The organism is Pseudomonas sp. W15Feb9B (assembly GCF_000828175.1).
GTDB lineage: Bacteria > Pseudomonadota > Gammaproteobacteria > Pseudomonadales > Pseudomonadaceae > Aquipseudomonas > Aquipseudomonas parakoreensis.
The window spans coordinates 57672-101598 of the sequence record NZ_JTKF01000046.1 but is presented as its reverse complement, the minus strand read 5'-3'; the positions used below and the strand labels follow the sequence as shown (position 1 = coordinate 101598).

The window sequence follows — 43927 nt, the reverse complement described above, 5'->3', positions numbered from 1 at the left end:
CGAGGGAGGCATGACTCATGGCTGACTCGATCTCGCTGAAAAAACTGGTCACCCGCCTGCTCGGCGTGGTGGTGGCGATGTTTGTCTTCGGCTTTGCCCTGGTGCCGATCTACGACGTGATGTGCAAGGCCTTCGGCATCAACGGCAAGACCGCCGGGCAGTACGAGGGCGAGCAGGTGGTGGACAGTTCGCGGCAAGTTCGCGTGCAGTTTCTGTCGACCAACAACATCGACATGCCGTGGGAGTTCTACCCAAAACACGATGAGTTGACCGCCAACCCCGGCGCGGTCAACGAGATGATTTTCGTCGCGCGCAATCCCACCGACAAACCGATGAGTGCGCAAGCCGTGCCGAGCATCGCGCCGAGCAATGCGGCGGCGTATTTCCACAAGACCGAATGCTTTTGCTTTACCCAGCAGGTGCTGCAGCCGGGTCAGCAGATCGAGATGCCGGTGCGTTTCATCGTTGACCGCGACATGCCCAAGGACGTGAAGCACCTGACGCTGTCCTACACGCTGTTCGATATCACCGCCCGACATCCTCCGGTGGCTGCAAACACTGGCGGTTAAGCGTGCCCGATAAGGAGAACAATAAATGGCAACTCATGAGCACTATTACGTCCCGGCCCAGAGCAAATGGCCGATCATCGCCACCTTCGGCATGGTCATCACCGTGTACGGCCTGGCGACCTGGTTCAACGATCTGAAGGCCGCGCGCCCGGAATCCCACGGCCCGTACATCTTTTTCGTCGGCGGACTGTTGCTGGCGTACATGCTGTTCGGCTGGTTCGGGGCGGTGATCAAGGAAAGTCGCGCCGGGCTGTACAGCCCGCAGCTCGATCGCTCGTTCCGCTGGGGCATGAGTTGGTTCATCTTTTCCGAGGTGATGTTCTTCATCGCCTTCTTCGGTGCGCTGTTCTACGTGCGGCATATTTCCGGCCCGGCGCTGGGGGGCGAAGGGCCGAAAGGCATCGCCCACATGCTCTGGCCGAACTTCCAGTTCACCTGGCCGCTGCTGCACACGCCTGACCCGAAACTGTTCCCGCCGCCCAAAGAAGTCATCAGCCCGTGGGGCCTGCCGCTGATCAACACGATTCTGCTGGTCAGTTCCAGTGTGACCATCACCATCGCCCACCATGCCTTGAAGAAGGGCCATCGCGGCGCGCTGAAAATCTGGCTGGCGATCACCGTGCTGCTGGGCTGCGGCTTCCTCGCCTTGCAGGCCGAGGAATACATGCACGCCTACCACGAACTGGGCCTGACCCTGGGTTCGGGCATCTACGGCGCGACGTTCTTCATGCTCACCGGTTTCCACGGTGCCCACGTGACCATCGGCACGATCATTCTGTTCGTGATGCTGATGCGCATCATGAAGGGCCATTTCGATGCCGAGCATCAGTTCGGCTTCGAGGCGGCGAGCTGGTACTGGCACTTCGTCGATGTGGTGTGGATCGGCTTGTTCATCTTCGTTTATGTGCTTTGAGCACTGATCACCAAGGCGCGTGCGACACCAATTGGCCGCTGTAGAAGCCCCAGGCAATCAAGCCGACGGTGGCAGCGGCCAGGGCCACCCGAACACTCAAGGCGATTACCAGACGATTGGAGCTGCTGTCGTCCTTGACCAGGAAAAACAGGCCGCTGAACAGGCTGATCACCGTGGCAATCAGCAGCACGACAATGGCTGCTTTGAGCATGGGAAGAACTCCGGGGGACAGGCGATGCAGTTGAGTATAGCGATCGCGACGACTGACTTTGTGGCGCGGCCATGAAGCGCTTCCGCCCGGGCGTGATACCGACCGTGGTGGTGGCGCTGTTGCTGCCGTTGCTGGTGTCGCTGGGTTTCTGGCAGCTCGGTCGGGGCGCGGAGAAAACCGCCCTGCTCGCCAGTTACGCCGAACGCCGCGCGGCCGAGCCGATGGCCAGCAGCGAATTGCTGCACAGCGCCGACCCGGCCTTTCGCCGCGTTCATCTATATGGTCAGTTCGATAGCGCTCACAGCCTGCTGCTGGACAACCGTCAGCGTAACGGCAAGGTCGGCATCGAGTTGCTGCAACCGTTTCAGGATCGGGCCAGCGGCCTGTGGCTGCTGGTCAATCGCGGCTGGCTGGCTTGGCCGGACCGCCGCGTTACCCCGCAATTCAAAACCCCGGCCGATGCCGTGAATATCGATGCCTGGGTGTACGTCGCCCCCGGCGCGACCTTCCAGTTGCACGCCGACCCCGCCAGCAGCACCTGGCCGCAAACCGTCACCGCCGTCGAGCCGGCCAAGCTGTGGAAAACCCTCGAACGCGACGGCTTCGCCTACGAACTTCGCGCCGAACCCGGTCCCGCCAGTTACGAGGCCGACTGGCCGGTGGTGGCCATGGGTCCGGAAAAACACCTTGGATACGCCGTGCAGTGGTTCGCCATGGCCACCGCCCTGCTCGGTCTCTACCTCTACCTTGGATTGCACAACGCAAAGGAGAACCACCATGGGAACGGCCATGAATCCACCCAGCATGTCTGAGGCGAAAACCCCGGCCACCCGCCGCCGTGGGCGGATCCAGCTGTTGCTGATTGTGCTCGGCGTAGTCGGCCCGATGATTCTCGCCACCGGCATGTACAAATTGCAGTTCTGGGTGCCGGAAGGCCGCAGCTATCACGGCGAACTGATCGGCAATGGCCAGACCCGCGCCGACCTCGGCGTGCAGGCCGATGAGCAACGCTGGCAGATGCTGGTCACCGCACCGAAGGACTGCGCGGTGGACTGCCAGCAACTGGTGTACCTCGCCCGGCAGATCCAGATCGGCCTCGGCCGGGATGCCGGGCGCGCCAGCCACGCCCTCGCCGCTGCACAGCCGCTGAGCGCCGACTACGAAGCCAAGCTGACCCGCGAATACCCGCAGCTGCAACGCTACCCGCTGGACAGCGCAGCGTTGAGCAAGGCCACCGGCGACAAGGCCACACCGCAACTGTGGATCATCGACCCGCACGGCAACCTGGTACTGCGCTACGAGCCGAGCGTGAAGGGCAAGGATCTGCTCAACGACCTGCGCCACCTGCTGAAACTGTCGAACATCGGATAAGGGCATCGTCATGGCCAAACCTGGATTTCGCCTCGCGCTGTTTGCCACCCTGCTGGCACTGATCGTCGTGCTGCTCGGCGCCTACACCCGCCTGACCCACGCCGGCCTCGGCTGTCCGGACTGGCCGGGCTGCTACGGCTTTATCAGCGTGCCGAAAAGCGAAGCCCAACTGGCCCATGCCGAACTGCATTACCCCGACTCGCCGGTGGTGGCGCACAAGGGCTGGAACGAGATGATCCACCGCTACTTCGCCGGCACTCTCGGCCTGCTGATTGCGATTCTGGCCGGGCGTGCCTGGGTCAATCGTGGTCATCCGGGACAGCCGCTGAAGCTGCCGCTGTTTCTGCTGGCAGTGGTGTTCGCGCAAGCGGCATTCGGCATGTGGACGGTGACGCTCAAGCTCTGGCCGCAAGTGGTCACCGGGCATTTGCTCGGCGGTTTTGCGACCTTGAGTTTGCTGTTCCTGCTGACGTTGAGGCTGTCCGGCGTGCTGCCGGCGCTGACCGTGCCCAAGCGCTTGCAGTATTGGGCGACGGCGGGGTTGTTGCTGGTGATCGGCCAGATCGCGCTCGGTGGCTGGGTCAGCTCCAACTACGCGGCGGTGGCCTGCATCGACTTCCCGACCTGCCACGGTCAATGGCTGCCACCGGCGGACTTTGCCAACGGCTTTCACCTGACCCAGCACATCGGCCCCAATTATCTCGGCGGCCAACTCGACAGCGATGCACGCACAGCGATTCACCTGACCCACCGCATCGGCGCGCTGCTGGTGACGCTGGTGCTGCTCGGCTTGGCCTGGCAACTGAAAGCCGTCGGCATGACACGTTTGGCCGGGCTGGTCGTCATCGCCCTCGCTGCACAAATCACCCTCGGTATCAGCAACGTATTGTTCCATCTGCCGCTGCCGGTGGCCGTGGCGCACAACGCCGGTGGCGCCGCGCTGCTGCTGAGCATGGTGCTGGTCAATTATCACGCGCGCACCAGTCTGGTCCGGGTCAAACAGCCGGTGCTTGCGCGCTGGCGCCTCAGCCCGCGTAAACACGTGGCGGCGCCCATCACCATTAAAGGAGAAACGCCATGGCGCTTCTGATCGGCGAACGCCCCGCGCAAGCACTGTGGCGTGACTATCTGGAGCTGACCAAGCCGAAAGTGGTAGTGCTGATGCTGATCACCTCGCTGGTCGGCATGTTCCTCGCGACCCGCGCCGGAGTGCCGTGGACGGTGCTGGTGTTCGGCAATCTGGGGATTGCGTTGTGTGCTGGCGGCGCGGCGGCGGTGAATCATGTGGTCGACCGGCGCATCGATGCGGTGATGGCGCGCACGCACAAACGGCCATTGGCCGAGGGCCGGGTTTCGCCGGCAGCGGCGCTGACCTTTGCGCTGGTGCTGGCCCTGCTCGGGCAGGCGATGCTGCTGACGTTCACCAATCCGCTGACCGCGTGGCTGACCCTCGCTTCGTTACTCGGCTACGCGGTGATCTACACCGGCTTCCTCAAACGCGCGACGCCACAGAACATCGTCATCGGCGGTCTTGCCGGCGCCGCCCCTCCGCTGCTCGGCTGGACCGCCGCTACCGGCCATGTCAGCGCCGAACCGTTGCTGCTGGTGCTGATCATCTTCGCCTGGACCCCGCCGCATTTCTGGGCGCTGGCGATTCATCGCAAGGAGGAATACGCCAAGGCCGACATCCCGATGCTGCCGGTGACCCACGGCGAGCACTACACCAAGGTGCACATTCTGCTGTACACCTTCGCGCTGCTCGCGGTGAGCCTGCTGCCGTATGTGATCCACATGAGCGGCATGCTCTACCTGATCTGCGCCCTCGCCCTCGGCGCAAGGTTTCTGCAATGGGCCGTGGTGCTGTACCGTGGCACTCGGCCGCACGCGGCGATCAACACCTTCAAGTACTCTATTTATTACTTGTTCCTGTTGTTCATCGCCCTGCTCGTAGACCACTACTTACTGTTGAACCTATGACTCGAACCCAGAAAACCGTCTTCATCCTCGTCGCCGTGATCGCGCTGATCCTGGGACTGACCGTCAACAAAGTACTGAGCGGCAAGGGCCAGGGCGATCCCACCGCGCTGATCGACGCCGGCATCATCCTGCTGCCGCAGAGCCGCACCCTGCCGGGCGTGACCATGACCAATCAGGACGGCCAACCGGTCGCCATTGATGAGTTGAAAGGCAAGTGGAGCCTGCTGTTCTTCGGCTACACCTTCTGCCCGGACATCTGCCCGACCACCCTCGCCCAACTGCGCCAGATCAAGAGCGAGTTGCCCAAGGATGCTGTGGATAAACTGCAGATCGTGCTGGTCAGCGTCGACCCGAACCGCGACAACCCGCAGCAGCTGAAACAGTACCTGGGCTACTTTGATCCGCAGTTCGTGGGCCTGACGCCGAAGTCGATCGAAGAGCTGCAGAAAGTCGCCAACGCGGTGAGCATTCCGTTCATTCCGGCCGATACCAGCAAGCCGAATTACACCGTCGACCATAGCGGCAATCTGGCGGTGATCGGGCCGGATGGGACGCAGCGCGGGTTTATTCGTGCGCCGTTGAACAACGCCAAACTGGTTGCGCAGCTGCCAGTAATGCTCAACCGTAAATAGCCAAGATCAAAAGCCACCCCTCACCCTAACCCTCTCCCGGAGGGAGAGGGGACTGACCGAGGGATGCTGACGAAATACGCCGACCTGTAAGTCCTTTGCCGAATCCATAATCGACCCAATCTTTCAGGTCGATGTACAACGCAAGACACCTCGGTCGGCTCCCTCTCCCTCCGGGAGAGGGCTGGGGTGAGGGGCAAATACACAGCAGGTCCAAAACCGAACACTCGGCCACAAAAAAGGGGACGCCATTGGCGTCCCCTTTTCATTGCAGCAATCTGTATCAGAACGCCGGCAATACCGCGCCTTTGTACTTCTCGGTGATGAATTTCTTCACTTCCGGGCTGTGCAGCGCAGCCGCCAGTTTCTGCATCGCGTCGCTGTCCTTGTTGTCCGCACGGGACACCAGGATGTTCACGTACGGCGAGTCGTTGCCTTCGATCACCAGCGCATCCTTGGACGGATCGAGCTTGGCTTCCAACGCGTAGTTGGTGTTGATCAGCGCCAGATCGACCTGGGTCAGCACGCGCGGGATGGTCGCGGCTTCCAGTTCACGGATTTTCAGGTCTTTCGGGTTCTGCGCGATGTCTTTCAGGGTCGACAGGATGTTGGTCGGATCCTTCAGGGTGATCAGGCCGGCCTTGGCCAGCAGCAACAGCGCGCGGCCGCCGTTGGTGGCGTCGTTCGGAATCACCACGTTGGCGCCGCTTGGCAGGTCCTTCAGATCCTTGATCTTGTTCGAGTACGCGCCCAGCGGCTCCAGATGCACGCCGGTCACCGCCACCAGGCTGGTGCCCTTGGCCTTGTTGAACTCATCGAGGTACGGCTGGTGCTGGAAAAAGTTGGCGTCCAGGCGCTTCTCGGCCACCTGTACGTTCGGCTGAATGTAGTCGGTGAAGACCTTGACCTTCAGATCCACGCCTTCCTTGGCCAGGGCCGGCTTCACGAACTCGAGGATTTCCGCGTGCGGCACCGGGGTGGCGGCAACGGTCAGGGTTTCGGCGTGGGCCGAAAAAGCGGCTACGGCAGCGAAAGCAGCGATCAGTTTTTTCATTCAGCTAACTCCTTTTCAAAGCGCCCGTGTGGCGCCTGCCAGCGAATGGCCGGCTCATTTCTTGATTACAAAAACCGGTTATTTGCGCGAGAAATGCACGACCAGACGGTCGCCGACCATTTGCAGCACTTGTACCAGAATCAGCAGCAACACCACGGTGACGATCATCACGTCAGTCTGGAAACGCTGGTAGCCGAAACGGATCGCCAGGTCACCCAGACCACCGGCGCCGACCACACCGGCCATTGCCGTGTAGGACACCAGAGTAATCGCGGTCACCGTAATCGCGGCGAAGATGCCTGGACGGGCCTCCGGCAGCAAGGCGTTCATGATGATCTGCCGGGTGGTCGCCCCCATCGATTGAGTGGCTTCGATGATGCCGCGATCGACTTCACGCAGCGCGGTTTCCACCAGACGCGCGAAAAACGGAGTCGCACCCACCACCAGCGGCGGAATCGCACCGGCCACGCCCAGCGAAGTGCCGGTGATCAGCACGGTGAACGGAATCATCACGATCAGCAGAATGATGAACGGCAGCGAACGCAGGATGTTCACCGCCAACGACATGAAGGCGTAGAAGCCACGGTTTTCCAGCAACTGACGCGGGCTGCAGAGGAACAGCAGCACGCCCAGCGGCAGGCCGAGCAATACGGTGAACAGCAGCGAACCACCGAGCATCAGCAGGGTGTCGCCGGTGGCCAGCCAGATTTCCAGCCAATCGATGTTTTCGAAGAAAGCCTTGAGCATTTCCATTAACGCAGCACCTCCATATGAACGTCAGCGGCGGTGAAGCGGGCGAAAGCCGCTTCCATGTCGCCACCGGTGACGGCGAGGGTCAATTGCCCGTAAGGAATGTCTTTGATGCGGTCGATGCGACCGGCGAGGATGCTGTAGTCGACCCCGGTTTCCCGGGCAACGGTACCGAGCAACGGCGCGTAGGTCGCTTCGCCCTGGAAGGTCAGACGCACGATGCGACCCGGTACGTGAGCGAAGTCATCGCGCTGTTCGCTTTCGTCGATCTGCTCGCTTTCCTGGACGAAACGCTTGGTGGTCGGGTGCTGCGGATGCAGGAACACATCGGCCACCGAACCTTGCTCGACGATCACCCCGGCGTCCATCACTGCCACCTGATCGCAGACCCGACGGATCACATCCATCTCGTGGGTGATCAGGACGATGGTCAGCTTCAGTTCACGATTGATCTCGGCCAGCAGTTGCAGAACCGACGCGGTGGTCTGCGGGTCGAGGGCGCTGGTGGCCTCGTCGCACAGCAGAATTTTCGGCTTGGTCGCCAGGGCGCGGGCGATGCCGACACGCTGTTTCTGGCCGCCGGACAGCTGCGCCGGATACTTTTTGGAGTGATCAGACAGACCGACCCGCGCCAGCAATTCGGCGACGCGCTGATTGATCTCGCTGCTCGACAGTTCGCCGGCCAGGGTCAGCGGCAGCGCGACGTTGTCGGCCACGGTCTTGGAAGCGAGCAGGTTGAAGTGTTGGAAGATCATCCCGACCTGCTGGCGGAAACGGCGCAGGCCGTTGGCGTCCAGCGCGGTGACTTCTTCGCCGTCGACGATGATCTTGCCGCCGCTGGAGTCTTCCAGGCGATTGATCAGACGCAGCAGGGTACTTTTTCCCGCACCGGAATGGCCGATCAGGCCGAAGACCTGACCGTTTTCAATCGAAAGACTGGTCGGGTGCAGGGCGGGGATGTCCTTACCGGCGACGCGGTAAGTTTTGTGGACGTTTTGAAACTCGATCACGTAGCGAACCTTGTGGGGCGCGTTAGAAAAGGATCAGCGGTTAGCCGGGCGCGCATTTTAGCCTGTCCGTATAGAGGTTCTTAGCATTTATTTCGCAATTAACCTTCGATTTGGCAATAACAAGATCAAAGGTCATAAAAAAGGAACGCTCGTTCCTGCTCATTGGTCACTAGTTCAGCGACTTGAAACCCTGGGTAACCGTGCCCGGAAACGCTCAAGAGTCCCCGTGGAAACGGGGTCAACCGAGGAGTTTACGTCTGATGAGCAGCAAGAAACCTACCACCGACAAAAGCCAGCTGGCCGGAACCGATACCAAGGATCGCGCCAACACCAACGCCAAACTCGACAGCCTGGAGAAGTTTCGCTCCGACGCTACCGGCCAGGCCCTGCGCACCAATCAGGGGGTGAAGGTCGCCGATAACCAGAATACCCTCAAGGCCGGCCCGCGCGGGCCGTCGTTGCTGGAAGACTTCATCATGCGTGAGAAAATCACGCACTTTGACCATGAACGCATTCCGGAGCGCATCGTCCATGCCCGCGGTACGGGCGCTCACGGTTTCTTTCAGGCCTACGAGAACCATTCGGCGCTGACCAAGGCCGGTTTCCTGCAGGACCCGGGGAAAAAGACTCCGGTGTTCGTGCGCTTTTCCACGGTGCAGGGGCCGCGTGGTTCCGGCGATACCGTGCGTGACGTGCGCGGTTTCGCGGTGAAATTCTTCACCGACGAAGGCAACTTCGACCTGGTCGGCAACAACATGCCGGTGTTCTTCATTCAGGACGCGATCAAGTTTCCCGACTTTGTCCACGCGGTGAAACCCGAGCCGCACAATGAGATCCCGACCGGCGGCTCGGCCCACGACACGTTCTGGGACTTTGTCTCGCTGGTGCCGGAATCGGCGCACATGGTGATCTGGGCGATGTCCGACCGGGCGATCCCGAAAAGCCTGCGCAGCATGCAGGGCTTTGGCGTGCACACCTTCCGCCTGATCAATGCCGAGGGCAAATCACGCTTCGTCAAATTCCACTGGCGCCCGACCGCTGGCACTTGCTCGCTGGTGTGGGACGAGGCGCAGAAGCTCGCCGGTAAAGACACCGACTACCACCGTCGCGATCTGTGGGAAGCCATCGAGATGGGCGACTACCCGGAATGGGAGCTGGGCGTACAGATCATCGAGGAGGAAAACGAACACGACTTCGATTTCGACATCCTCGACCCGACCAAGCTGATCCCCGAAGAAATCGTGCCGATCACCCCGCTGGGCAAGATGACCCTGAACCGCAACCCGGACAACTTCTTCGCCGAGACCGAGCAGGTCGCGTTTTGCCCGGGCCACATCGTGCCCGGCATCGACTTCTCCAATGACCCACTGCTGCAAGGCCGGCTGTTTTCCTACACCGATACGCAAATCAGCCGACTGGGTGGGCCGAACTTTCATGAGCTGCCGATCAACCGCCCGGTCGCACCGTTCCACAACGGCCAGCGCGACGCGCAGCACCGCACGGTGATCGACAAGGGTCGCGCTTCCTATGAGCCGAACTCGATTGATGGCGGCTGGCCGAAGGAAACCCCACCGGCGGCTAAAGACGGCGGCTTCGAGAGTTATCCGGAACGCATCGATGCGAACAAGATCCGCCAGCGCAGCGAGTCGTTCAGCGATCACTTCTCGCAAGCACGGCTGTTCTTCAAGAGCATGAGCGAGCACGAGAAGGAACACATCATTGCCGCTTACAGTTTCGAGCTGGGCAAGGTCGAACGTGAGTTCATCCGTGCACGGCAGGTGAATGAGATTCTCGCCAACATCGACCTGGAACTGGCTAAACGTGTGGCGGCCAACCTCGGATTGCCAGCGCCGAGCAAAGGCACGGTCGAGGTGCGCAAGACTTCGTTCGATCATTCGCCGGCGCTGAGCCAGGCGAATCTGCTGCCAGAGGACATCAAAACTCGGAAAGTGGCGATTCTTGCCGCTAACGGCGTCGATGGTGCGGCGATCGATGCGATGAAGAAGGCCTTGGCTGCACAAGGTGCGCACGCCAAGCTGCTCGGCCCGACGTCGGCACCGGTGAAGACTGCCGACGGCAAAGCCCTGCCAGTGGACGCCTCCATGGAAGGCATGCCTTCAGTGATCTTCGATGCGGTGTTCGTGCCCGGTGGCGCGGCGTCGATCAAGGCGTTGAGCGCTGATGGCGTGGCGCTGCACTACCTGCTGGAGGCGTACAAGCACCTGAAGGCGATTGCGCTGCACGGCGATGCCAAGCAGTTGCAGGATCTGCTGAAGCTAGAGGCGGATGCAGGGTTGCTGCAGGGCAAGGATGTGCCGGGATTGACCAAGCCGTTCTTTGCGGCGATCGGGCAGCATCGGGTTTGGGCGCGGGAGCCTAAGGCCAAGGCCATTCCAGCCTAAAGCAAAAGATCGCAGCCTTCGGCAGCTCCTACAGGGTTTACTTGCACCTGTAGGAGCTGCCGGAGGCTGCGATCTTTTAGGGTTTGGCTGGAATCAAAACCATCTGCGCCGGCACGGTGCGCAGGATCTGCTTTTCAATCTTCAGCTCGAAATCCGGATTCAATTTCTTCACACGTTTTTTCAGCAACGTCGCCAGCCAAGGGTAATCCTGAGTCCGCGGCGCCTGAATGCTCACAGCACACTCGTAATTCACCACATCGGCGGCGATCGCATCCAGTTGCCGGCGAAGTTTGCGGCTGTCGTTGATGTTCAACGCCACTGTGGTGCTTTCGGCAGTCGGATCAATGACCTTGGCTTTCGGTTTGGCCTCGGCCGCCAGCAGCGCCGCTTCGGCTTTTTCCAGCTCGGCTTTGCGCGCTTCGGTGATGGCGCCATTGACGCCACCGGTCAGCGCCGGGGCTTTGGGCATCAGGGCGCGGGCGCGGCTCAGCGCGGTGGCTGCCGCATTCACATCACCTTTCTGCAATACGATCTGGCTGCGGCGCAAGTAGGCTTCGGCCAGCTGGCGCTGGTATTGCTCAAGGGACTGATCGTTGGGGTTCTGTGCCTGCAAGGCGGCCAATTGGTCTTCGGCGGTGGCCAGTTCGCTGCTGGCCAGGCTTTGCTCCAGCTGTGCGATGGCCGTGGCCCGCGCGTCGGGGGCTTCGGCCACCGGCGGCGTGCTTTGGCAGGCGCCCAGCAGCACGGAAAATGCGACAAGGAGCAGATAACGGGAGGCGAACGGCTTCATTCCTGCGACTCTCTAATTGCGCAAAAAGCGAGCAAGTCTACACCCCTCGACGGGGCAGAACAAAACTCAGCAGAAACAGTGCGGCCGCCGTCACAACGATGGACGGCCCCGCCGGGGTGTCCTTGAACCATGACAGCGCCAGCCCGCCACACACCGCGAGCATGCCCAGCAGGCTCGCGCCCAGCGCCATCTGCTCCGGCGAACGGGCGTGACGTTGTGCCGCAGCCGCCGGGATGATCAGCAGCGAAGTGATCAGCAACACACCGACGATTTTCATCGCCACCGCGATCACCACCGCAATCAACAGCATCAGCGCCATGCGCAGGCCCGCTACCGGCAGACCTTCGACCTTGGCCAATTCTTCATGCACGGTGATCGCCAGCAGCGGTCGCCACAGCGTCACCAACAACACCAGCACTGCCGCGCTGCCGCCGAGGATCCACGCCAGGTCGGTCGGACTGATCGCCAGCAGGTCGCCGAACAGATAGGCCATCAGGTCGATCCGCACTTCATGCATGAAGCTTAGTACCACCAGGCCAAGAGAGAGCGTGCTCGGTGCAAGAATCCCCAACAGCGTGTCGGAGGCCAGCGGTTGACGCTGCTGCAAGGTCACCAGCAACACTGCCAGCAGCAGGCAGCCGACGGTCACCGCGACCGTCGGGCTGACATCCAGCAGAAAGCCCAGCGCCACGCCCAGCAACGCGGCGTGGGACAGGGTGTCGCCGAAGTAGGCCATGCGCCGCCAGACCACAAACGAACCAAGCGGCCCGGCGACCACCGCCAGTGCCAGACCTGCAAGCAGGGCATACAACAGAAAATCAGCCATGCTTGCAGTGGTCTCCGTGAACGTGGGTGTGGCCCGCACCGGGCGCCTTGACCACCGAACCGTGCAGGTCATGGGCGTGGTCGTGATGGTGGTGATAGATCGCCAGGCTCGGCGCATTTTTGCCGAACAGCTCGACGAACGCCGGATCGCCGCTGACCTGCTCGGGGTGCCCGGAGCAGCAGACGTGACGATTCAGGCACACCACCTGATCGGTGGTGCTCATGACAAGGTGCAAATCGTGGGACACCATCAGCACGCCGCAGCCGTGACGGTCACGCAGGCGAGTGATCAGGCTGTACAGCTCGGCTTGCCCGGCGACATCGACGCCTTGCACCGGCTCGTCCAGCACCAGCAGCTCAGGCTCGCGCAACAGCGCCCGGGCCAGCAACACACGCTGCATTTCGCCGCCGGAAACACTTTGCACCGGGCTGTCGATGACGTGTTCGGCACCGACTTCTTTCAGCGCCGCCAACGCGCGCGGGCGGTCTACACCGGGCACCAGGCGCAGGAAGCGCAGCACCGACAGCGGCAAGGTCGGGTCGACGTGCAGCTTTTGCGGCATGTAGCCAACGCGCAGTTTCGGCTTGCGCCAGACGCTGCCGCTGTCCGGCTTCAGCAGCCCGAGTACGGCGCGCACGAGGGTGGTCTTGCCGGCGCCGTTGGGGCCGATCAGGGTGACGATCTGCCCCGGCTCGACGCTCAGCTCAATGTTGTCGAGCACGGTCTGCCCGGCAAACGTGACAGCAACGTGCTGAAGACGGATCAACGGGTTGCTCATCAAGCCCCCTGGCAACCGGCGCACAGGCCGACCACTTCGACGGTCTGCGCTTCGACAATGAACCCGACGTCTTTGGCGCTGTGGATAATCGCGTCGCTGATGGCTTTTTGTTCCAGCTCGATTGCGGCGTGGCACTCGCGGCAGATCAGGAACTGGCCCTGATGCGCATGCTCCGGATGCACACAGCCAACGAAGGCGTTGAGTGAAGAGATGCGGTGCACCAAACCGTTTTCCAGCAGGAAATCCAGCGCGCGGTATACGGTTGGCGGCGCGGCGCGACGGCCGTCCTGCTCGCTCAGTACCGCGAGAATGTCATAAGCGCCCAGTGGCTTGTGGCTCTGCCACACCAGTTCCAGCACCCGCCGGCGCAGCGCAGTCAGGCGCAGGCCTTTCTGGGCGCACAAGGTATCGGCCTCGGTCAGTGCGCTGTGCACGCAATGAGAGTGGTCGTGGGGACGGCTGGCAATCGGTGTAATAGGCATGGGCGGCGACGAGTTTTGATAGAGACGTTATTATGTTACCCGTTCTCGCCTCCTTGAGTGGTCATCGTGTCCCGACTTTTTTCTGTTTTTGTGGCTTTTGTCGCCAGTTTTCTGCTGATCGGTTCGGCTCAGGCCGAGGTCAAGGTTCTCACCAGCATCAAACCGTTGCAGTTGATCGCTGCAGCGGTCCAGGACGGTGTGGCCATCCCGGAAGTGCTGCTGCCGCCGGGTGCTTCGCCGCATAACTACGCACTACGCCCGTCCGACGTGCGCAAGGTGCAATCGGTGGACCTGCTGTACTGGATCGGCCCGGACATGGAAGGTTTCCTGCCGCGTGTGCTGAACGGTCGAACGCTGCCGAGCGTCGCCGTGCAGGATCTGCCGGGCATGAAATTGCGCCGCTTTGCCGAAGACAGCCATTCCCACGCCGAAGACGCCGACGAGCATGATCACGATCATCGTCCGGGTACGCTGGACGCGCATTTGTGGCTATCGCCGGTCAACGCCCGAGTCATTGCCGGGAAAATGGCTGCCGACCTCAGCGCTGCCGATCCGGCCAACGCCGAACGCTATCAGCGCAACGCCAAGGCCTTCGATGAGCGTCTCGATGCGTTGGACGCGCGGCTGAAGCAGCGCCTGGCCAGCGTTGAAGGCAAGCCGTATTTCGTATTCCACGAAGCCTTCGACTATTTCGAAGATGCTTACGGCCTGAAACACACTGGCGTGTTCAGCGTGGCCGCCGAAGTGCAACCGGGCGCGCAACATGTCGCCGCGATGCGCAAACGCCTGCAGGAAGTGGGCAAGACCTGTGTGTTCAGCGAACCGCCACTGCGTCCACGCCTGGCGGAAACCCTGGTGGCGGGCCTGCCGGTGAAGCTGGCGGAGCTGGATGCGCTGGGTGGCTATACGCAAGCGACCGCTCAGGGGTATGAGCAGGTACTGGAGAAGTTGGGCAACGATTTGGCCGGCTGCCTGGAATCGTTGTAGCAACGCAAAACCTGTGGCGAGGGAGCTTGCTCCCGCTTGAGTGCGCAGCACTCACAAAAATCAGGCTGATTGCCAGAATTTTGGGGCTGCTTCGCAACCCAGCGCGAGCAAGCTCGCTCGCCACAATTTAAAGCGCGAACGGTAGAGGGGTGCTGACCTGCTGCCGCTGCGCCAACCGCAACTCAAATTCCCGTGGATCATGAATCAGCACGTCCTGCCCGGCAAACTGCTCGGCGGCGATCAACCGTGACAGCCAGAACCGCACACAGGCCACGCGCAGCATGGTCGGCCAGAGTTCAGCTTCAGCCGCAGTGAACGGACGCAGCGCCGCATAAGCGCCAAGGAATGCGCGGGCACGCGGACCATCAATCAGGCCATCCTCGTCCGAACACCAGTCATTCAATGCGATCGCCACGTCGTAGAGCATCGGCCCCGAGCAGGCGTTGTAAAAATCGATCAACCCGGTCAGGTGCGTGCCTTCGAACATCGCATTGTCGCGGAACAGATCGGCATGAATGTTCGCCCGTGGCAACGCAAGAATTTTGTCTTTCTGCAGGGTGATTTCATCCAGCGCCTTGTGCAGCAGCGCACGCGGCTCGTCACTCAAGTGCGAGAGGAACTCGTTACCCTCCTCCAGCATCCAGTCCAGGCCACGATCGGTCTTGCGCTTGATCATGCGCTCGCCCTGGGTCGCCAGGTGCAGATGCGCCTGCAACTCACCGACCTGCGCGCAATGCTGGGCGTTGGCGACCTTGATGTGCTTGCCGGACAGCCGTGGTTGCAGCAGCGCCGGCTTGCCCTTGAGCTCACGCAATGCCACGCCGTCAGTGGTGCGCAGCGCGTAGGGCACCGGCAGATCAGCCTCGTGCAACACGTCGAGCAGGTCGATGAAGAACGGCATTTCCTGCACCGGCCCACGTTCGACCAGGGTCAGGACGAATTCGCCCTGCTCCAGGCTGATAAAGAAGTTGGTGTTTTCGCTGCCGGCGGCGATCCCCTGGAAATCAAGCAGACGGCCAAGCCCGTAAGGGGCAAGAAAGGTTTCCAGCTCTGGCCGAGCCAGGGGGGTGAACACAGACATGGTTAAAAACTGCTCAGTTCGGGCGCCGCGATCAAGCGGCGCCGATTAAAAAGTCAGGAATCTTACTTCCAGGTAAAGATTTCCCACGACGGAATCAGCATATCCGGCTGGTCAGAACGGATGTAGTTCACGTCCGAACCATCGGCGCGCACCAGGAAATACGGTTTGCCGCCCTTCGGCGTGACCTTGATCGCATACACGAAGCCACTGCGGCTGTATTCCTGAATGACCTTGTCGCCCTCGGTGTGCGTGTTAATGGTAACTTCCGGCTCCTTCGACGGCGCATCATCCGCCGCCATCGCGGCCAATGGTGAGACAGCAATCAAACCGACCAGCAGCAAGCGATTTAACGTACGCATGATAACCTTGTCCCTTTGTCGTCAACGGTCCCGCTATTCTAGCGCCGGGCCCGCCGAAAAGGTTGATTCTGCTCATGAGCCAAGCCCCCCTCGTCCTGGTGGACGGTTCGTCTTACCTGTACCGCGCTTTCCATGCACTGCCACCGCTGACCACCTCCAAAGGCCTGCCGACCGGTGCGGTCAAAGGTGTGCTGAACATGCTCAAGAGTCTGCGCAAGCAGTATCCGGACAGCCCGTTCGCCGTGGTTTTCGATGCCAAGGGCGGGACGTTTCGCGATGAGATGTACGCCGAATACAAGGCCAATCGCCCCAGCATGCCCGACGACATGCGCGTGCAGATCGAGCCGCTGCACCAGAGCGTGATTGCTCTCGGCTTCCCGCTGTTGTGCGTGGAGGGCGTCGAGGCAGACGACGTGATCGGCACCCTCGCCCGCAGCAGCGCGGCAGCCGCTCGCCCGGTGATCATCTCCACCGGCGACAAGGACATGGCGCAACTGGTCGACGGCCACATTACCTTGGTCAACACCATGTCCGGTAGCTCGATGGACGTTGAGGGCGTAAAGGAGAAATTCGGCGTCGCTCCGGAGCAGATCATCGATTATCTGGCACTGATGGGCGATTCTTCCGACAACATCCCGGGCGTTCCCGGCATCGGCCCGAAGACCGCGTCCGGCCTGCTGGTCGGCGTTAACGGCGGCCTCACCGAGCTTTATGCAAACCTCGACATCGTCCCGACCCTGCCGATTCGCGGGGCCAAGACTCTGCCGGCCAAGCTTGAAGAGCACAAGGAGATGGCCTTCCTCTCCTATCAACTGGCTACCATCAAGGTCGACGTGCCGCTGGACATTGGCCTCGATGACCTGCAAATGGGCCCGGAAGACCCGGCCAAGCTCTACGAGCTGTACACCCTGCTGGAATTCAAGAGCTGGCTGAATGACCTCGATCGCGACGCCAAGCGCCAGGAGCTGAGCGCGGCCACAGAGCCTGCGTCGGCTGGCGATCTGTTTAGCGCGCCGCCAGCCGAAGTGCCCGCCGCCCCTGCTGAAGCCGCTTACGAAACCATCCTCGATCAGGCGCGTTTCGATGTCTGGCTGGAAAAACTGAACAACGCCAAGCTGTTCGCCTTCGACACCGAAACCACAGGCATCGACGCGCAGCAGGCGCAACTGGTCGGCCTGTCGTTCGCGGTGCAGGCCAACGAAGCGGCGTACATCCCGCTGACCCATTCCTACATCGGCGTGCCCGAGCAACTGGATCGCGACACTGTGCTGCGCGCGCTGAAGCCGATCCTGGAAGACCCGAACAAACTCAAGGTCGGCCAGCACGCCAAGTTCGACATGAACATTCTGGCCAACTGCGCCATTGGCGGCGATCAGAGCCAAGGCATCAATGTGCGCGGGATTGCCTTCGACACCATGCTTGAGTCCTACGTACTCAACTCCACCGCCACCCGCCACGACATGGACAGCCTTGCGCAGAAGTACCTGGATCACACCACTGTGAGTTTTCAGGACATCGCCGGCAAAGGCGCCAAACAGCTGACCTTCGACCAGATCGCTCTGGAGCAGGCCGGCCCGTATGCCGCCGAAGACGCCGACATCACCCTGCGTCTGCACCAGACCCTGTTTGAAAAACTCAGCGCGATCCCGAGCCTGGCCAGCGTGCTGACCGACATCGAAATCCCGCTGGTACCGGTGCTGGCGCGCATCGAGCGTCAGGGCGCGTTCGTCGACGCTGAACTGCTCGGCATCCAGAGCATCGAGCTGGGTAACAAAATGGTCGCACTGGAGCGCGAAGCGTTCGAGATCGCCGGCGAAGAATTCAACCTCGGCTCGCCGAAGCAGTTGGGCGTAATCCTCTACGAAAAACTCGGCCTGCCGGTGCTGAAGAAAACCGCCAAGGGCCAACCATCGACCGCCGAGGAAGTGCTGGCGAAACTCGCCGAAGACGATCATCGACTGCCAAAAGTGCTGATGGAGCATCGCTCCATGAGCAAGCTGAAAAGCACTTACACCGACCGCTTGCCGGAGCAGATCAACCCGCGCACCGGACGTATCCACACGTCGTACCATCAGGCTGTGGCGTCCACCGGACGCTTGTCTTCCAGCGATCCGAACCTGCAGAACATTCCAGTGCGCACCGCTGAAGGCCGCCGCATTCGCCAGGCTTTCGTCGCGCCGAAAGGCTACAAATTGCTGGCGGCGGACTATTCGCAAATCGAACTGCGGATCATGGCCCACTTGTCCAAGGACGAAGGCTTGATGAACGCCTTCCGCAACAATCTGGACGTGCACACCGCCACCGCTGCCGAAGTATTCAAGGTCGAGCTCAACGAAGTGACCTCCGACCAGCGCCGTGGCGCCAAGGCGATCAACTTCGGCCTGATCTATGGCATGGGCGCGCAGAAGCTCGGCAAGGACATCGGCGTCGACACCAAGACCGCCAAGGCCTACATCGACACCTACTTCGCCCGCTACCCGGGTGTGCGCGAATACATGGAGCGCACCCGTAAGCAGGCTGCGGATCAGGGTTACGTCGAGACCTTCTTCGGTCGACGCCTGTACCTGCCGGAAATCAACTCGAACAAGCCGCAGGAACGCGCCGCCGCCGAACGCACGGCGATCAATGCGCCGATGCAAGGCACCGCGGCCGACATCATCAAGAAAGCCATGGTGGCGGTGGATAACTGGCTGACAGCGTCCGGGCTGGACGCCAAGGTCATCCTGCAGGTGCACGACGAACTGGTGCTGGAGGTTCGCGAGGATCTGGTTGAGCAGGTGAGTCAGGAAATCCGCCTGCATATGAGCGAAGCGGCGAAACTGGATGTACCGTTGCTGGTGGAAGTCGGCGTCGGCAACAACTGGGATGAGGCGCACTAAGGGCTCTGGACCGGGCGTTTGCCGCGACACACTGTCGCGGCAAACGGCTGTATAGGGCTTATATCGAATCGCGCTTGGGGTTATTCCAAAGCTTTTTGAAAAAAATCTGAACTAATCTGACAACTCACTACTCAGAGATACTGAATGGCTGGTGAAGCCCTTCGATGCTCCTATGTTGTGTTAAGTGTTGGCAGATATCTGAACCCCGCCCTAGCGGTTCGGAACTTAAACCCCGGAACTTCTCCCTCCCCATATGAAGTCCGGGGCTTTTTTTGCCCCAAAACTGCCTATGGCGCAGCCATGCTGCGTTAAAAGCGCAACAAAAAATGCTCATTTAGGTCCCCTAAACTCCGCTTTTTTGTCGCACTTTTGCCTTGCCTGGCAGCACCACAGACAGTTTTGAAAACTTCTTATTCAGCTGTTGTTTCCGAACCCTTGTCCGCGAGTTCCATCCAGCCTGCCAACACAGTGTAGGCCTCTTCCAGGCCCATGCGTTTGGGCGCGGAGAACAGCTGGATCGTCACCTGATCACCCCAGCCCTTGCGGATTTCCGACTGCACCTTGAGCAGCGTGTTCTTGGCGGCACCGTAGGTCAGTTTGTCGGCCTTGGTCAGCAGAATGTGCATCGGCATGCCGGCGGCAACGGCCCAGTCGAGCATCAACAGGTCGAAGTCGGTCATTGGATGACGGATGTCCATCATCAGAATCAAACCCTTCAAACTCTCGCGGCCACCGAGGTACGCCTCAAGGTGACGCTGCCAGTGTTGCTTGAGCGGGATCGGTACTTTTGCATAACCGTAGCCCGGCAGGTCGACCAGACGCCGTTCATCGTCTAGCTTGAAGAAGTTCAACAGCTGTGTGCGACCCGGAGTTTTCGAGGTGCGCGCCAGGCTGGCGTGAGTCAGGGTGTTCAGCGCGCTGGATTTACCGGCGTTGGAACGACCGGCGAACGCCACTTCGAAGCCTTCGTCGTCAGGGCATTGATCGACTTTGGCGGCACTGAGCATGAACGTGGACTGTTGGCACAGGCCGAGGATGGGATTCTTGAGTTGCATGGGATTTCCGATGTGGGCGGCGCCGGGATTGGGCGCGGAACGCGGTGTCGCTTCCGTTTCAGTGACGCCAGTATATAATGCCGCAGATTTTGTGTGTGCTTTGTCCCAGCGAAGGATGAAGTTCACGAGAGCCAAAGACCTTGATTGCGCATCAGAACGCAGAACGCTCTCAACCCTGAAAAGGTCGTTTTATGACGAAATGGCTGCTGGCTGCCGGAGTCCTGATACCGCTTTGCGGCGCACAGGCTACACAGGAACCGGAAGCCGTGTACAACCGTGTTTGTGGTGCCTGTCATTCCGGCCAACTACCCATGGCGCCCGAAAGAGGCGATCAGGCAGCTTGGACGCCGAGGTTGGCGAAAGGTATGGAGACGCTGGTGCAACACGTGACCCAGGGTTTCAAGGCGATGCCGCCGCGTGGTTTGTGCATGGACTGCAGTGCCGAGGATTACCAGGCCATCATCCTTTGGATGAGCGAGAGTAAACCCGGTCCATAACTCTTAACCCTTAGCCGTAGTTGGATTAGCTGATGAACAAATTGATCGTGAGTCTGCTGTTGACCGTGGGAATCTCCGGCATCGCCCATGCTGCAGGTGATGCAGCAGCCGGCCAGGCAAAAGCTGCCGTGTGCGGAGCCTGCCATGGCCCGGACGGGAACAGCATGGCACCCAACTTCCCGAAACTGGCCGGTCAAGGTGAACGTTACCTCGACAAGCAGTTGCACGACATCAAGTCGGGCAAACGCCAGGTTCTGGAAATGACCGGCCTGCTGACCAACCTGAGCGATCAGGACCTGGCCGATATTGCCGCCTACTTTGCCAGTCAGAAGGGCAGCGTCGGCGCCGCCGATCCAAAAATCGTCGCCCGTGGTGAAGCCCTGTTCCGTGGCGGCAACCTGGACAAAGGCCTGCCAGCCTGCACCGGCTGCCACTCGCCGAACGGTGCCGGCAACGCCGCCGCCGGCTTCCCGCACCTGGGAGGCCAACACGCTCAATACATCGCCAAACAGCTGACCGACTTCCGCAAGGAAGAAGGCGGTCGCGCCAACGACGGCGATTCCATGCCGATGCGCACCATCGCACGCAAACTCAGCGACGAAGACATTGCTGCGGTCGCCAGCTACATTCAGGGCCTGCACTAACCGCCCTGCATCGAGCGTTACCGGTGATGGACATCTCCTGCAACGTTAACGCTCGATTAATCCGTCGCAGCAAGTATAAAAAGGGTGGCTTTGGCCGCCCTTTTTTGTGGCCGCTGCCGTTACACTACAGAACTCATGCCCGCCAGGATCTGTCTGAAAACAGGTCGCGCGAGGCGACCAAAATTGTCCAGGAGTAAAGCATGCGTAATCTGATCATCAGCGCCGCTCTCGTCGCTGCCAGCCTGTTCGGCGTGACCGCCCAGGCCGCCGAAGCACCCGCTGCCCCTTATGTCGAACTGGCCAACCCGGTGCCGGTGGCAGAGCCTGGCAAGATCGAAGTCGTGGAGCTGTTCTGGTACGGCTGCCCGCATTGCTACGCGTTCGAGCCGGTGATCAATCCCTGGGTTGAAAAACTGCCGTCCGACGTCAACTTCGTGCGCATTCCTGCCATGTTCGGCGGCCCGTGGGATGCTCACGGCCAAATGTTCCTGACCCTGGAAGCGATGGGCGTCGAGCACAAGGTTCACGCTGCGGTATTCAATGCGATCCAGAAAGAACACAAGAAGCTGACCGACAAGAACGACATGGCTGACTTCCTCGCCACACAAGGCGTGGACAAGGACAAGTTCCTCGCCACCTTTGACTCGTTCGCGATCAAAGGGCAGATCGTCAAGGCGCGTGAGCTGGCCAAGAAATATGAAATCACTGGCGTGCCAACCATGATCGTCAACGGCAAATACCGCTTCGACATCGGCTCTGCCGGTGGTGCGGAAGAAGCCTTGAAGCTGGCTGATCAACTGGTCGCCAAAGAGCGAGCGGCCAACAAGGCAGCTGCCAACTAAGCGCGGTCATTGCCATGCGCCGCTGGGGCACTGAACGCATCGTTGGCCTGCATGATCCACAGGTCAACGAGCATCACCTGGAGTCCACGGGCCTGCCCGCAGACCATCGTCTGCGCTTGCTCAGCTTCAACATCCAGGTCGGCATCAGCACCGAACGCTATCGGCATTACCTGACCCGCAGCTGGCAGCACCTGCTGCCGCACACCGGGCGCTCAGGCAATCTGCAGAAGATCGGCGACCTGCTTGGCGACTTCGACCTGGTCGCCCTGCAGGAAGCCGATGGCGGCAGCCTGCGCTCAGGCTACGTCAATCAGGTCGAACACCTGGCCCACCTCGGCGCCTTCCCTTACTGGTATCAACAACTCAATCGCAACCTCGGCCGGCTGGCCCAGCACAGCAATGGCGTGCTCAGCCGACTGAAACCGTGGGCGATCGAAGACCATCCGCTGCCGGGCCCGAAAGGTCGCGGCGCAATCCTGCTGCGCTTTGGCGAAGGCCCGGAAGCGCTGGTGGTGGTGATGATGCACCTGGCCCTCGGCGCCCGGGTGCGCAGCCTGCAACTGGCCTACATTCGGGACCTGATCGGTGGCTACAAGCACCAGGTATTGATGGGCGACATGAACACCCACGCCAGCGATCTGCTACAACAGTCACCGTTACGCGATCTCGGCCTGCTGGCCCCGCAGATGCAAGCCACGTTTCCCAGCTGGCGGCCGCAGCGATGCCTGGATCATATTTTACTCAGCCCGACCCTGACCCTGGAAAAGGTCGAAGTGCTGGCCCAACCCATTTCCGATCACCTGCCGGTCGCGGTAGAGATTCGTCTGCCGGGTTCGCTCACGGCCGATGCATTGCCCGCGTTGAATCCTGCCCCTCGCGGAACCCCTGAATGAGCGACGACGCCCAGCGCTGGAAAGAGAAGTACCTCAAAAGTATCGAACAGCAGGACAAGCTCGAACGGCGCTGGGCCGCCCGGCTCGACTTGCTGCGCCGCGGTCTGGTACGCAGTACGCTGGCCGCTGAAGGCACCGACAAGGTTGTTGATCAGTGCATGAAAGAGATGCGCGACGTGGTGCGCACCGACGACATGGATGCCGGTCTCGCCGCCCTGCTGCCGCGCCTGGAGAAAGCCGTACTCGACTCCGAGCAGCGCCGCGAGACCCGCATTGATCAGGTCAGCACCGCGTTGACCGCGCTGGTTACCCAACTGCAAGCGTTGCCGCTGCCGCGGGAAGTCGCCCAGCCGCTGAAGAAATTCGCCAAGCAACTGGACAGTCGGGTCGGTCAGGCGCGGGAAATGCCGTTGCTGTTGAGCGAACTCAGCGGTTTGCAGGGCAAAGCGTTGAGCCAGCTGGAAACCCCACCCGCGCCGGACCGCCCGGGCTTTCTGCAACGCCTGTTTGGTAATCGCGAAGCCGAAGAAACGCCAGGGCCGCCAGGCCCGGAGCAAGCTCAAGCGCCTGCGCCAATATCAGCGCCGCCCTCAGCCAACACTGAACCTGATGTCAAGCCCGCACAGACGCCAACAGGCGAACCGACTCCGGCACCGGTCAGCGCCGCGCCGCTGTTGCAGCCGGCAGAGGCAAGCCCTCAACAGGCAGCTGCAGCGCAACCGCAGGCCGAATCGCCTGTGGTTTCGTTTGTGCCGCCGGTCATTGCCATCGAGACGGCGCCCGAACCACTGCCTGAACTCAAACCGCCCCTCGAACCTCTGGCCCTGCCGCTTGCGCCACCAGCCCTCACTGCGGCGATCAACCCTGACGAGTTGATCCACCCGGGCGACGCCCCGGCCCCCTTGCTCCTCGACAGCCTGCCCCTGCCCGCCCCGATTGCCCAAGCCTTGGCTGCCATCGATCCGGAGCAGCCCGAGCAAGACATTCTCTACGCCCTGCCCGATTCGCCGGAGCCTTCCTACAGCTCGGTGGCCAAACACATCGAAGACACGCTGATCGGGCTGCTCGACGACCTAACCTTGCCAGAGCGCCATCGCCCGCAAGCCGAGGCCATGCGTGATCGCTTGAAAAATGGCCTGAACTGGTACGAACTCCTGCCCATTCTCGACGACCTTGCCACCTTGATGCTGGCAATCACCGACAGCGGCCAACACGAATTCGAAGCCTATCTGCAGCGGCTCAACGAACGCCTCGAAGCATTCCAGAGCAATTTGCAGGCCGCCAGCGAGGGCCATGCCGACAACAGCTCGGCAGCCCGGGCGATGGACACGCAGATTCGCGAGCAAGTCGACGGCTTGCAAACCAGCGTGCAGGAAGCGGCTGATCTGGATGATCTGAAGCGAGTGCTGGAGAACCATCTCGAAGGCCTGCTCGGTACCATGGATCAGCATCAGCAACAACGCGATGCCCGCGAGCAGGAAGTGGCGGCACGTCTCAAAGGCCTGGCCGAACGTGTAGCGCACATGGAGCAGGAAGCCCTGGGCTTTCGCGAACATCTGGAAGAACAGCGACAGAAAGCCCTGATCGACCCGTTGACCGGCCTGCCCAACCGCGCTGCCTGGAGCGAACGGCTGGAACACGAGATCAGGCAATGGCAACAACACGGCAACACCTTGAGCCTGGCGATGCTCGACCTCGATCATTTCAAGCGCATCAACGACAACTACGGCCATCTGGCGGGCGACAAGGTATTGAAAATCATCGCCACGGTGCTGCGCAAACGTCTGCGTGGGGCGGATTTCATTGCTCGCTTCGGCGGAGAGGAATTCGTTTTGCTGCTGCCAGCCACCACGCCGGCCGTCGGCGCCAAATTGCTGGAAACCCTGCGGGCGGCCATCGAAGCGTGCCCGTTTCACTTCAAGGGTGAACGAGTGACGATCACCATTTCCATGGGACTGGCGTCGTTCAAGCCGGGAGAACACAGCGATCTAGTGCTTAAAAGAGCCGATCAGGCGCTGTACCGGGCGAAAAACGGCGGACGTAACCGGGTCGAACTGGGCTGAGCAAGTTGTTCCATTTTGTTTAAATCAGCCCGTCAGGCGTCGATACGCAAGGCAGTACGTTACACTGTTGCATTATTGTCTTGCGCGTACTGCCTTCTGCCATGAAATTTTTTACCCTCCTCGCGTCGCTGCTCGTTCTGGCCGGTTGTGCCAGCGGCCCGCGTTATGACACCAGCCACCCTTCGGCCAATCACGACAGCCGCGTGCAGTTCGTGATCGTGCACTACACCTCCGCTTCCCTCGCCCGCTCGCTGCAACTGCTGACCCACGGCGAAGTCAGCAGCCACTATCTGATCGGCGACGACAAGGGCGGCACCATCTACAAACTGATGGATGAAAACCAGCGCGCCTGGCACGCCGGCGAGAGCCAGTGGCAGGGCCGTACCTGGCTAAACTCCAGCTCGATCGGCATCGAAATCGTCAATCCGGGCTTCAAGGACACGCCGACCGGGCGCCTGTGGTTCCCGTACAGTGAAGCGCAGATTCAATCGCTGATCGTTCTGCTCAAGGACATCAGCAAGCGCCAGGGCATCAGCCCGCGCCATATCATTGGCCACAGCGACATTGCGCCCCTGCGCAAACTCGACCCGGGTCCCTTGTTCCCATGGAAACGCCTGGCCGCCGAAGGCCTGGGCGTATGGCCCAATGAACAAGCGGTGGCCCGGCAGCAAGTGCAGTTCAACGCCGAACTGCCAAGCATCAGCTGGTTCCAGGAACAACTGGCGCGCATCGGTTACGACACCCCGCAGACCGGCGAGCTGGACGTCGCGACTCGCCATGTCCTGGCAGCGTTCCAGATGCACTTTCGCCCTTCACGCTTCGACGGTACACCGGACGCGCAAACAGCAGCGTTGTTGCAGGTCCTCAATCAGACAAAATAATGACGCCCGCCCGACGGTCAGGGCGAAAGCGTAATCAGCAGCTATAACTCATTGGTAATTCTTCGGATATTCCATGATGGTTGCTACCCGAGCGACGCTGCGTAGCTGGTTTTATCGCCCGTGGTTTTTGGCGATGATCGCGGCTGTCTTCAGTGCTGCATTGCTGATAGCCGGCGGAATGTTCGTCGCCATGCGCCAGATCGAACAGAACGAAAGCCAGGAAATGAACACCCAGGGCGAGCGCTTTCTGGCACGCCTTGAGCAGCTGTTCGGACAACTGCGTGAAAGTCTCGATGACCTCGAAGCGCAGCCGCTGCGCAGTTGCGATGAGGAAATGATCGCCACGCTGCAACAAGTCACCTTCAACTATCGCTTCGTCTATGAAGCGGCCTACATGGATGGTGCGCGGATATGCTCCAACCGGCCCCGCCAGGAAGGACTGTCGGTGGTTCGCGCACCGGATATCAAAGGACCGACCTACAGCTACTGGCTCAACACCACCACCGAACCGGATGAAAACCGTGCTGCGCTGATGCTCGGGCGCGGCAATTTTCGCGTGGCGACATCACGCGGGCATTTGACCGACATGGTCGACCTGCCGCCGGATAGCAGCCTTCTGGTGGTGCTGGACCACGGCAAACGGGCGATTCCGGTGCTGGGCACCGCGCAGACGTGGCCACCAACCGAAGCGTGGCCACCCAAAAGCCGCGCGCCCCTGCAAGTCACCCAGTCACGGCTGATCTACCGCATGCCAACCAACAATCCGGAATACCAGTTGGTGCTGATCACCCCGCGCAGCGGCATGCATATTCCCAGCGTCTGGTGGTGGATGGTGCCGATCTGCCTGCTGCTGGGGGCGTTTGTCGGGTTCTTTATATTTTTGCTGGTGCGCCAGCGCCAGTCACTGGACGCCGAACTCCAGGGCGCCATTCGACGTGGCGAGCTGCAAGTGCTGTATCAGCCGATCTTCGATCTCGATAGCCGCAATTGCGTGGGCGCCGAAGCCCTGCTGCGCTGGCGTCGCCCGGACGGCACGCTGACCAGTCCCGACCTGTTCATTCCATTGGCGGAAAACACCGGGCAGATACGGCAAATGACGGACTTTGTCCTGCAACGGCTGCTGGAACAACTGGGACCGGTGCTGCGCGCCAATCCGCAGCTGTACATTTCGGTCAACCTCGCCGCCTGCGACGTGATGGTGCCGCGCATCGGCCAGGTCATGGCCAGGCTGCTGACGCTGCACCGGGTCGCCGCGCGACAGATTGCCTTTGAAGTCACCGAGCGCGGACTGATCGACGTGGTGGTGGCGCGGGAGAACCTGCAAGCCTTGCGCGATGTCGGCCATCAGGTGCTGATCGATGACTTCGGTACCGGTTACTGCAGCCTCGCCTATCTGCAGACGCTGCCGGTGGATTGCTTGAAGATCGACAAGGCCTTCATCGACGCGCTCGGCCATGATGCGGCCAGCAGCGGCGTTGCGCCGCACATCATTCACATGGCGCAGGCTCTGGAGTTGAAGGTAATTGCCGAAGGCATCGAGCACGAAGCGCAAGCCGTGTTTCTCAGCAGTGAGGGGGTCAAGTTCGGTCAGGGCTGGCTGTTCGCCCAGGCCCTGAGTGCGGTGCAGTTCATCGAACTGATCACCCGTGGGCGGCGCCTCACCGGGCGCCGCCTGGACGACGAAGCCTAGACCGCCAGCGCCATGTAGAACTGCGTGCCCTGCCCCGGCCGCGAATAGACGCCCATCCGCCCGCCATGCAGCTGGACGATTTCCTTGCACAGCGCCAGACCCAGCCCGGCGCCACCCTTCTTGCGCCCGACCTGCACGAACGGCTCGAATATCCGCCCCTGCTGACCGTAGGCAATGCCTTCGCCGTTGTCTTCGACGCTGATGATCACCCGTTCGCCATGCCGCCGCGCCTGCAGGCGAATCTGGCCGTCGCGGGCGGTATGGCGCAGAGCGTTGTCGATCAGGTTGTCGAGCACCCGCTCAAGCTGTGCCTGATCGGCCTGCAGACGCGGTAACGGCCCTTGCACTTCGACGCTCAGGGCAATGCCTTTGCCCGCAGCGCAATCGGCGAAGCGCGACTGCGCCTGCTCCAGCAAATCTTCGATGGAGCACGGCGCCAGGGTGAGTTTCTGCAAGCCGTTCTGATAGCGCGAGAAGTTGAGCAAGTCGTTGATCAACTGCATCAAGCGCTGCATCTCTTCGTTGACCGTGTCGAGCAGGTCCGCCTCGCGTGACTCCGGGGGGAACTTCGCACGTTCGCGAAACAGGCCGAACGCCATGTGCATGCCGGTGACCGGCGTCCGCAGTTCATGGGAGGCGCGCAGCACGAACTCGCTGCGCACGCGCTCGAAGGCGCGTTGCTCGGTGACATCGTGCAGCACCATCACCGCCCCCAGAATATGCCCCTGGATGTGACTGACCGGGGTCAAACTGTAGGTCAGCAAGCGCGATTCGCCATCGACTTCAATGCTCAAATCTTCCGGGGCGCGCTCAAGGGTGCCGCCGCGCAGCACCAGTTGCAGTTGCGCGTCGAGCTCCGGGCGCTCGAGCGCGGTGCCCAAGCCTTGGCCGAGACGGTCACTGTCCCAACCCAACTGACGCTGAGCCACTGGATTGAGGTGTTCCAGATGCCCTTCACGGTCGATCATCAACAAGCCGTCGTCGATGCTGTCGAGCACCGCCTGCAGGCGTTGCTGACCGGCCAGCAATTCGTCGACGTTGGTCGCCTGATGCTCGCGCAGCGCCTCGGCCATCAGCCCGAAGCGCTTGGTCAGCTGGTTCATTTCCATCGCCGAGGAAATCGGCAGCGTCACTTCGAAATTGCCTTGACCGATGTTGTCCGCCGCTTTGGCCAGCGCCTCGATGGGCGCGCCAAAACGCCGGGCAATGGCGTGCGCGGTGACGAAGCCGATAATCAGCACCGCCAATCCCACCAGCCCGAGCAGACCGGAAACCAGCAGTGCCCTTTCCCGGGCGTCATGCTGCACTGCGTTGATGTTGTCCAGTGCGTGCTTGTGCTCGGTAATCAAACCGTTGCGCAAGGTGTTGAAGCGTTCCCTGAGGTCGCTGTTGCCACTGAGCACATTGCCCGGATCACGCGACATCTCGAACGCCTGGAGAAAACTCAGGTAGTCAGCCTTGGCCTGGGTAAACCCGTACTGTCGGCCATCGCCCTCTGCCTCTTGGGAAATGCCTTCATCCAGCAATTGCAGGTAATGCTGCTTTGACGCTTCGAACGCGACTGGGTCGGGCTTTTCGGCCAGCATCAGCACCAGTTGATCGCCGAGGGTCTGGCGCAGTTTGAGCCCCAGGTCGAGGGTCACGAAGTTGCTGCGGATCGTTGCTTCCTGAGTACCGGCCATCTGCATCACGCTGACCAGCCCGAGCAACAGCCCGAGCAAGGCGACCGTGATCAGCGCAGAGATGCTCAGAAACAAGCGAGTGCGCAACTTCATCGCCAGTTTCATCGTCGGGCGCTCACAGGTTGTACTGCTTGCGCTTGCGATACAGGGTCGACGCGTCGATGCCCAAGGTTTTCGCCGCCTGATCAAGGGTGCCTGCCGTTGCCAGCACCGCGCCGATGTGGGCTTTTTCCAGTTCATCGAGGCTCAGCGCGGCACCGACTCGCGGTGCGTTGTTCGCCGGCTGCTCGGCCATGCCGAGGTGGCTGATTTCCACGCGCTCCTGCGGGCAGATAATGCTGGCCCGTTCCATCACGTTACGCAGCTCTCGGATGTTGCCCGGCCAGCGATAACCCAACAGCGCTTCGCGCGCCTCGTCACTAAAGCCCCGTGCCGGGCGCGCGTACTCTTTGACGAAGCGCGCGAGGAAGCGGTCGGCAAGGGTCAGGATGTCCTCGGCACGTTCGCGCAATGGCGGCAGATGCAGGGTGATCACATTGAGGCGATACAACAGGTCTTCACGGAAGCGCCCGTCGCGCACCATGTCCTCAAGATTGAGGTTGGTCGCGGCGAGAATCCGTACATCGGCGCGGCGGGTCACTGGATCCCCTACCCGCTCGTATTCCTTGTCCTGAATGAAACGCAGCAACTTCGGTTGCAACGTCAATGGAAAATCGCCGATCTCGTCGAGAAACAGCGTGCCGCCGTCTGCTTGATTGACCCGACCCAAGGTGCTTTCGCTGGCGCCGGTAAACGCACCGCGACTGTGGCCGAACAGCTCGCTCTCCATCAGTTCCGCAGTCAACGACGGGCAGTTGATGGTCACGCAGGATTTTTTCTCGCGCTTGCTCCAGCCATGAATGGCCCGGGCCAGTTCGCCCTTACCCGTGCCGGATTCGCCGAGAATGAGGATGTTGGCGTCGGTACCGGCGACCTGCCGCGCAGTTTCCAGCACGACTTTCATCGCCGGGCTGTGGGAGTCGAGGCCGTCCTTGGGTTTGCGGATCTCGCCTTCGAGGGCTTCCAGACGCGCCGAGAGCTGACGCACTTCCAGTTGTTTGGCGGTGGCCAGGCGCAACTGGTCGGGGCTGCACGGTTTGACCAGATAATCGGCGGCGCCCGCCTGGATCGCGTCCACTGCGGTATCAACCGCCGAGTGGGCGGTGACAATGACCACGCGCATCCACGGCGCCTGAATGCGCATCTGCGCCAGCACGTCGAGACCGTTGTCCTCACCCAGACGCAAATCAAGGAAGCACAGGTCAAACACCTGACGTTGCAACAATGCCTCGGCCTGAGCCGCGCTGTTGGCGGTGGCCACTGTGTAACCTTCGTCTTCGAGGCAGTAACGAAAGGTTCGCAGGATGGCGGACTCATCGTCCACCAGCAGAATGCGGCCTTGATGCTCAGTGGCAGATTCCATTTTTCCTACGCTCCATAGTGATTGATCTTGGGTTAGTCCCGGAAAAATCGGGCAAGTTGCATGGTTGATTCTGAACGATGCGAGCCATGGGAGGGTAGCTCTCTCCTGCCTTAACGGCCAATCCATTGATTTTGTTGAGTTTTTAAACAATCACCGATTTGCAGAGGGTTCCCTGCGTACTTTTCTGACATCCGCGACGTGCTCTCAATTCCATAAGAATGAAATCTCCTACGAAATAATCGTGCATTCCGCACGACCGTAGACGCCCCATCGTGCAGGATGCGTCCGTCGCTGAATTTTAATTACTTATAAGATATTGATTTTATTGAATATTTTTCAATGAAAAAACTGGCATGCAGCCTGCAATAACTCATTCAGCCCGGGCAGATTCCACTGCCCCAACCGAATAAGAGTGAGGAACCCAGGATGACTCGCCAACGTGCCGCCCAAGTGCGTATCTCGCCACTGCATATCCAGCAAGGCCTGTTTGGCGTGCTTGCACTGTTGATCACCCTGATCGCCTGCCAGCAATACCTGAGCTGGGAAAACAGCCAGAAGCCTGAGCCGCTGATCTCGATTCAACACAGCACGCAGACGCACTTCAGCGCCGTCAGCAGCAGTCAGGCCGAAAGCGCCTCGATGCGCATGATGGATGTCGATCAGCCGCAGCCGCGGGATCAACTGCCACGTGAAGAGCGCTGGGTTTTCTGACGAACCAACGAATTCGGGCGCCTGGCGCCAGGACACGCAATATCCCTAAATAGAGAAGTAAGGAGAATCACCATGTTGAGTTGGGCAATTACATTCTTGATCATTGCCATCATCGCCGCCGTCCTGGGCTTCGGTGGTATCGCGGGCACCGCCACGGGTATCGCCAAGATTCTCTTTGTCGTGTTCCTGGTGATGTTCATCGCTTCCTTCTTCTTTGGCCGTCGCGGCCGAGGTTAACGATGATTGCGTTAAAGACACTGGCAGCCGCCCTGCTTCTGGGCGGTAGTGCCATGGCGATCGCGGCCAATGATGGCCAGGCGCGGGTCAACGAGCTGCTCAGCTCCGACCCGCAATACCGGGAAACCTGGCAAGGCGTTGTGAAGCATGAAGAGCGCCTCCCGGAATGGGTGATGAACCTGTCCGGTACGCCAGAGCAGCAGATGAATGCCGTGACCGAAGATGGCGACAAGTATCTGGTCGGGCCGCTATGCGAATCCGCAGACAAGTGCCTCAACCACCGCTTGATCGTAGCGTTTAGCTTCGACAAGAAAGATGCCTACGCCATGCTCGTCGATGTGCCCGAAGGACTGCCGGCCGACAAGTCGCCCACGCGACATGCCACCTACCGCTTCCTCGGCAAACCGAATCAGGGCATGCAGAACCTGCTGATGGAAACGCTGAAGAAAGACCCTAAGTGGTATTGATTCGAACATGAGGGCAGCGCCCCGCTGCCCTTTATTGCGCCTGCCCGAGGAAGGCCGGCGCATGACCAGGGGGCCGGGACGTTCTGACTGTTGCAGGGTCGGAGTGACCTACGGGTACAGGGAGTGCCTGCGCAAGGGCCGGGTCAGGGTAAAAGCTGCGACGCAGGTTCGCCGACCCTCAGCGGCTCGACGGACTTGCGCTGAGCTTTGCGCGATACAAAACATTGATCCAGAGCGTCCTGCTCGCCTTTTTATGGTTCAGACTGCGCGCGAAAACATTTCGCCGTGTTTCCTGGCGACCGTATATCGAGAAAGAGCCCCTTTAAACTGTGGGACTTCTAGTCTGCAAATGTAGGCTTTTTCCTGAATTTTTCGATGAATTCACTCGTTCAAAAAACAACCAACCTAAGCTGAAATGGCCGGTTCACGGCACTTATGCCGGCTGAAATGTCGTAATCGAACCGCTTGGGACGCCAGTTTCATTTAAAAAATCTCATGCCGATTCGGCATAGGGTAGGCGTTTACGGCATTAGACGGCGCAACCTTGCATCGGAATAGTTGCGCCTTTTTTCGCCTGCCGAAGAGCCGTAAATACGCGCTTCGGGGCACCTTATACGGAGGCAGATGCACAGACTTTTCCGCTAAAGAGCGTTCCAGTTGCTGCATGTGCCTGAGTCAAACGCAAGTAAGGGTAAAGATAATGAAGAAGGCAAAACTCAGCCTCGCCTGGCAGATCCTCATCGGTCTGGTTTTAGGGATTGCAATTGGTGCGTTGCTCAACCACTTCAGTGCCGAAAAAGCCTGGTGGATCAGCAACGTCCTGCAACCGGCAGGCGATATCTTTATCCGTCTGATCAAGATGATCGTGATTCCGATCGTCATCTCCTCCCTGATCGTCGGCATCGCCGGCGTGGGCGACGCCAAGAAACTCGGGCGTATCGGCCTGAAGACCATCATCTACTTCGAAGTCGTCACCACCATCGCGATCATCGTCGGCCTGCTGCTGGCCAACCTGTTCCACCCGGGTGCCGGCATCGACATGAGCACCCTGGGCACCGTGGATATCTCCAAGTACCAGGCGACCGCCGCCGAAGTACAACATGAACACGCGTTCATCGAGACCATCCTCAACCTGATCCCGTCGAACATCTTCGCGGCCATGGCCCGCGGCGAAATGCTGCCGATCATTTTCTTCTCCGTACTGTTCGGTCTCGGTCTGTCGAGCCTGCAGTCGGACCTGCGCGAGCCGCTGGTGAAGATGTTCCAGGGCGTCTCGGAAAGCATGTTCAAAGTCACCCACATGATCATGAACTACGCCCCGATCGGCGTGTTCGCCCTGATCGCGGTGACCGTGGCCAACTTCGGTTTCGCCTCGCTGCTGCCGCTGGCCAAGCTGGTGATCCTGGTTTACGTCGCCATCGCTTTCTTTGCTTTCGTGGTGCTGGGCTTGATCGCCAAGCTGTTCGGCTTCTCGGTGATCAAGCTGATGCGCATCTTCAAGGATGAGCTGGTCCTGGCTTACTCCACCGCCTCCTCGGAAACCGTGCTGCCACGCGTCATCGAGAAGATGGAGGCCTATGGCGCACCGAAAGCCATCTGCTCCTTCGTGGTCCCGACCGGTTACTCGTTCAACCTCGACGGTTCGACCCTGTACCAGTCGATCGCAGCGATCTTCATTGCCCAACTGTACGGCATCGACCTGTCGATCAGCCAGCAACTGCTGCTGGTGCTGACCCTGATGGTCACCTCCAAAGGCATCGCCGGCGTACCGGGCGTGTCCTTTGTGGTGCTGCTGGCGACGCTGGGCAGCGTCGGTATCCCGCTGGAAGGCCTGGCGTTCATCGCCGGTGTCGACCGCATCATGGACATGGCCCGTACCGCACTGAACGTGATCGGCAACGCCCTGGCGGTACTGGTTATCGCACGTTGGGAAGGCATGTACGACGACGCCAAGGGCCAGCGCTACTGGAACTCCCTGCCGCACTGGCGCAGCAAGGAAAAACTGCCGGCTGGTGAAATCTCGAAGCCGTAATGCAAAACCTGTGGGAGCTGGCTTGCCAGCGATGAGGTCGGCACATTCAACATTTATGCTGAATGACATACCGCCATCGCGGGCAAGCCCGCTCCCACAGTGACTGATGCAAGCCTTACCGACAAACCCCGGAGAAATCCGGGGTTTGTCGTTTCTGGCGACCCCGCTATCATTCGCCGCATCTTCCGGGGGATTTGACTGATGCTTAATGGCCTGTGGCTTGGCTTCTTTGTCGTGGCAGCAATATCTGCGCTGGTGCAGTGGCTGGTCGGCGGCAACGCCGGGATTTTCGCAGCGATGGTGGAAAGCATTTTTGCCATGGCCAAACTCTCGGTCGAGGTCATGGTCCTGCTGTTCGGCACGCTGACCCTGTGGCTGGGCTTTCTGCGCATCGCCGAAAAAGCCGGGATCGTCGAGTGGCTGGCGAAAGTGCTGGGCCCGCTGTTCCTGCGGCTGATGCCGGAAGTCCCGGCCGGGCACCCGGCGCTCGGTTTGATCACCCTGAACTTCGCCGCCAACGGCCTGGGCCTGGACAACGCCGCCACCCCAATCGGCCTCAAGGCCATGAAGGCGCTGCAGGAGCTCAACCCCAGCGCGACCATCGCCAGCAACGCGCAGATCCTGTTCCTGGTGCTCAACGCCTCATCGCTGACCCTGTTGCCGGTGACCATCTTCATGTACCGCGCCCAGCAAGGTGCGCCGGATCCGACCCTGGTATTCCTGCCGATTCTGCTGGCGACCAGTTGCTCGACTATTGTCGGCTTCCTTTCGGTGGCGTTCATGCAACGCCTGCGCATCTGGGACCCGGTGGTGCTGGCCTATCTGATTCCCGGCGCACTGATCCTCGGCGGCTTCATGGCGCTGCTGGCGACGATGTCGGCCACGGCGCTGGCCGGGCTGTCTTCGATCCTTGGCAACCTGACGCTGTTCGGCCTGATCATGCTGTTCCTGGTGATCGGCGCATTACGCAAGGTCAAGGTCTACGAGGCATTTGTCGAGGGCGCGAAGGAGGGCTTCGACGTCGCCAGGAACCTGCTGCCGTATCTGGTGGCGATGCTCTGTGCGATTGGCGTACTGCGTGCCTCGGGAGCGCTGGACTTCGGTTTGGATGGCATTCGGCATCTGGTGCAGTGGGCCGGTTGGGATACGCGGTTTGTCGATGCGTTGCCGACGGCGATGGTCAAACCGTTTTCCGGCAGCGCCGCACGGGCGATGCTGATCGAGACAATGAAGACCTCCGGCGTCGACAGCTTCCCGGCGCTGGTGGCGGCGACGGTGCAGGGCAGTACCGAAACCACGTTCTATGTGCTGGCGGTGTATTTCGGTGCGGTGGGGATCCAACGCGCAAGGCACGCCGTTGGATGCGCGCTGCTGGCCGAACTGGCCGGCGTACTCGGCGCCATCGGCGTCTGCTACTGGTTCTTCGGCTGACCACAAGAGCTTCGGGCAACCAATTTCTCTGTGGCGAGGGAGCTTGCGCCCGCCGGGGCGCGAAGCGGCCCTGAAAGATGGGGCTGCTACGCAGCCCAGCGGGAGCAAGCTCCCTCGCCACAAAAGCAATATTGATCGATCAGGGTCTCTGAGGGGCGACTTTCTGGCCTTGATCTACCGCCCACGCAACAACCTTGGCCGTCAGCCGATCACTGGCCTGTCCAAACCCTGCCACCACCGCCGGCACCTGCACATCGCTCAGCGGTTGGCGCTCTTCAAAGCGCCGACTGGCGAGAATCTTCTGGTCATAGCCGCGCACCAGCAACGCATCGACGCGCACCACGACGCTGGCCTGATTGCCCTGATACTCGGTCTGAAACGCCTGCAAGCTGCCGCCCAGTTCCAGATCCGCAGCGAAGTTGCTGTCATCGGTGCTGAGCAATGTCACCCGACCATCGCGGGCAAAACCATCGAGCAGCCGATTACGCACCAGCACCGGCGCCGGATCGCTCCAGCGCGAGGCTTTGTAGCTGCTGATCACGTCACCCTGTGGAATCACTGCGATGTTCGGCCGGTTCAGCGCTTCGCTGGCCTGCAATTTGTTCAGGCGCAGCGACCAGCGCTGGGTCGCCGCCGAACTGGCCGAGGCGGGCGCTTGCGCGGTGGGCAGGCGATAGACATCCGAAGGTTCGGCCTTGGGCAGGATCGAACACGCCGAGAGCAGGGTAAAACTGGCGAGGAAGGCGAAGTGAGTCAGCTTCATGGGGTGAATTCCTTGTTCTTGTCACTGCCCAGCAGGTAGCCGCTGGGGTTGGCCTCAAGGCGTTGGGAAATGCCGCGCAGCGAGGTCAGGGTTTCGCGCAGTTCGCGGATCGCCGGCGCCAGGCCATTGAGGCCCTGCATACCGTTGTCGAGCGAGTTCTGGTTCTTGCTCAGCAGGCCGTTGATGGTGGCGCTGCTTTGCTCCAGCGACTTCATCGCCTGCTCTGCACTGCCCAGCGCCTGCTTGCCCTGATCGTTGAGCAGGCCGTTGGCGTTGCGCATCAGCGCCGAGGTTTGCTCGAGCATGCTGCCGGCTTGCTTGCCGACGCTCGCCAGTTGCTGCATGGCCTGACGCAAGTCGCCGCGCTGATCGTTGATCGAACCGGTGGTCTGTTCCAGATGCGCCAGGGTGTTGCTGACGCGCTCGACGTTCTCCGGAGAAAACATCTGGTTGGCATTGTTCAACAGGGCGGTGACGCCGGTCATCAGGTCGTTGCTGTCGTTAAGCAGCCGGGAAATGGGCGAAGGCGCCGCGACGATGGTCGGCAATTCGCCGTCGTGTCCGCGCAGTTTCGGACTCTCCGGGGTGCCGCCGCTGAGCTGGATGATCGAAGTGCCGGTGATCCCGGCCAGCGCCAGTTTGGCCTGGGTGTCTTCCTTGACCGGGGTGTCACCACCCAGACGAATCCGCGCCAGCACCCGGCGCGGGTCTTTCGGGTCGAGGCGCAGGCTGACCACGTCACCGACCTTGATCCCGCTGTACTGCACAGGGCTGCCCTTGGACAGACCGCTGACCGCCTCATTGAAGACGATTTCATAATCCTTGAACTCGCTGTCGACGCTGGACTTGGCCAGCCACAGACCGAAGAGCAGGGCGCCCGCAACGACAATTACGGCGAACAGGCCGATCAACACATGATGGGCTCGGGTTTCCATGTCAGACCTCGTTGAGCAATTTGGCGGCGTCCAGCGCCGAGCGGCCACGCGGGCCGTGGAAGTATTCGTGAATCCACGCGTCATCGGTTTCCGAGACCACGTCGATCGGGCCGGCGACCAGTACCTTCTTCTGCGCCAGCACCGCCACACGGTCGGTGATGGTGTAGAGCGTGTCGAGGTCGTGGGTCACCAGAAACACGCTCAGGCCCAGCGCATCACGCAGGGTCAGGATCAGCTGATCGAACTGCGCCGCGCCAATCGGATCGAGGCCGGCGGTAGGCTCGTCGAGAAACAGGATGTCCGGGTCCAGCGCCAGCGCCCGGGCCAGCGCAGCGCGCTTGATCATCCCGCCGGACAGCGACGCCGGGTATTTGTCCGCCGCCGACAGCGGCAGCCCGGCCAGCGCCAGCTTCACCGCCGCCAGGTGCTCAGCGTCGTTGCGGCTCAGACCGGCGTGTTCGATCAGCGGCAGGGCGACGTTTTCGGTCACCGTCAGCGAGGAAAACAACGCGCCTTTCTGGAACAGCACGCCGAAACGCCGCTCGACCAGTGAGCGCTCATGCTCGGACAGGCTCGGCAGGTTCTGTCCGAACACCTTCACGTTGCCTTCGCTGGGCCGGCGCAGGCCGACAATGCTGCGCAGCAGCACCGATTTGCCGCTGCCGGAACCGCCGACCACGGCGAGGATTTCGCCCTTGTACAGATCCAGGTCGAGATTCTCGTGCACGCTCTGGCTGCCAAAGCGATTGCACAGTCCACGGACTTCGATCACCGCCTCCGAGGGCGCACGGGGTAAACGACTCACCAGCCCATCTCCATGAAGAACAGCGCAGCCACCGCGTCGAGCACGATCACCACGAAAATCGACTGCACCACGGCGGACGTGGTGTGCGCGCCGACCGATTCGGCGCTGCCACTGACCTTGAAGCCTTCCAGGCAACCAATGGTTGCAATCAGGAAGGCAAACACCGGCGCTTTGACCAGCCCAACCAGAAAGTGCTGAATGCCGATGTCGCTCTGCAACAGCGAGAGGAACATCGCCGGCGAAATCCCCAGCGACACCGCGCACACCACGCCGCCGCCAATGATCCCGCAGAGCATCGCCAGAAACGTCAGCATCGGCAGCGCCACCAGCATCGCCAATACCCGCGGCACTACCAGCAGCTCCATCGGATCAAGGCCGAGGGTGCGGATTGCGTCGATCTCTTCGTTAGCCTTCATCGAACCGATCTGCGCGGTGAACGCGCTGGCGGTGCGTCCGGCCATCAGGATTGCCGTGAGCAGCACACCGAACTCACGCAGGAAGGAGAAGCCCACCAAGTCCACGGTAAAGATCGTCGCACCGAAACTGGCCAGCACCGTGGCACCGAGAAACGCCACCACCGCGCCCACCAGAAAGGTCAGCAGCGCCACAATCGGCGCGGCGTCGAGGCCGGTCTGTTCGATGTGGGCGACGACGGGGGTAATGCGCCAGCGCTTGGGACGAAACAGGCTGCGGGCGATGGTTTCGAGGATCAGGCCAATGAAACCCAGTATTTGCAAGGTGTCCTGCCAGACCGTTTCCACCGCGCGCCCGATGCGGGTCAGCAGTTGCACGCTTACGCTGACTTCCGGCTCCTTGATCGGCACACAGAAGTCGGTCAGCGAGCGATACACCGTTTGCAGCAGCGCGCGGTCAGCCTGGGAAATCGTGCAGTCAGGATGTTCGGCGGAGCGGCCCAGACGCTCGGAACCGAGCAGCTCCACCAGCAACGAAGCGCCCGCAGTGTCGAGGGCACCGAGGCTGTTGAGGTCGACCACGGTGTTGGCGTCGTACTGGCCGGTCAGTTGTTCGGTCAGGTGCTTGAGGTCGGCGTAATGGGCAAGCGTCCAGTCCCCGGAAACCCGCAGGCGGGCAGGGCTGATTGACGTGTCCATCTGGGCATTACCGCTCATTGAGCTGCTGATCATAAGCTCCGTGCTTGTTCGGCTATTAAGCGAACTAACGTAATAGCACGAACCGGATTACTTTTCTTTGATCGCTGTGCTGTCTGTCACTTTGAAACGCAGCACGCCGATCACCTGACCGTCTTCAGTCAGCACCCGCACCTGCCACTTGCCCGCCGGGTTGCCGGGGAAGTTCTGCTTGTGGGTCCAGGCACGGTAGCCTTCCTTGCGCCCGCCGTGGATGTCGAGGGCGATGCGGTCGACTTCCTGGCCGTTGAACTGCCACACGTGGTAGATCCGCTCATCCAGCCCGCGCGGCGCATTGATGGCGGTGTAGGCGTAGAGGCCGCCATTGCGAATCTGCTCGGCGCTGACCTCGTCGAGGCTGGCGCCAGGCGTGCGGTCCTGCAACTGCGTGCTGATCGCCACGTCGGTCATCCACAGCGTCGCCGGCGGCACCCACGAGCGCAGGGTCCAGCCGACCGCGCCGATGCCGACGGTGATGCACAGAATGGCCAACGCATTGCGCACGGTGCGGATCGGGAAGATCGATGCCAGACTCGGGAACGACAGCACCACCGCCGTACCCAGTGCCCATTTGAAACTCTGTGCGGTGGTCAGGTGCATGATCACCGGCAGCGCAGTGAGCAGGGCGGCGAACAGGGTCAGGGTGTGCAACGCGAGAAACGCCCAGCGCCGTGGCGCCAGCCATTTGTAATAGAGCGGATCGACAATCGAGATCAGCGCGGCGATGCACAGCAGGCCGGTGAAAATCAGTTGGCCGCTGTTCCACGTAGTCGTGATGAAGAAGAACGGCAGGACGAAAAACAGACTTTCCTGGTGGATCATCTGCGTCGCGTAGCGCAGCAGTGGCTGGGGGATTTCGCGCTTGAAGATGCGCGTGAACAGCCCGGTCAGGGTGTTTTCCAGCATCAGCCAGATCCAGCTCAGCAGCATGATGATGGTGATCCAGCTCGCCAGCCCCTGCTGCCGATCGACCAGAATGAAACTGCCGACCCCGGAGATGAAACCGCCGAGCGCAATCACCCCGGGATAGCGCTTCATCAATTCGAGGATGCGCTGGATCAGGAGGGGGATTTTCTGCATGGTGGCGGTTCACGACTGGATAGGGAAAAACCTCGACAGAGTACCGTCCGCCGGGCGAGGTGGCGAGGCTCCCGGTCAGTAAAGCCTCTTATTTCTGTGGCGAGGGAGCTTGCTCCCGATCGACTGCGCAGCAGTTGCAAAACCTCAGTGCGCGGTGTTCCTGAAACATCTGAGTCGTCGGTATTGGGTCTGCTTCGCAGCCCAGCGGGAGTAAGCTCCCTCGCCACAGGATTCTCTTCATCCTTCGTCTTTGTGTTTGTCCCGGCGGTGCAGGCGCCAGCCGATCAAGATCAACAGCAGAACCCCGAGACCACCGGCAATCAGCCACAAAACTTCATCATCACTGAGCAACGGCTTTTCGATCCGCAGATACCCCGGCTGCAACAGCAACTCGCGCATGGCCTTGTTCGCCGTTTCCAGGGTCACGCCTTGCAACTCGCGGGCAGGGTTGGCAAAGCGTCCGTCCTCGTAATCGCCGAGCGCACTCCAGTAATAGTCGGCCATCGCGCTGTTGCCCTGTACCGCCCAGGCCTGATGGGCGATGGCGGCCTGTTTGATCCGGGCGAAGGTGTCGGGGTCGAGGCCGTTTTTCAGCAGGTCGGCCTTGAGGTCTTCCAGCACCTGTCTGGCCTCGACGAGATCATCGCGATCGACATCGGCGTTGAGGCTCATGAAACCGACCCCGCCGAACACTTCACGCTCGGCCCACGGCCCGTAGGACAAGCCATGGTTCAGGCGAATCTGCCGGTACAGTGCCCAGTCGAGGTAGTCCTTGAGGATGTCGAAAGTCTCGTCGTACTGATCGTCGAGCATCGGCTCCGGCACCAGCCAGTGCAATTTGGCGCTGTCGCCGATGAAGCCGCGGGTAAGGGTGCGTTCATGGGCGGCGCTGGTGCGGATGTCCGGCAGCTCACGGTGCTCGGCCGGATCCACCGCTTCGAGCGCGCCCCAAGTGCGTTCCAGATAGGCCGGCAGCAGTTTGTCGAGTTCGCCGACGACGATCAGCGTCATATTGTTCGGCGCGTACCAGGTCTTGCGCACCTTCTCCAGTTGCTGCTGGGTCAGGTGCCCGACCTCAGCGCGTTGCGGGCATTTCAGGCCCAGCTCCACCGCCAGCTGATTGCTGGCGGTGTGGCCCAGGTCCTGGCGGTCGAGAAAACGTTGCAGACGCGTGTAATGGCCACCGTCCTCGCGCTCGACCACGCGTTTGGCGGCGTTGATCGCATTGTCGTCAATGCGGGTCTGGGTCAGCAGACCGAGCAGCAGGTCGAGCACTTTGCGCTGATTCTTCGCCGGGGCTTCGATGACGAACGTGGTGTCGGCGTTGCTGGTGAACGCGTTCCACTCACCGCCCAACGCCTGCATGCGCTCCTCAAGGCCACCTTCGCCAGTGGCGTCGACGCCGCTGAACAACAGGTGCTCGAGCAGGTGCGGCAGCTCTTTTTCATCGCAATCGAAATCGTCGAGGCCGACGCCGACCACCAGACGAATCGCCACATGCCCGCGTTCAGTGCCGGGTTTGAGCAACAGCTGCAATCCGTTGGGCAGCGCGTAGCCTTCGACCTGAAAGCGATCAACGGCGAAGACGGGCAGGGAACCGAGCAACAGACAGGCGAACAACAGGCAACGCATAACAGGCTTCCGTACGGCTGATTTGGAGATCCGTGTCGCTATTCAGGCCGCTTTCGCGAGCAGGCTCGCTCCCACCTTGAAATGCATTCCCTGTGGGAGCGAGCCTGCTCGCGAATATCTTGCGGCTGAATCAATGTTACTGACTGACCCCAGCCCCAGACGTTCAAGGCGAATGCGTAATGTCGGCAATATCATCCGCTTCCAGCGCTCCGGTATCTGCCGTTTCCAGCACCACGTAAGCACTGCTGCAAAACAGCGAATTCAAGCGCTTCATATCGGCAATCAGCTCCAGGTGCAGCGAACTGGTTTCCAGACTCTGCACGATCTTACGTTGCAAACGGCTGACATGGGCATGGGCCAGACGCCGTTCCTGTGCGCGAAAGCGACGTTTCTCGCGCAACAGCTGACGGGCGCTTTCCTTGTCACCGCTGAGGAACACCGACAGGCCCAAGCGCAGGTTGGCGATCAGTTGCTGATGCAACCCGGCCAGATCCTCCAGGCCTTCTTCGGAAAACGACCGACGCTGGGAAGTTTTCTGCTGCTGCACTTTGCGCAGCATGCGTTCGATCAGGTCGCTGGCCAGTTTCAGGTTGATCGCCAGTTCGATGGTCTCTGCCCAACGCCGACTGTCCTGCTCGCCGAGATCCTCGCGGGGCATTTGCGCCAGATACAGCTTGATCGCGCTGTACAGCGCTTCGACGTCATCGGTCAGTCGGCGCATTTCCTGGGTAATGGCGGTCTGCTTGCCGCGCAGCACATCGAGCATCGCGTCGAGCATGTTGTCGATCAGATCGCCCATGCGCAGGGTCTCGCGGGCCGCGTTGGCCAGCGCCAGGCTAGGTGTCGACAGTGCCGTCAAATCAAGGTGACGCGGCTTGGCGGCGCCGTTGACTTCCGGGCGCTCCGGCAGCAACCAGGCGCACAGCCGCGCCATCGGGGCGACGCTGGGCAGCAGGATCAGGCAGCGCGCGGTGTTATAGAGCAGGTGGAACCCGATGACCATTTCCTGCGGGCTGAAGTCGAGCCCGTCCATCCAGTGCACCAGCGGATCAAGCACCGGAATGATCAGCAACAGCCCGATCAGTTTGTACAACAGGCTGCCCAGCGCCACTTGCCGCCCGGCCGCGTTCTGCATGCTGGTGCTCATGAACGCCAGCACACCGCTGCCGATGTTGGCGCCGATCACCAGACCGATCGCCACCGGCAGGCTGATCACGCTGGCGCCGGCCAGCGTCGCGGTCAGCAGCACGGCGGCGAGGCTGGAGTAGGAAATCATCGCGAACAACGCGCCAACCAGGGCGTCGAGGAGGATGTCGCCGGTCAGCGAAGCAAAGATCACCTTCACCCCTTGGGCGTGGGTAATCGGCGTGGCGGCTTCGACGATCAGTTGCAGCGCGAGAATGATCAGGCCCAGACCGATACTGACCCGGCCCATCTGCCCGAGGCGCGTCTGTTTGCGCGACAGAAAGAAAATCACCCCGAGGAAAATCAGCAGCGGCGACAGCCACGACAGGTCAAAGGTCAGCACCCGCGCCATCAGCGCCGTACCGACGTCGGCGCCAAGCATGGTCGCCAGCGCCGGGGTCAGCGCCATCAAGCCCTGACCGACGAAGGAGGTGACGAGCATGGCCGTGGCGTTGCTGCTCTGCACCATCGCAGTCACGACGATGCCGGCGACGAACGCGAGCCAGCGTTTGGACATGTTCTGGCCGATCACATGGCGCAGATTGGTGCCGTACACCCGCAGGATGCCGGTTCGGACGATGTGCGTGCCCCAGATCAGCAGGGCCACGGCAGACAGCAAATTGAGCAGGGTGAGCATGCAGACCCCCTGTAGTAGCAGCGCCCCAAAGGGGCAAGTTGACGGTACCGCGCGGTTTCTACGTTTTTGATACTTAAGCTGTAGTTG

42 protein-coding genes are annotated in these 43927 nt (G+C 61.0%); 22 read left to right on the top strand and 20 right to left on the bottom strand.

The window, feature by feature from the left end; translation table 11 throughout:
- Positions 1 to 17: 17 nt before the first annotated feature.
- Positions 18 to 569 carry a cytochrome c oxidase assembly protein gene (locus OC71_RS23010; RefSeq protein WP_041073722.1) on the top strand — a complete coding sequence of 184 codons (552 nt, stop codon included), beginning with the start codon at positions 18 to 20 and terminating at the stop codon, positions 567 to 569.
- A 25-nt stretch (positions 570 to 594) separates the two neighbouring features.
- Positions 595 to 1482 (top strand): cytochrome c oxidase subunit 3, encoded by an 888-nt coding sequence (locus OC71_RS23005; protein WP_041073720.1) that lies wholly within the window; start codon positions 595 to 597, stop codon positions 1480 to 1482.
- A gap of 7 nt (positions 1483 to 1489) precedes the next feature.
- Here OC71_RS23005 and OC71_RS23000 read toward each other — a convergent pair whose 3' ends face one another.
- The gene (locus OC71_RS23000) at positions 1490 to 1693 is read right to left on the bottom strand and encodes a twin transmembrane helix small protein (RefSeq protein WP_041073718.1); all 204 of its coding nucleotides are present in this window, start codon (positions 1691 to 1693) and stop codon (positions 1490 to 1492) included.
- Between the two features lie 71 nt (positions 1694 to 1764).
- Between OC71_RS23000 and OC71_RS22995 the strand changes: the two genes are divergently transcribed.
- Genes OC71_RS22995 through OC71_RS22975 form a run of 5 tightly spaced genes read left to right on the top strand, consistent with a single transcriptional unit; the run spans position 1765 to position 5673 of the window.
- The gene (locus OC71_RS22995; protein WP_041073716.1) at positions 1765 to 2505 is read left to right on the top strand and encodes an SURF1 family protein; all 741 of its coding nucleotides are present in this window, start codon (positions 1765 to 1767) and stop codon (positions 2503 to 2505) included.
- Positions 2471 to 3064: a hypothetical protein gene (locus OC71_RS22990; protein ID WP_041073714.1), complete on the top strand. Its 594-nt coding sequence runs from the start codon at positions 2471 to 2473 to the stop codon at positions 3062 to 3064. The genes OC71_RS22995 and OC71_RS22990 overlap by 35 nt, the downstream gene beginning before the upstream one ends.
- 10 nt (positions 3065 to 3074) lie before the next feature.
- Positions 3075 to 4154 (top strand): heme A synthase, encoded by a 1080-nt coding sequence (locus OC71_RS22985; protein WP_041073712.1) that lies wholly within the window; start codon positions 3075 to 3077, stop codon positions 4152 to 4154.
- Positions 4142 to 5041 carry a heme o synthase gene (cyoE, locus tag OC71_RS22980; protein ID WP_041073710.1) on the top strand — a complete coding sequence of 300 codons (900 nt, stop codon included), beginning with the start codon at positions 4142 to 4144 and terminating at the stop codon, positions 5039 to 5041. Before OC71_RS22985 ends, cyoE begins: the two co-directional genes overlap by 13 nt.
- A complete protein-coding gene (locus OC71_RS22975) occupies positions 5038 to 5673 on the top strand; it encodes an SCO family protein (protein ID WP_007962772.1) in 636 nt (211 codons plus the stop codon). The genes cyoE and OC71_RS22975 overlap by 4 nt, the downstream gene beginning before the upstream one ends.
- 280 nt (positions 5674 to 5953) lie before the next feature.
- Here OC71_RS22975 and OC71_RS22970 read toward each other — a convergent pair whose 3' ends face one another.
- From OC71_RS22970 to OC71_RS22960, 3 genes are all read right to left on the bottom strand, one after another.
- The gene (locus OC71_RS22970; protein ID WP_041073708.1) at positions 5954 to 6724 is read right to left on the bottom strand and encodes a MetQ/NlpA family ABC transporter substrate-binding protein; all 771 of its coding nucleotides are present in this window, start codon (positions 6722 to 6724) and stop codon (positions 5954 to 5956) included.
- A gap of 78 nt (positions 6725 to 6802) precedes the next feature.
- The gene (locus OC71_RS22965) at positions 6803 to 7477 is read right to left on the bottom strand and encodes a methionine ABC transporter permease (RefSeq protein WP_041073706.1); all 675 of its coding nucleotides are present in this window, start codon (positions 7475 to 7477) and stop codon (positions 6803 to 6805) included.
- Positions 7477 to 8484, bottom strand: a complete 1008-nt coding sequence (locus OC71_RS22960; protein ID WP_041073705.1) for a methionine ABC transporter ATP-binding protein — start codon at positions 8482 to 8484, stop codon at positions 7477 to 7479. The genes OC71_RS22965 and OC71_RS22960 overlap by 1 nt, the downstream gene beginning before the upstream one ends.
- A gap of 260 nt (positions 8485 to 8744) precedes the next feature.
- Here OC71_RS22960 and katE point away from each other — a divergent pair, with 260 nt between their 5' ends.
- Positions 8745 to 10886 carry a catalase HPII gene (katE, locus tag OC71_RS22955; protein ID WP_041073703.1) on the top strand — a complete coding sequence of 714 codons (2142 nt, stop codon included), beginning with the start codon at positions 8745 to 8747 and terminating at the stop codon, positions 10884 to 10886.
- Positions 10887 to 10962: 76 nt separating this feature from the next.
- Here the strand turns inward: katE and OC71_RS22950 are convergent, their stop codons facing one another.
- The 4 genes from OC71_RS22950 to OC71_RS22935 are packed head-to-tail and all read right to left on the bottom strand — an operon-like array spanning position 10963 to position 13762.
- Positions 10963 to 11676: a PA5502 family lipoprotein gene (locus tag OC71_RS22950; protein WP_041073701.1), complete on the bottom strand. Its 714-nt coding sequence runs from the start codon at positions 11674 to 11676 to the stop codon at positions 10963 to 10965.
- A 37-nt stretch (positions 11677 to 11713) separates the two neighbouring features.
- On the bottom strand, positions 11714 to 12502 hold the full coding sequence (gene znuB, locus OC71_RS22945; RefSeq protein ID WP_041073699.1) for a zinc ABC transporter permease subunit ZnuB: 789 nt from the start codon (positions 12500 to 12502) through the stop codon (positions 11714 to 11716).
- Positions 12495 to 13280 carry a zinc ABC transporter ATP-binding protein ZnuC gene (gene znuC / locus OC71_RS22940; RefSeq protein WP_041073697.1) on the bottom strand — a complete coding sequence of 262 codons (786 nt, stop codon included), beginning with the start codon at positions 13278 to 13280 and terminating at the stop codon, positions 12495 to 12497. The genes znuB and znuC overlap by 8 nt, the downstream gene beginning before the upstream one ends.
- Entirely contained in the window at positions 13280 to 13762 is a 483-nt protein-coding gene (locus OC71_RS22935) for a Fur family transcriptional regulator (RefSeq protein ID WP_041073695.1), read from the bottom strand. Before OC71_RS22935 ends, znuC begins: the two co-directional genes overlap by 1 nt.
- Before the next feature lie 66 nt (positions 13763 to 13828).
- Between OC71_RS22935 and OC71_RS22930 the strand changes: the two genes are divergently transcribed.
- Positions 13829 to 14749 (top strand): zinc ABC transporter substrate-binding protein ZnuA, encoded by a 921-nt coding sequence (locus tag OC71_RS22930; protein ID WP_084234271.1) that lies wholly within the window; start codon positions 13829 to 13831, stop codon positions 14747 to 14749.
- A 127-nt stretch (positions 14750 to 14876) separates the two neighbouring features.
- Here the strand turns inward: OC71_RS22930 and OC71_RS22925 are convergent, their stop codons facing one another.
- Positions 14877 to 15830: a homoserine kinase gene (locus tag OC71_RS22925; RefSeq protein ID WP_041073691.1), complete on the bottom strand. Its 954-nt coding sequence runs from the start codon at positions 15828 to 15830 to the stop codon at positions 14877 to 14879.
- Positions 15831 to 15892: 62 nt separating this feature from the next.
- Positions 15893 to 16189, bottom strand: coding sequence for a DUF2782 domain-containing protein (locus OC71_RS22920; protein ID WP_041073689.1), 297 nt, complete (start codon positions 16187 to 16189; stop codon positions 15893 to 15895).
- 74 nt (positions 16190 to 16263) lie between these two features.
- Here OC71_RS22920 and polA point away from each other — a divergent pair, with 74 nt between their 5' ends.
- A complete protein-coding gene (polA, locus tag OC71_RS22915) occupies positions 16264 to 19068 on the top strand; it encodes a DNA polymerase I (protein WP_041073687.1) in 2805 nt (934 codons plus the stop codon).
- A gap of 410 nt (positions 19069 to 19478) precedes the next feature.
- Here polA and yihA read toward each other — a convergent pair whose 3' ends face one another.
- On the bottom strand, positions 19479 to 20123 hold the full coding sequence (gene yihA, locus OC71_RS22910; RefSeq protein ID WP_041073685.1) for a ribosome biogenesis GTP-binding protein YihA/YsxC: 645 nt from the start codon (positions 20121 to 20123) through the stop codon (positions 19479 to 19481).
- 191 nt (positions 20124 to 20314) lie between these two features.
- On the opposite strand from yihA, the gene OC71_RS22905 reads away from it, so the two are divergent.
- The 7 genes from OC71_RS22905 to OC71_RS22875 all read left to right on the top strand — a co-directional run bounded on the left by OC71_RS22905 (position 20315) and on the right by OC71_RS22875 (position 27633).
- Positions 20315 to 20620, top strand: coding sequence for a cytochrome c5 family protein (locus OC71_RS22905; protein WP_041073683.1), 306 nt, complete (start codon positions 20315 to 20317; stop codon positions 20618 to 20620).
- A 32-nt stretch (positions 20621 to 20652) separates the two neighbouring features.
- Positions 20653 to 21264, top strand: coding sequence for a cytochrome c (locus OC71_RS22900; RefSeq protein ID WP_041073681.1), 612 nt, complete (start codon positions 20653 to 20655; stop codon positions 21262 to 21264).
- A gap of 200 nt (positions 21265 to 21464) precedes the next feature.
- Positions 21465 to 22106, top strand: a complete 642-nt coding sequence (locus tag OC71_RS22895) for a thiol:disulfide interchange protein DsbA/DsbL (protein ID WP_007962741.1) — start codon at positions 21465 to 21467, stop codon at positions 22104 to 22106.
- A gap of 14 nt (positions 22107 to 22120) precedes the next feature.
- The gene (locus OC71_RS22890; protein WP_041073679.1) at positions 22121 to 22999 is read left to right on the top strand and encodes an endonuclease/exonuclease/phosphatase family protein; all 879 of its coding nucleotides are present in this window, start codon (positions 22121 to 22123) and stop codon (positions 22997 to 22999) included.
- On the top strand, positions 22996 to 25062 hold the full coding sequence (locus tag OC71_RS22885) for a diguanylate cyclase (protein WP_041073677.1): 2067 nt from the start codon (positions 22996 to 22998) through the stop codon (positions 25060 to 25062). The genes OC71_RS22890 and OC71_RS22885 overlap by 4 nt, the downstream gene beginning before the upstream one ends.
- Positions 25063 to 25163: 101 nt before the next feature.
- Positions 25164 to 25943: an N-acetylmuramoyl-L-alanine amidase gene (locus OC71_RS22880; protein WP_041073676.1), complete on the top strand. Its 780-nt coding sequence runs from the start codon at positions 25164 to 25166 to the stop codon at positions 25941 to 25943.
- Positions 25944 to 26019: 76 nt separating this feature from the next.
- The gene (locus OC71_RS22875) at positions 26020 to 27633 is read left to right on the top strand and encodes an EAL domain-containing protein (RefSeq protein ID WP_177327929.1); all 1614 of its coding nucleotides are present in this window, start codon (positions 26020 to 26022) and stop codon (positions 27631 to 27633) included.
- On the opposite strand, the gene OC71_RS22870 is transcribed toward OC71_RS22875, so the two are convergent.
- Together OC71_RS22870 and algB are read right to left on the bottom strand one after the other, a co-directional pair.
- Positions 27630 to 29420, bottom strand: coding sequence for a KinB sensor domain-containing domain (locus OC71_RS22870; protein WP_041073672.1), 1791 nt, complete (start codon positions 29418 to 29420; stop codon positions 27630 to 27632). The genes OC71_RS22875 and OC71_RS22870 overlap by 4 nt on opposite strands.
- A 10-nt stretch (positions 29421 to 29430) precedes the next feature.
- Complete coding sequence (gene algB, locus OC71_RS22865) at positions 29431 to 30777, bottom strand: sigma-54-dependent response regulator transcription factor AlgB (RefSeq protein ID WP_041073671.1); 1347 nt, start codon at positions 30775 to 30777, stop codon at positions 29431 to 29433.
- Positions 30778 to 31203: 426 nt separating this feature from the next.
- Between algB and OC71_RS22860 the strand changes: the two genes are divergently transcribed.
- The 5 genes from OC71_RS22860 (at position 31204) to OC71_RS22840 (ending at position 35655) form a co-directional block, all read left to right on the top strand.
- Positions 31204 to 31488, top strand: a complete 285-nt coding sequence (locus OC71_RS22860; RefSeq protein ID WP_041073668.1) for a hypothetical protein — start codon at positions 31204 to 31206, stop codon at positions 31486 to 31488.
- A 72-nt stretch (positions 31489 to 31560) separates the two neighbouring features.
- Positions 31561 to 31725 (top strand): DUF1328 domain-containing protein, encoded by a 165-nt coding sequence (locus OC71_RS26880; protein WP_003177151.1) that lies wholly within the window; start codon positions 31561 to 31563, stop codon positions 31723 to 31725.
- A 2-nt stretch (positions 31726 to 31727) separates the two neighbouring features.
- The gene (locus OC71_RS22850; RefSeq protein ID WP_041073666.1) at positions 31728 to 32192 is read left to right on the top strand and encodes an inhibitor of vertebrate lysozyme family protein; all 465 of its coding nucleotides are present in this window, start codon (positions 31728 to 31730) and stop codon (positions 32190 to 32192) included.
- Between the two features lie 700 nt (positions 32193 to 32892).
- Positions 32893 to 34224, top strand: coding sequence for a glutamate/aspartate:proton symporter GltP (gltP, locus tag OC71_RS22845; RefSeq protein WP_041073664.1), 1332 nt, complete (start codon positions 32893 to 32895; stop codon positions 34222 to 34224).
- A 201-nt stretch (positions 34225 to 34425) separates the two neighbouring features.
- Complete coding sequence (locus tag OC71_RS22840; protein ID WP_041073662.1) at positions 34426 to 35655, top strand: nucleoside recognition domain-containing protein; 1230 nt, start codon at positions 34426 to 34428, stop codon at positions 35653 to 35655.
- 139 nt (positions 35656 to 35794) lie between these two features.
- Here OC71_RS22840 and OC71_RS22835 read toward each other — a convergent pair whose 3' ends face one another.
- From OC71_RS22835 to OC71_RS22805, 7 genes are all read right to left on the bottom strand, one after another.
- On the bottom strand, positions 35795 to 36418 hold the full coding sequence (locus tag OC71_RS22835) for an ABC-type transport auxiliary lipoprotein family protein (RefSeq protein ID WP_041073660.1): 624 nt from the start codon (positions 36416 to 36418) through the stop codon (positions 35795 to 35797).
- On the bottom strand, positions 36415 to 37353 hold the full coding sequence (locus OC71_RS22830; protein ID WP_041073659.1) for an MlaD family protein: 939 nt from the start codon (positions 37351 to 37353) through the stop codon (positions 36415 to 36417). The genes OC71_RS22835 and OC71_RS22830 overlap by 4 nt, the downstream gene beginning before the upstream one ends.
- Position 37354: 1 nt before the next feature.
- Complete coding sequence (locus OC71_RS22825) at positions 37355 to 38158, bottom strand: ABC transporter ATP-binding protein (RefSeq protein WP_041073657.1); 804 nt, start codon at positions 38156 to 38158, stop codon at positions 37355 to 37357.
- On the bottom strand, positions 38155 to 39303 hold the full coding sequence (locus OC71_RS22820) for an ABC transporter permease (RefSeq protein WP_041073655.1): 1149 nt from the start codon (positions 39301 to 39303) through the stop codon (positions 38155 to 38157). Before OC71_RS22820 ends, OC71_RS22825 begins: the two co-directional genes overlap by 4 nt.
- A gap of 54 nt (positions 39304 to 39357) precedes the next feature.
- Positions 39358 to 40386, bottom strand: coding sequence for a DUF5924 family protein (locus tag OC71_RS22815; protein WP_041073653.1), 1029 nt, complete (start codon positions 40384 to 40386; stop codon positions 39358 to 39360).
- A gap of 237 nt (positions 40387 to 40623) precedes the next feature.
- Positions 40624 to 42018, bottom strand: coding sequence for a pitrilysin family protein (locus tag OC71_RS22810; protein ID WP_041073651.1), 1395 nt, complete (start codon positions 42016 to 42018; stop codon positions 40624 to 40626).
- A 163-nt stretch (positions 42019 to 42181) separates the two neighbouring features.
- Positions 42182 to 43840, bottom strand: coding sequence for a Na/Pi cotransporter family protein (locus OC71_RS22805; protein ID WP_041073649.1), 1659 nt, complete (start codon positions 43838 to 43840; stop codon positions 42182 to 42184).
- Positions 43841 to 43927: the final 87 nt, after the last annotated feature.

Bases quoted from the DNA above. Each gene is read 5' to 3' on its own strand.
- OC71_RS23010 (WP_041073722.1), top strand. From the start codon at position 18: ATGGCTGACTCGATCTCGCTGAAAAAACTGGTCACCCGCCTGCTCGGC.
- OC71_RS23005 (WP_041073720.1), top strand. From the start codon at position 595: ATGGCAACTCATGAGCACTATTACGTCCCGGCCCAGAGCAAATGGCCG.
- OC71_RS23000 (WP_041073718.1), bottom strand. From the start codon at position 1,693: ATGCTCAAAGCAGCCATTGTCGTGCTGCTGATTGCCACGGTGATCAGC.
- OC71_RS22995 (WP_041073716.1), top strand. From the start codon at position 1,765: ATGAAGCGCTTCCGCCCGGGCGTGATACCGACCGTGGTGGTGGCGCTG.
- OC71_RS22990 (WP_041073714.1), top strand. From the start codon at position 2,471: ATGGGAACGGCCATGAATCCACCCAGCATGTCTGAGGCGAAAACCCCG.
- OC71_RS22985 (WP_041073712.1), top strand. From the start codon at position 3,075: ATGGCCAAACCTGGATTTCGCCTCGCGCTGTTTGCCACCCTGCTGGCA.
- cyoE (WP_041073710.1), top strand. From the start codon at position 4,142: ATGGCGCTTCTGATCGGCGAACGCCCCGCGCAAGCACTGTGGCGTGAC.
- OC71_RS22975 (WP_007962772.1), top strand. From the start codon at position 5,038: ATGACTCGAACCCAGAAAACCGTCTTCATCCTCGTCGCCGTGATCGCG.
- OC71_RS22970 (WP_041073708.1), bottom strand. From the start codon at position 6,724: ATGAAAAAACTGATCGCTGCTTTCGCTGCCGTAGCCGCTTTTTCGGCC.
- OC71_RS22965 (WP_041073706.1), bottom strand. From the start codon at position 7,477: ATGGAAATGCTCAAGGCTTTCTTCGAAAACATCGATTGGCTGGAAATC.
- katE (WP_041073703.1), top strand. From the start codon at position 8,745: ATGAGCAGCAAGAAACCTACCACCGACAAAAGCCAGCTGGCCGGAACC.
- OC71_RS22950 (WP_041073701.1), bottom strand. From the start codon at position 11,676: ATGAAGCCGTTCGCCTCCCGTTATCTGCTCCTTGTCGCATTTTCCGTG.
- znuB (WP_041073699.1), bottom strand. From the start codon at position 12,502: ATGGCTGATTTTCTGTTGTATGCCCTGCTTGCAGGTCTGGCACTGGCG.
- znuC (WP_041073697.1), bottom strand. From the start codon at position 13,280: ATGAGCAACCCGTTGATCCGTCTTCAGCACGTTGCTGTCACGTTTGCC.
- OC71_RS22935 (WP_041073695.1), bottom strand. From the start codon at position 13,762: ATGCCTATTACACCGATTGCCAGCCGTCCCCACGACCACTCTCATTGC.
- OC71_RS22925 (WP_041073691.1), bottom strand. From the start codon at position 15,830: ATGTCTGTGTTCACCCCCCTGGCTCGGCCAGAGCTGGAAACCTTTCTT.
- OC71_RS22920 (WP_041073689.1), bottom strand. From the start codon at position 16,189: ATGCGTACGTTAAATCGCTTGCTGCTGGTCGGTTTGATTGCTGTCTCA.
- polA (WP_041073687.1), top strand. From the start codon at position 16,264: ATGAGCCAAGCCCCCCTCGTCCTGGTGGACGGTTCGTCTTACCTGTAC.
- yihA (WP_041073685.1), bottom strand. From the start codon at position 20,123: ATGCAACTCAAGAATCCCATCCTCGGCCTGTGCCAACAGTCCACGTTC.
- OC71_RS22905 (WP_041073683.1), top strand. From the start codon at position 20,315: ATGACGAAATGGCTGCTGGCTGCCGGAGTCCTGATACCGCTTTGCGGC.
- OC71_RS22900 (WP_041073681.1), top strand. From the start codon at position 20,653: ATGAACAAATTGATCGTGAGTCTGCTGTTGACCGTGGGAATCTCCGGC.
- OC71_RS22895 (WP_007962741.1), top strand. From the start codon at position 21,465: ATGCGTAATCTGATCATCAGCGCCGCTCTCGTCGCTGCCAGCCTGTTC.
- OC71_RS22890 (WP_041073679.1), top strand. From the start codon at position 22,121: ATGCGCCGCTGGGGCACTGAACGCATCGTTGGCCTGCATGATCCACAG.
- OC71_RS22885 (WP_041073677.1), top strand. From the start codon at position 22,996: ATGAGCGACGACGCCCAGCGCTGGAAAGAGAAGTACCTCAAAAGTATC.
- OC71_RS22880 (WP_041073676.1), top strand. From the start codon at position 25,164: ATGAAATTTTTTACCCTCCTCGCGTCGCTGCTCGTTCTGGCCGGTTGT.
- OC71_RS22875 (WP_177327929.1), top strand. From the start codon at position 26,020: ATGGTTGCTACCCGAGCGACGCTGCGTAGCTGGTTTTATCGCCCGTGG.
- OC71_RS22870 (WP_041073672.1), bottom strand. From the start codon at position 29,420: ATGAAACTGGCGATGAAGTTGCGCACTCGCTTGTTTCTGAGCATCTCT.
- algB (WP_041073671.1), bottom strand. From the start codon at position 30,777: ATGGAATCTGCCACTGAGCATCAAGGCCGCATTCTGCTGGTGGACGAT.
- OC71_RS22860 (WP_041073668.1), top strand. From the start codon at position 31,204: ATGACTCGCCAACGTGCCGCCCAAGTGCGTATCTCGCCACTGCATATC.
- OC71_RS26880 (WP_003177151.1), top strand. From the start codon at position 31,561: ATGTTGAGTTGGGCAATTACATTCTTGATCATTGCCATCATCGCCGCC.
- OC71_RS22850 (WP_041073666.1), top strand. From the start codon at position 31,728: ATGATTGCGTTAAAGACACTGGCAGCCGCCCTGCTTCTGGGCGGTAGT.
- gltP (WP_041073664.1), top strand. From the start codon at position 32,893: ATGAAGAAGGCAAAACTCAGCCTCGCCTGGCAGATCCTCATCGGTCTG.
- OC71_RS22840 (WP_041073662.1), top strand. From the start codon at position 34,426: ATGCTTAATGGCCTGTGGCTTGGCTTCTTTGTCGTGGCAGCAATATCT.
- OC71_RS22835 (WP_041073660.1), bottom strand. From the start codon at position 36,418: ATGAAGCTGACTCACTTCGCCTTCCTCGCCAGTTTTACCCTGCTCTCG.
- OC71_RS22830 (WP_041073659.1), bottom strand. From the start codon at position 37,353: ATGGAAACCCGAGCCCATCATGTGTTGATCGGCCTGTTCGCCGTAATT.
- OC71_RS22820 (WP_041073655.1), bottom strand. From the start codon at position 39,303: ATGATCAGCAGCTCAATGAGCGGTAATGCCCAGATGGACACGTCAATC.
- OC71_RS22815 (WP_041073653.1), bottom strand. From the start codon at position 40,386: ATGCAGAAAATCCCCCTCCTGATCCAGCGCATCCTCGAATTGATGAAG.
- OC71_RS22810 (WP_041073651.1), bottom strand. From the start codon at position 42,018: ATGCGTTGCCTGTTGTTCGCCTGTCTGTTGCTCGGTTCCCTGCCCGTC.
- OC71_RS22805 (WP_041073649.1), bottom strand. From the start codon at position 43,840: ATGCTCACCCTGCTCAATTTGCTGTCTGCCGTGGCCCTGCTGATCTGG.